We start from the raw sequence: 42,809 nt of genomic DNA, 5'->3' as shown, positions 1-42,809 counted from the left end.
CAGCGCCTCTCTCGCAGAGTGGCGCGAACTCGGTGCGGCATAAAGGGCAGCGCTACTGGCCTAGCTGAGACTGGTTCAAATTAGTTGACAGCACAGATTGGATCACTTTGCGTCCTAAAATAGGCGATCAAAGTCGCGAAATAGCGTCTATCACGTCCGCTTGACCGGGCGTGATGTCTTAGCCTCCTTCTGCGAAAAATGAGTGCTCTAAGGGGCGATGGACACTCGGTTGTGGTCCAACTTGTTTACCCTCGAAGCCATGTGCGACCAACTTTATGAACACTCTGGCACGCAACAAGAAGCCAGCTAGCCTCGGCTGACAAACCCGTTTTCAACCCACTGGTCAAACTTGGCCAGAACGGCATTGCAAAATGCGGCGTCGTTGATATGGGCGTCCAGCTCAGTCATCGGCACCTGGTCCGGCATGACCTTGCGGGCCTCATCGACCATGTCAGCAAGGGCTGCGGGGTCATGTGCCTCTTCGCCTTCCTTGTCCCATGCTTCAACGCCTTGCAACGGCAGGAAGAAATGAACCGGCCCGGTTGCTGCTTCCAGCCGGTTTGCAAGTTCCCTGATCCAGGCGCGGCGTTCCTCGCCATTGAAGACCGAGCTTTTGATCAGGCGGTTATGTTCGTGAAACGGGCGATCTGCATATTGATCCGGGATCTCTTGCCAGCCCGCGAAATCCAGCAGGTCCAGAGCGCCCGGTGCAACCATCTGCGGCGTGCCAACGCGTCCGGCATTGGTAACGCGATCCTCTCCGCTTGAAACAACGGAACCGGCCAGCAGATTACCAAATTCCTGCATGCAGAAATCCATCACGCAGACAAACGCGTTTTCGGCGGCCAGTTTTTCAAAGGCCATGCCACCCATGCCTGTCGAGTGGAATACCGCAACCTCAAAGCCGCGCTCTTCCAGCGCTGGTTTAAGGGTTTTCATGTAACGCAGGCAGGACGATCCAAGGCTGGTCATGCCAATCAGGGGTTTGCTACGATCCGGCGCGATGGCGGCTTTGGTTGCGCCGACCACGGCCCCCGCAGCCTGTGCCAGAGAAGACCTGCAGATCGAATTCATACCGTACAATCCGCCAGCCCACAGGATCATCTGTATGTCGGGGGCCATCCGATGTGGTGGGATTAACGGTGAGAAACTGACTGTCGAAACGATGTATTTCGGGACCCCCATGGGCAGGGCCTGTGCACAATCCAGCGCAAGGTCGGTACCCATGGTTCCACCAGTGGCCAGCATCCCATCAAACCGGCCATCGGCATAGGCTTTCGCCACGACCTTGGCAGCCCCGGCGGACATGACGCGAAAGGCCTTGTTCTCATCCCCAAGCGCAATCACCTCGTCGATGGTTCTGCCTTCGGCCGCCGCGACGTCATGTTTCGAGATATCGGTCGGTGTTTCAGGATCGCCAAGAACGGAGACGTCCATCGTCAGCACATCTGCTCCTTGCGCCCTTACGGCGTCTTCGATGAACCGCATCTCGGGGTCTTTGGTGTCGTATGTCCCGATCAGCAGGATCGTTTTATTGGTCATGGTTTCCTCCCGTCCGTGCGGTTTATCCGAGGTAGCGCGTTAGCACGCTTCGGGCGGTATCTTTGAACCGCAAATTTCGTGCCTCTGATCCATCTTCGTCCATGCGGGACAAAACCCAGCCCACATAAGTAACCGCGCGCAGGGCCATGAACAGATCAAGATGCTCGGTGCCTAGCGCACGTTCCGACCGGTATCCCTCAAGCAAGGCCGCTTGCAGGGCTTCGTAGTCCGGCTCGCGCAGGTTTTTCAGCAGCGTCGTGGCGATATCGAACAGACGGAACCCGAACCCGGCATCGTCGAAATCAATCAGCCAGAGCTTGTCGCCTCGGACCATAACGTTTTCGCGTACCAGATCGGCATGGATCAGGCCGTAGTCCAGTTGGTTTTCGATCTGCAGCAAGTGATTGTTAGCTTGCTCGCGGAACGCAGTGAACAGGGCACGATCCTCGCCAGAAAGCGTGGGGTTTTCCCAGAACCGATCCCACAATGGGGCATCGCCCAGCAGTCCAGCACGATCCCAAGACCAGCGCTCAAAGTCATCGGGACGCGTCCAGGCATCGCTGACTTCGTGCAGCTTTGCCATCTCATGCCCGAGGGCCCGAAACAGCCCGGTACGATCACTATGGTCGATCCTGGTTTCTGTCGATCCCAGCGGGCGGCCGGGCAACCAGTCAAGCATATCGACCTGGATCCCGTCCAGCAGTTGCAGATAGCGGCCATCCGTGGCCGGTATCGGTGTGGGTACACCGACGCTCTTTGCGCCTAGCTCGGCGATCCACTGCAGCTCGGACCTCAAGGCGGTATCCGAATGCAAGCCTTTGCGGTGCAGGCGCAGTGCATAGCTTTTCGCGCCGATCTGAACCCGGTAGACATGATTTTCACGGGCCGCGACCAACGACCATTTAGCACCGTCCATGCCCCAAAGGTTCAGGGCTTTCTCGACAATTGGGGTCATAGGGTCAGCGGGGTTTCGGCCAAAACCTCGTCCAATGTGTCAAACAGCAGATCGGCATTCTTTTTCGAGAACGGCATTGGTGGCCGGATCTTGAGCGTGTTCTTGTGACGGCCGAGTTTCGAATGGATGATGCCCCGGTATCGCATCGCGTTGATGACCCGATCGGTGAATTCGCTGGCCGGTTCCTTGGTTTGACGATCCAGCACCATCTCGGCCCCGAAAATCAGGCCCGAGCCGCGCACATCGCCGATGAACTCGTATTTCTGCTGCAAAGATGTCATGCGCACGCGGGCGTGATCGCCCACGGATTTGGCGTTGGTGACAAGGTTTTTGTCCTCAATCTCTTCCAATACCACCATGGCCGCGGCGCAGGACACCGGGTTGCCACCGAACGTGTTGAAGTACCGATAGCCCTTGCGGAACGTGGCAAGGATTTCGTTGCGCGTTACGACGCCGCCCACCGGATGACCGTTGGCCATTGGTTTGCCCATGGTCATGATATCCGGTACCACGCCCATCTTTTGATGCGCCCACATATGGGTGCCGGTTCGGCCAAAACCCGATTGCACCTCGTCGCAGATCAGTAGGCCACCAGCCTTGCGCACCACTTCGGCCACGGGTTTCAGCCAGCCGTCGGGATGGTCGGGGAAGCCTTCGTTCAGGAAATAGGGGCAGAGGACCAAAGCGCCAAAGCCGATGCCGGATTTTTCATGCTCAGCAATCTGTTCGGCTACGGCGTCGGCAAACTTACTGCCGTCCGGGTCCGGGTTGCGATAGCTGTCGGGTGCCTCCACAAACCGGAAATACCGATCCAGACCAAAGCCAACGGTCGGCACGTTCGATTTGCTCAACTGACTGACCAGAGAAGTGTTGCCGTGATAGGTTGCATCCGTAGCAATGATACCGCGTTTGCCCGTCATGCCTTCGGCCATGCGCAGGGCGATGTCATTGGCCTCGGACCCGGTGCAGGTCAGGATGGCGGTGTCTAGCGAGGCATCCATCGTGCCCGTTAGCTTCTCAACATAGTCAAGAATGCCGTCGTGCAAATAACGCGTGTGGGTGTTGAGCGTTGACGCCTGGCGGCAGATCGCCTCGACCACGCGGGGGTTGCAATGGCCGACATGCGGGACGTTGTTGTAGCAATCCAGGTATTTGCGCCCATCTGCATCCCAAAGCCAGACCCCTTCGCCCTTCACGATATGAAGCGGCTCGTCATAAAAGGTCGAGACATTCGGGCCCAGCAGCTTGGTCCGGCGTTCAACAAGCTCGGCGGATTTCGCAGGAAGTGTCATTCAGCAGACCTTTGATCAGAGTTTTATCCAGGCGGTTTTCAGGTCGAGATATTTCTCGAACGCATGCAGGGATTTATCGTGCCCGTTGCCCGACTGGCGCACACCGCCCAGCGGCACGGTCAAGTCAGAGCCGCCATAGGTGTTCACATGCACCGCGCCAGCACGGATGCCAGCGATCATGCGGTGCGCGCGGCTCAGGTTCGATGTCCACACACCCGAGGAGAGACCATAGACCGAGTCATTGGCCAGCCTGATCGCTTCGTCCTCGTCCTTGAAGGATGTGACCGCCAGGACCGGACCGAACACCTCGTTCTGGAACAGATTGTCAGTGGATTTGACCCCGGTCATTACAGTCGGGGCCATATAGTAACCACCGGTTTCCTCAAGGATGCGCCCGCCACCAGTGCGACGCTCGGCGCCTTCGGTCTCGGCCTTGGTGACAAAGTCCAGATTGGATTCCAGCTCTGGCAGTGAATGAATTGCGCCGATTTGTGTGTCCAGATCGAGCGGATTGCCGACCCGCATCGCTTCGGCATGTTTGACGAGTTCGGCAACAAAATCGTCGTGGATGTCCTCTTGGACCAACAAGCGTGATCCTGCGATACAGATCTGACCTGCGTTGCGGAAGATTCCACCTGCGGACACTTTGGCGGCCTCGCTCAGGTCCGGGGCGTCGTTGAAGACGATGTTGGGGGATTTGCCGCCCAGTTCCAGATAGCAGCGTTTCATGTTCGAACGCGCCGAATACTCCAACAGTCGTCGGCCTGTGGCCCCCGAGCCTGTGAACACCATGATGTCCACATCCATCGACAGCGCCAGCGTTTCGCCCACAACCCGGCCTGACCCGGTGACGACGTTCAAAACGCCGTCGGGCACTCCGGCCTCGGCGGCCAGTTCGGCCAGTTTCAGCAGCGACAAGGATGCGCTTTCTGCGGGTTTCAACACGACCGAGTTGCCGGTAGCCAGCGCAGGGGCCAGTTTCCAGCTGCCGATCATCAGCGGCATGTTCCAGGGCACAATCGCTCCGACGACGCCGACCGGCGCGTGATGGATCAAGCCCAGTACGTTTTCTTCCGTGGGGGCGATCTGACCGTAGACCTTGTCAATCGCCTCGGCGTAGTAGCGGAATGTGCCAGCTGCCGACATAGGCTCGGCCTTCATGGCCATGGTGATTTCGGTGCCATTGTCGCGCACCCCCAGAACAGCCAACTCAAGAGCGTGTTTTTCGATCAGGTCGGCCAGCTTCAGCAGGACCTTCTTGCGCTCGGCAGGGGAGCGGCGCGACCAGCGGCCATCCTCGAACGCAGCCCGCGCAGTGCTAATCGCGGCCTCCATATCTGCCGGAGTGCCTTCGGCAATTTGGGTCAGTACTGCGCCATCGACAGGCGATAGCACCTCCCGATGTCCACCTTCCGAAGCGGCGACCCAGCGCCCGCCGATGAAGTGAGATCGGGGGGGCAGAATCTGAGAGCGAAGGGCGTCAATATCGGACTGGTTCATGGCAGAGTTACCCTTGCTGATTGGGGTGATCGGAGTCGACTGGTTGCGCGGTCGGCTCGGGTTTCAGCTTGTTGCGGAACTCGTAGTACAGCGTGCGGAAATGCAGCAGTACGATCAGCACGATCAGCGCGGTCAGGATCGCCGCAATCGGGCGGTCGACGAAATCGAGCGGTGATTTGACCCGCGCCATGGCACTGCGCAGCTTGACCTCCATGATCCCGCCTAGAACCATGCCCAGAATGATCGGCACAATCGGCAGGTCCAGCCGTTTGAGGATCAGGCCGAACACACCAAACCCGGCCGCAATGGCGCAGTCGGTGATCGAGTTACGCAAACTGTAGACGCCGACGAAGGCTAGGATCAGGATCATAATACCCAGAAACCGCGTTGGAATCTGGATGATCTTCAGCAGCAGGTTGGTCGAGAAGAGCAGGAAAACCAGAACGATGACGTTCAGCAGGATCAGCGCCATATAGAGCGCCATCACAAAATCCATCTGGTTCTCAAACAGCTGTGGGCCGGGGATGACATTGTGCACGTAGAACACTGACAGCATCATTGCGGTCAGCGCTTCGCCCGGGATACCCAGCGCCAAAAGTGGGATCATGGCCGCGCCGGGCACTGCATTATTGGCGGCTTCAGACGCCACCAGCCCTTCTGGCGAGCCATCCCCGAATTTGTCGGGGTCTTTCGAGGTTTTTTGTGCATAGGTGTAGGACAGGAATTGCGAGGTGAACTCACCTGTGCCCGGCACCATACCCATGAAGACCCCGATGCTCGAGGACGCGGTTGCGACGCGCTTGATGCCCAGTAGTTCCTTGAGGCCGGCGAAGATGTTGCCGCTGACATGCGTTTCGCCCGGTGCGTGGTTCTTTTCAAGCAGCAAAAGCAGGGCCTGACTGATGGCAAACAGGCCCAGAACAACCACGATCAGATCTACGCCCGAAGCCAGCCAGCTTTGTTCAAAGGTAAAGCGGCGGGTGTATTTCACTGGCTCAAGCCCGACCGTGTTCAGGAAAATCCCGAAAGCGGCCAACATACCGGCAGCAAAAATCTGCCCTCGGTGAGCGAGGATCACCAGAATGATCCCCAGAAGGGCGGCCAAAAATATCTCTCGGCTGCCGAAATGCGGTGCGATCAACGCCAGAACAGGCGACAGGATCATCAGGCAGATGATGGCGAAGACACCACCGAAAAACGAAGCGGAATAGGCCAGTGACAGCGCGCGATGCCCCTGACCGCGTTTGGTCATGGGATAGCCGTCATAGGTGGTCAGCGCGTTCACCGCCGTACCAGGCGTGTTGATCAGAATAGCGGGGATGGCGCCTCCATACATTGACGAGCCATAGATACCCAGTAACAGCGTCAGGCCGACAATGGGTTCAAACGCGAAGGTGGCAGGCAAAAGGATGGCGATGGCAACCGCAGCGCCAACACCGGGCAGCGCGCCAATGATGACCCCACCGATCGAGCCAATCAGAAGGGCAACGATCACCTGCCATTGTGTCAGGATCGAAAGACCGGACAGAAGCGTTTCCATTTGCGAACCTCAGAGATAAGTCAGCGCAAAGGCGCGCACGGAATCGGGCAGGTATTCATAGGCGGCACCGGCCGGGATTTTCACTTGCAGGAAGGCTCGGAAAATGATGGTCACCGCCACACCGAAAGCCGCCGCAAGGCCAATTGCCCCAGCGCTTCGGAACCCGGTTCGGACTGCAAGGAATACCGCGAACAGAACGGTCGAAGGCAGGTATCCAAGAAGCGGGACAACGGCGACGTAGATCAGAAAATAGGCGACGTATTCAAGGGACCGCAGCCAGAACGCGACTTCGGGCCAGCGACCCGGAATGCGGTCCGACATGGCGGAGCTGAGCCAGTGCAGAAAAGCAAAGGCGGCCATTGCCCAGAGCGAGACCATTGGCCAGAAGCTTGGTTGCGCAAACCACTTGGTGCGTTTGACGACCTCGGTCTGCGTTCCCAGTTGGCTCAGCAGAAAAACCGAAAATATCAGGAAGGCCAAAGCAAAAACAACATCGCCGGGGCGGCGGTATCGTTTGAACATGTCTTGCAATGTCTTTGCGATCATTTTGGCCTCCTGCTGGATAGAAAAAGGCCCGACAGTATTGCAATACGCCGGGCCAGTTTCGCGTTATTCGCCTAGAATCTCTTCGATTTTAGAGAACGAGGCTTTGTCCTGTTCTATCTGTGCATTCGAGGCATCCGGATCCTGCCAGTAGATCAGTGCTCCGGTTTCTTCAGCAAGTTGCTTGGCCTTGTCAGATTCCAGCGCTTTCTGTGCAGCCGCAGTGATCTTTTCGCGTGCTTCGGCCGGAGTGTCCTTGTGGACGAACAGACCGTTCCACAGGGCCAAAGGCAGTTCGGGGTGCAGCTCGGTAACTGTGGGTGTATCCGGGACCAATGAGATCCGTTCGCCACCGATGCTGGCCAGGACATTCACTTGGTCCAGACAGGGAAGAACAAGTTGAAGCGTCGTGTTGATCACGTCCACGTCGCCCGAAGCCAGAGTGTTGCAGTCGAGCGCGTCGAAGGCGGCTTCGCTGGCGAAGTCAAACCCACTGCTGACTGCGGCCGCAAAGGTGACTTGTGTGGGCGGCAGAACCGAGCCGAAGTGACCAAGCGCGACATCGTTTTCTTTGCCGTGTTCCACCAGTTCTTCCCATGTCGCGAACGGGGCATCCTTGCTGGAGGCAATGACGAAGGGATAGGTCAGAAAAATGCCAATCGGTTCGAACGGGTTGGGGTTTAGCTCGGGAATGCCAATGTCCGGGCCGATGACCGGTACGCCTATGACGAACGAGCCAACGGTGTAGCCATCTGCCGGAGCGGTCGCAACTTCCACCGCTCCGGGGAACGGACCACCGCCGCCACCGGGCTTGTTCACGACGGCGGCAGGAACACCATACATGGCCTGAAATTCGTCGGCGATCATCCGTGTGAGAACGTCTTCCAAGTCACCCGGAGGCCATGGAACGACAAAGGAAACCGGTTTCTCTGGATACTCGGCCAGTGCGGCGGTTGCAGAAGCAACAAAAGCGGCGGCTGTTAGAACTTTCTTCATTGACACCTCCCGTCAGTGGTTCATTATTTGATCCGCGTTAACAATAATAATGTTGCTTTGTTAAGCTTGTTCTGTCAAGTATTACCTTAACAGGAGGATGTGAATCGCATGGGTACTGCCCTGAACGCCCTGAAAATGCTCAACTATTTTTCAAACGCTCGGCCAGAAATTGGGTTGAGTCAGTTTGCGCGCCTGTCTGGATTGAACAAAGCCACGGCGCTGCGCCACCTGCGGGCGCTTGAGGAATACGGGTTGATCGAGCAGAACCCCATGACCAAATCCTATGCGGTCGGACCTGCCGCTTTGCGCCTGGCCGCGTTGCGCCAGATCGCCCGCCCCGGCATCGAGAGTGCCCGCCAGCGAATGCAGATTGCGATGCAGGACGTTGGTGAAAGCCTGCATCTTTCCCTGCTTGAAAAGGAGTGGCTTCAAACCGCGCTGGTGGTCGAAACGAACCGCCACAGCGTGCGCGTCAGCCTCGACCCCAGCGAGCTTCTTCCGATCAATGCGACAGCATCCGGTCTTTGTATGCTCAGCTTTGGGCCATCCTTCTTGCTGGACCGTATCGGTCAGAAAGAACAAGTACGATACACGGACGCCACGCTGACCGACCCGGCCAAGATCAAAGAGCGGGTCGCGGCAATCAGCCAGGCCGGTTGGGCGAATAGCAGTGGAAGCTATGAAGATGGCGTCTTTGGCTATGCGGCTCCCATATTCGGCATTGATCAAGTGGCGCTGGGAACCATTGCGATTGCCGTTCCTGAAGGTCGCGCAGGAGACGACCGGCTGCCGGAAATCCTGACCGCCCTGCACGCCCTCTCAACTGACCTGACCGCAAGTTTTGGCGGTCAGCTTCCCGACACTTTTCCAACCGAATTCCATCCGTGAGCGGGTGGACGCAAAACCCGGAGACCAGAGAAATGAAAGACTCGAACTTTCTCAAAGAAAACAACGCGCGTTACTTCTGGCACCCGATGGCGCATCCCGCCGACAGTCAGAAGAACCCACCCACGATTCTGAATGGCGGTGAGGGTGTCAGTATTATCGATGTCGATGGTCACAAGGCGCTGGATGCGGTCGGGGGGCTTTGGAACGTCAATCTGGGCTATTCCTGCGAGCCGGTAAAGCAGGCCATCGCCGATCAGCTGAATGCGCTGCCCTACTATTCGACCTTCCGTGGCACCAGCAACGACAAGGCAATCGAGCTGTCTTATGAACTGGCGCAGTTTTTTGAGCCCGACGGCCTGACCCGCGCTTTCTTCACCTCGGGCGGCTCGGACTCGGTCGAGATCGCGCTGAAAATGGCGCGGCAGTACCACAAGGTGCGCGGCGAGGCCGGGCGCACAAAGTTCATCAGCCTGAAACAGGGCTATCACGGCACCCATTTCGCCGCCGCTTCGGTCAATGGCAATCAGAAGTTCCGCGCGGCCTATGAGCCGATGATGCCGGGCTGTTTCCATGTGCCCGCGCCATGGACCTATCGCAACCCGTTCGACGAGACCGACCCTGAGCGTCTGGCGCAGCTTTGCGTCAAAGCGCTTGAGGCCGAGATTGCATTCCAGGGCGCGAACACGGTTGCGGCTTTCATCATGGAACCGGTCCTTGGGGCAGGGGGCGTAATCCCGCCGCATAAGAGTTTCATGCCGATGGTGCGTGAGGTTTGCTCAAAACACGGTATTCTGCTGATCTCGGACGAGATCATCACCGCTTTTGGGCGTACCGGCAGCGAAAGCGGCGCACGGCACTGGGGGGTGCAGCCCGACATCATGACGACGGCCAAAGCCATTACCAATGGTTACTTCCCGTTCGGGGCGGCGATGATTTCGGGTGCTGTTGCCGAGGTTTTTGAAGGTGACACGACCGGCAAGGCGTCGGTGGATCAGGGCTATACCTATTCCGGTCACCCGGTTGGGGCAGCAGCAGCGCTCGCCGCGCTGTCCGAGATCAAGCGCTTGCGCGTCTGGGAAAACGCTGCCGCGCGCGGGGATGAGCTGTTTGCCGGTTTGCAAAAACTGGCCGAGAAATACGACGTGATCGGAGATGTGCGCGGCGGCGAGGGGCTGATGTGTGCGCTGGAACTGGTCTCGGATCGCGAAACGAAGGCGCCTATCGCGAAGCACCTGCCGCTGCAGGTTCAGAAAGCGGCTTATGAAGACGGTGTGATGGTGCGTGTGTCCGGCAACAATATCATCCTGTCTCCGCCGCTGATCATCACATCAGAACACGTGGCCAAGATCCTATCGGCGCTGGATACCGGTCTGGCGTCTCTTTAACCACCACTTACGTGACCTCGCCCGCCCTTGGGCGGGGTCAGACTTTAACCGCCTGCAACTCTTCAAGCAGGTCCAACAGTTGATTCAGCTTCTCGCGGCCCATCTGGGCCTCGATATTGTTTGAGATTGCCAGCGACTTTGCAAGGTTGTCTTCCAGAACCGCGCGTCCGGCGTCGGTGATCTGAACCATGGTGCGGCGCTTGTCTTGTTTGTCCTGGCGACGGGTGATCTGGCCATCAGTCTCCATCGTGCGCAGAATGCGGGTGAGGCTGGGCAGCAGCAGGCAGGCCTCGTGGGCAATTGCGCTTTGCTCAACCTCGCCCAGCTCGTCCAAAACCCTCAGGATGCGCCACTTCTGTTCGGTGAGCTGAATGTCATGAAGCATCTCCCGGATCGGTGCCATGACGGTTTCCCGTGCGCGCAACAGCGCAATCGGAAGGGATCGGGCGGTACTTTTTGTGTGGCTTTGCGTGGTCATGCGGCCTTCTAAATTGCCAATTCCGGAATTGCAAAGATTAACAAGGCAAGTTCTTGACAGCGAGATCGTAAAAAAGTAAACATGTTAACCAATAAAGGAGGGCGCATGCCACATTTTCACGTCGAGTATTCCGGGAACCTAGAGGACAAGGTCGACATGGATGGCTTGTGTGAGTGCATCCGAGCAACGGCTGCTGAGATTGACACCTTTCCGATGCCGGGAGTTCGTGTCCGCGCTGTGCGGGTCGATCATTTTGCAATTGCAGACGGTAATCCTGTGCATGGCTTTATCGATATCTCGATCCGCTTGCGGGCCGGTCGGTCCGACGGCGTAAAGCAGGATGCCACGCAGCGCGTTTTCGAGGCGGTCAAAGCGTATTTGGCACCTGCCTTCAAACATCATTCGATCACGCTCTCGCTTGAGATGCGCGACATCGACCCGAAGCTTTCGCCCAAGACTGGTACGATCCGCGATCACCTTGGCGCCACCACGCAGGAGACCTGACCCATGAGCGCACTGGACACCAACATCGAAAAACTGGCGGGCTTTTTGGCGCGGTTCAAAGAGACGGGTATCAAAAACCGTATCGCGGGCGAGGATGTTGCTGGTTCCGCTGGCGTATTTCAGTCTACCTCGCCAGTCGACAAATCTGTGATTTGCGATGTTGCCCACGGTACTGCCGAGGACATCGACACCGCTGCGAAGGCGGCTCATGCGGCCTTTGCCGAATGGCGCGACCTGCCTGCCATCGAACGCCGCCGCATTCTGCTTAGCGTGGCGGATGCCATCGAAGCACGCGCCGAGGAAATCGCGCTGTGCGAATGCTGGGACACGGGTCAGACCCTGCGATTTATGTCCAAGGCGGCTCTGCGCGGAGCCGAGAACTTTCGCTATTTTGCAGATCAGGTTGTGCAGGCGCGCGACGGTCAACATCTGAAATCGCCGACCCTGATGAATGTCACCACCCGCGTGCCGATTGGTCCGGTTGGCGTGATCACCCCGTGGAACACGCCGTTCATGCTGTCGACCTGGAAGATCGCGCCCGCTCTGGCTGCAGGCTGCACCGTGGTTCACAAACCCGCCGAGGATTCGCCCCTGTCAGCCCGCTTGCTAGTCGAAATCGCCGAAGAGGCCGGATTGCCCAAAGGTGTACTGAACACTGTGAACGGCTTTGGCCCCGACGCGGGCAAGGCGCTGACCGAGCACCCGCTGATCAAGGCCATCGCCTTTGTCGGCGAAAGCCGCACAGGTAGCATCATCACCAAACAGGGCGCGGACACGCTGAAGCGGATGCACCTGGAGCTCGGCGGCAAGAACCCGGTCATCGTGTTCGACGATGCCGAACTGGACCGCGCTTTGGATGCCGTGATCTTCATGATCTATTCAATCAACGGCGAGCGCTGTACCTCGTCCTCGCGCTTGCTGGTGCAGGACAGCATCAAGGAAGATTTCGAGGCCAAGCTGATCGAACGTGTGAACAACATCAAGGTTGGCCACCCTCTGGATCCGGCAACCGAAATCGGTCCGCTGGTGACGGAAGAGCACTACAACAAGGTGACCAGTTATTTCGACATCGCCAAAGAGGACGGCGCGACCGTCGCAGCCGGAGGTGTGAAGCTGGGTGACGAAGGGTACTTCATCCGTCCGACCCTCTTCACCAATGCCACCAACCAAATGCGCATCGCGCGCGAGGAGATCTTTGGTCCTGTCCTGACCTCGATCCCGTTCTCGACCGAAGAAGAAGCACTGCAGATGGCCAATGACACGCCTTATGGTCTGACCGGCTATGTCTGGACCAACGACCTGACGCGGGCGCTGCGCTTTACCGACAAGCTTGAGGCCGGAATGATCTGGGTGAACTCGGAAAATGTGCGCCACCTGCCGACGCCCTTTGGTGGCGTCAAAGCGTCCGGCATCGGGCGCGATGGCGGCGACTGGTCGTTCGAGTTTTATATGGAACAAAAGCATATTGGCTTTGCAACCGGTCAGCACAAGATCATGCAATTGGGGAAGTAAACTGGCGGCACTGTCCCCATTGGGCGGGGGCAAAGCTAGGATAGAAGTAAACGCGCACAAACTGGTCCGGCATTTTCCGCTTACTGCAGGACCGAAGGATGTCAGGTAGCTTCAACTTTGGTTGCCAGGCATTACAAATGCGAGGAGGAACTGCCATGGGAAAGATTGTACAGGCCGCGAAGATAACGCATGTGCCAAGCATCTGGATGTCCCACACGATGCCGAAATACAAAGGCATCCGCCAACCTGCCATCGACGGCTATGCGCGTCTTCGTCAGGATGCGATCGACCGCAAAGTCGATACATTTGTCATTTTTGACACGCACTGGATCACCAATCAGGGCTTCCACCTGAACACGAAAGAGCACCACAAGGGCCGTTTCATCAGTCATGAACTGCCGCACATGCTGGCGGATATGGAGTTCGACTATCGCGGCGATCACGAGCTTGGGGAAACCATCCTTGACGTTCTGCGCGAACGTGGCGAGCGGGCCCTTGGGCATTCGCATCCCGATATGGGTATGGAGTACGGCACCCTGCTACCGATGCACTTCATCAACGAGGGCGTGAATGCGCGGGTTTTGCCCGTGGCGGTCAACCAGTTCTCGTCGATTGCTGAAAATCGCGTCTGGGGTGAAGCCATCGCTGAAGGCATCCGACGCTCGGACCGGAACGTCTCGATCTTGGCTTCTGGGTCGTTGAGCCACGATTTCACCCCCAATGAACGATCGGTCGATGGACTGAATTCGGTAAACGGCGAATTCAATCGCCAGATGGATATGCGCGTGCTGGATCTTTGGGAACAGGGCCGCTTCGAAGAGTTCCTCGAACTTCTGCCCGACTACGCCAAGAAATGCGCGGGTGAGTGTGCCATGAACGATACCGCATTGCTGTTCGGCGCCCTTGGATGGGGCAGCTACAAGGGCAAGATCGACATCTACACCCCGTATTTCGGAAGCTCCGGGACTGGGCAGGCCAATGTCAGCTTCTCGGTCTAGAACCGGAAACACAGGGAAATTCGAATGACTGAACTGCGTCTTGACGATCCCACTTTGCTTGCCGAAAAGGCGCGGGTCGGGTCCAGATGGGTTGATGCCTCAGACGTTGAACGCGTGATTGACGTGACAAACCCGGCGACGGGTGAGTTGATCGGTCGTGTGCCAAACTTGGGTGCTGCCGAGACGGTCGAGGCGATTGCCGATGCGCAGCGCGCTCAGAAAGACTGGGGCAAACGTACCGCGAAAGAGCGCAGCCAAATCTTACGTCGCTGGTATGATCTGATGATGGAAAACCAGGATGATCTGGGTGCCATTCTGACCGCCGAACAAGGTAAGCCTTTAGCCGAAGCGAAAGGTGAGATCGCCTATGGCGCCAGCTTCGTCGAGTGGTTCGCCGAAGAGGCCCGCCGGGCCTACGGCGATGTCACACCCGGCCATACGCCAGACAAGCGGATCATTACTGTCAAGCAACCCATCGGCGTTGTGGCCGCGATAACGCCGTGGAACTTTCCCAACGCCATGATCACCCGGAAGGCTGGACCGGCCTTTGCCGCGGGCTGCTCGATGGTATTGAAACCCGCCAGCCAGACGCCGTTCTCGGCCATCGCACTGGCCGTTCTCGCCGAACGCGCGGGGCTGCCCGCTGGTTTGTTCTCGGTCATTACCGGTTCGGCGCAGGAGATTGGTGGAGAGATGACCTCAAGCCCGATAGTGCAAAAGCTGACGTTCACCGGCTCGACTGAGATCGGTGCGATGCTTTATGCGCAATGCGCGCCGACGATCAAGAAACTGGGGTTGGAGCTGGGTGGCAATGCGCCGTTCATTGTATTCGACGATGCCGATCTGGACGCCGCCGTCGAAGGCGCTGTGATCGCGAAATTCCGCAACAATGGACAGACCTGCGTATGTGCAAACCGCATCTATGTGCAGGCCGGGGTCTACGACGCCTTCACTGAAATGCTAGCTGAAAAAGTAGCGACCCTGCCAACCGGCAATGGGTTTGATGAAGGTATCGTTTTCGGTCCTCTGATCGACCATGCCGCCGTGGACAAAGTCGCCGAACACATCGGTGACGCGACTTCAAAAGGGGCTAAGGTCGCACTTGGGGGTAAACCCCACACACTTGGCGGCACGTTTTTTGAGCCAACCATTCTGACCGATGTGACCTCGGATATGGCGGTGGCGACCGAAGAAACTTTTGGCCCCGTCGCTCCCTTGTTCAAATTCGAAACCGAAAGCGAGGTTGTCGCCGCTTCCAATAATACCGAATTCGGCTTGGCCTCGTATTTCTATTCTCGCGACATGGCGCGTGTCTGGCGCGTATCCGAGGCTTTGGAGTACGGGATGGTCGGTGTGAACACCGGTCTGATCTCAACGGCAGAGGCTCCATTCGGCGGTGTCAAAATGTCGGGTCTTGGACGCGAGGGATCTCGATATGGCCTCGATGATTTCATGGAGTTGAAGTACATCTGCATGGGCGGAATTTCCCCTTCTGAGGAGGCTTAGTGCATGAATTGGAACGAATTTTCTCATTGGGGGCAGCAAATCTCCAGTTGGGCTGCTGACTACCATAAGACTTTGGCGGATCGGCCTGTTCGGGCGCAGACAACGCCGGGGGAAATTGCCGCGCAGCTTGAGGTCTCACCCCCGGAATCTGGTGAGCCGATGGAGGCCATCATGGCCGATTTCGAACGTATCGTGATGCCCGGGATCACCCATTGGCAGCACCCTCGGTTCTTTGCGTATTTCCCGGCGAATGCTGCCCCGCCTTCAATGTTGGCGGAGATGCTGGTGACCACCATCGCCGCGCAATGCATGCTATGGCAAACCGCACCCGCGGCGACTGAGGTCGAAGGCGTTATGGTGGACTGGCTGCGACAAGCACTCGGTCTGCCGGATGGTATGACCGGTGTCATTCAGGACAGCGCGTCTTCGGCGACTTTGTCTGCGGTTCTGACGATGCGCGAACGCGCCACTGGGTACACGGGCAATCGCCAGGGGCTGAACACCAAAGGGGCGCTGCGGATCTATTGCTCAGACCAGGTGCATTCGTCGATCGACCGGGCCTGCTGGGTTGCGGGAATCGGCCAGGATAACTTGGTCAAGCTGCCGACACGCGGACCGACCTACGCGATTGACGCGGCCGCGCTTGAGGCCGCTATCCGCGATGACATCGAAGCCGGTCATGTGCCAGCAGGGATCATTGCGATCACAGGCGGCACAGGCGTTGGGGCCTGTGATGATCTGGAAGTTGTGGCCAACATCGCGCAGAAATACGACCTGTATACCCATCTCGACGCGGCTTGGGCCGGGTCGGCAATGATCTGCCCCGAGTACCGCGAGGCCTTGTGGGGCGGGGCTGATCGCTATGACAGCATTGTGTTCAATCCACACAAATGGATGGGCGCTCAATTCGATTGCGCCATCCAGTTTCTGCGTGACGCCACACCGCAGCTCAACACGCTGAAAATCGAACCCGAGTACCTCAAAACCACCGGTGCCGAGGTGACGAATTATTCGGAATGGACTATCCCGTTGGGACGTCGGTTCCGCGCGCTGAAGATTTGGTTCTTGTTGCGCTCTTACGGGTTGGACGGTCTGCGCACACGAATCCGAAATCACGTCGTTTGGGCCAATGAGGTTGCCGAGAAGATTGGCGCGTTGGAGGGGTTCGAGATCACGACCGGGCCGATACTCAGCCTGTTTTCCTTCCGCTGCCCGGGTGACGATGCGATGCAGCAGCGTCTGGTTGATGCGCTGAATGATGACGGCCGGATTTATCTGACCCAAGGCATGTTTGATGGTCGCAAGATTATTCGTTTTCAGGTCGGACAATTCGACACAACACGCGACGATGTACTGATGGCAGCAGACGTTATTCGTGAGGTTTGGGAGACACTTAAATGAAATTCGCAACCTTCTCTGCCGATGGGCAGACTTACTTTGGTGCGATCACGGACGTCGGCGCAATTGCGTTGAATGATGCTTTCCCAGATCACGCGAGCCTGTATGAGGTAGTCGCTGCTGGAGCGTTTGATCAACTGGCAGCAGCCGCCAATAGTAAGGACGTGACCCACACGAATTTCACCTACGAGATGGTGATGCCCGATGTCCGCCGCATCTTGTGCGTCGGCGTTAACTTCCCGGACCGCAACGCCGAATACAAAGACGGCAGCGCGCAGCCTAAATACATGTCGCTGTTCCCACGTTTCGCAAGCGGCTTCACCGGCCATGGCCGCCCTCTGATCCGTCCGCCGGAAAACCATACGTTGGACTATGAAGGCGAAGTGGCGATTGTCATCGGCAAGACCGGACGTCGGATTTCGCAAGAGGACGCCTATGACCACATCGCAGCCCTGACGCTGTGCAACGAAGGTACGATCCGGGATTGGGTGCGTCACGCCAAGTTCAACGTCACGCAAGGCAAGAACTGGGACAACACGGGTGCCATCGGCCCGTGGCTGGTGCCGTTCACCGACGCCGCGCAACTGGACGATGCGCGTATTCAGACCCACGTGAACGGCGAGTTGCGCCAGGATGATACCCTGAACCGCATGATGTTCCCGATCCGGCGCGAGATCGAATACATCTCGACCTTCATGACCCTGCAGCCGGGCGACATCATCGTCACCGGCACGCCAACTGGGGCAGGGGCGCGGTTTGATCCTCCGAAATATCTGGCTCCGGGTGATATTGTTGAGGTGTCTGTCGAGGGCATCGGTGCGCTGCGCAACACAGTTGAGGACGAACAGCAATGACGCCCGAAGATCATGCCCGCGCAGCTGCTGATCTGCTGAGGGCTGAACGGACTGGAGAGCAGATTGGCCTGCTAACCCTGCGCCACCCCGAGATGTGCATGAACGATGCCTATGAGGTGCAGAACGCCATCTATCGCCAGAAGCTGGCCGAGGGGCGCAAGGTGATTGGCTGGAAGATCGGTTTGACCTCGAAAGCGATGCAATATGCGCTAAACATCGACATTCCGGACAGTGGCATCCTGTTTGACGACATGGCCTTTGAACACGGTGGAACGGTTCCGGCGGGTCGTTTCATCCAGCCACGGATCGAGGCCGAAATCGCCTTTGTGATGAAGTCTGCCGTTGGAGGCGAGAACGTCACGCGCGAGGATATCATCGCTGCCACAGACTATGTAGCGCCCTCCATTGAAATCCTCGATACGCGTATTCAACGTGTGGATCCCGCGTCCGGCAAAGCTCGCACCGTATTCGACACGATCAGTGACAATGCGGCTAATGCAGGTATCGTGCTGGGCGCGGAACGGCACGCCGTGGATGCTTTTGATCTCCGCTGGGTCGGTGCGCTGACCTTCCGCAATGGCGAAATCGAGGAAACCGGCCTGGGCGCGGGCGTTCTGAACGATCCGGTCGAAAGCGTTGTCTGGCTGGCCCGCCGCATGGCGCAATACGGACAATACATCGAACCCGGTCAAATCATCCTGTCCGGCAGCTTTATCCGCCCGGTCGAGTGCCCGACTGGGACTGAAATCCATGCCGATTTCGGGCCATTTGGCTCGGTCGATATCAATTTCGCCTGAAAGGAAAGCCGCATATGCCTGCGCCAAAGAATACGTTCAAAGCCGCTCTCAAGGCGGGGCAGCCGCAGATCGGCTGCTGGATCGGGATGGCCAACGCCTACACGGCCGAGATCGCGGCGACCGCGCAATTCGACTGGCTGCTGGTTGACGGTGAACACGCGCCGAATAATCTGCGCTCGATCCTCGAACAGGTGCAGGTGATCGAAGGATCAGGTAGCACTCCGGTCGCGCGCCTGCCGATAGGCGAAACCTGGATGATCAAGCAATATCTGGACGCAGGCGTGCAGAACCTTCTCGTGCCCATGGTCGAAAGCGGGGACCACGCGCGTGAGCTGGTTCGGGCAGTGCAATACCCACCGCATGGCGTGCGGGGCGTTGGATCAGCACTGGCGCGGGCATCGCGGTTTTCAGCCATCCCGGACTACCTGAAAACGGCGGACGAACAGATTTGCCTGCTGGTTCAGGTCGAAAACCAAAAAGGTATGGCTGCGTTGGAAGATATTCTGTCCTCCGATGTGGATGGGGTGTTCATCGGCCCCTCCGATCTGGCCGCCGATATGGGCCATATCGGTAATGCCGGTCACCCTGACGTGGTTGCAGCCGTGCTGGACGCGCTGGCCCGCATCGTGGCGGCGGGTAAGGCGGCGGGTATCCTGACCCTTGATCCGGCAATGCAACACAAATGCTTGGATCTGGGGGCCACTTTTATGGCCACTAATATCGACGTGACCCTATTTGCAACAGCAATGCGCAACGCCGCCGAAGTCGGGCTGGGCCTGTTGCCGGATCAGACTGCCTCGGGCGTTGCGGAAACCGCTGCAGCCAGCAAATATCTGCAGCAGCTGTGTAAACACTGGTCGCACAAGGCCGAGGTGTTTTTTGACGAAATGAAGGGAAGCGTGGCCTTCGCGGATGGCGACAGCGTGACCCTTGAAGCGAATGACGACAGGCTGACGATTAACGCTGCGACCGGACCGCGCGGGGACTTGGAACAGTGGAAAGGCGTGATCGAAGCCCATCTGGCGCGTTTTGCCTTTCGGGAGGAGTTCCGCATCCACTGGTCTGAATAAGAGCGCCAAAAAATGCCAGAACCTATCTATGCCATTGGTGACATCCATGGTCAGTTGCACATGCTAGAGGACGCGCTGGCCCGCATCGAAAAGGACGGTGGGCCTGATGCGCAAATCGTCTTTATCGGTGATTACACGGATCGCGGCGCCCACAGTCGACAGGTTCTCGATCTATTGGTGAAAGGGCAGTCCGAAGGCAGAAACTGGACATTCCTGCGCGGCAACCACGATCAGATGTGCGCAATGTTCCTTGAGGACTACCCGCGAAACGACGCGCGTCTACTGGTCGGGTATCATTGGCTGCATCCTCAGATAGGCGGCGTTGAGACGCTAAACTCCTATGGCGTTAGGGTCAGCGAAGGGGATCGAATATATCAGGTCCATGCTCAGGCCAAAGCCGCCGTGCCGCAGGCCCATATCGATTTTCTGGCAGGTCTGTTGCCCTACTACCTGCGCAACAACGTGCTGTTCGTCCATGCAGGCATACAGCCCGGCATCCCCTTGCATCGTCAGGACCCCAATGACCTGATCTGGATCCGAGACGAGTTTCTGGACTGTCCGGACCCTCACCCGTGGCTGGTTGTTCACGGCCACACCCACGTCGCCAACCCTGAACACCATGGAAACCGTGTGAACATCGATACCGGGGCGGGATATGGCAAACCTCTGACGGTTGCGGTTTTTGAAGGATCGAAGTGTTGGCTGTTGCACGACGAGGGGCGCAAGCCCCTGACTTACATTGGCTCCCTATAGGTTTCGGTAAACCAGAAGGTCATGTCACAAGAACTTTGCTTGAGCGGAGCATGGCGGTTGCATAGCATTTAGGAATGACTAAACCTGCCTCCTTCAAGTACTTCTAAACCAACCCCGAGATCATCCGCCTGGCGGTGATGCTGTACATCAGGTTTCCACTCTCGCTTCGCAATGTCGAAGACCTGCTTCATGAGCGAGGCATTGATGTGAGCCACTAAACTGTCCGATAAAGGCGGAACAGGTTCGGTCCGATGTTTGCGTGAGAGATCCGAAGGAAACGGGTGCAACAACTGCGCGTATTCTCGAAATGGAAGTGGCACCTAGATGAGGCTTTCGTGAAGGTGAATGGTAAGCAGCCCTATCTTTGGCGGGCTGTTGATCATGAAGGCGAGGTGCCGGAAGCTGTTTTCACCAAATGCCGAAACAAGCAGGCAGCACTGAAATTCCTCGAGAATTTAGTGAAGCGACACGGCAAAGCGGCAACCGTCGTCACGGATCGTTTCGCCTCGTACAGAGTTGCTCTCAGAGAGCTTGGTGCACTCGAAAAACAAAGGACGGGCAGGTGGCTCAACACCCCTATCGAGAACTCGCACCTGCCGTTTCGACGACGCGAACGCGCTATGCAACGCTTCAGTCGTATGCGAAGTTTGCAGAAATTTGCCTCGGTCCATTCCTCTGTTTGCAACCACTTCAAACAGGAAAGATCGCTGGCCAGCCGATACACCTTCAAGCTGACACACACCGCCGCTCTCACCGAGTGGCGTCAACTTTGTTCCGGATAGGTTCGCGGTTTCCGCGGCACACTGAGACTGGTTCGAATTCGTCTAACAGCACCATTGAGATCATCCGCGAGGCTCGGCGGTCGGTCTGCTGCAGTTAAGCGGGTGATTGTAGCGGCACCTGCAGGTTTGCCGAAGGAGCTATTGCTTCGGCAAACCACGTTTTTTGGTGGTCTCCGAACCGTCGCAGCGCGGTAAAAACCTTGACTAAATCGGCGGTTTGCGAGACCCTGAGACCGTTAAAGTAAACGCATTTGGTTTACAAAAAAAAGGATTGTGACATGTACCATGCAGTCAAGTCCCAAAGCATCCGGAAGCTCCTTGTTGTTGAGGGCCCGTCGCTGATAATTTCGATTGCCATCGCAAACACGTTTTACAAGTTTGGTTCTTTTCTTCTGGAACTTCTGGCCTTTCTTCCGACCTGGTTTGTGGTGAGCTTCTTGATCTCACAATTGCTGACACGGTTGCAGCCAGAGAACAGATCCTAAGCCTGCGCGGGACCGCAAAGGACACATAGTATCAAAGACTTTGGGGTTGACCGGTCAGCAAGCCGGGAAACCAGTAGAGATATTGAAACGACCGCTGTTTGTTTTTCGTCGACAGCAAGGCAAGCCCTAGTTTCGGGCGCTTGAACATTTGTACTGAACAAAAGAGGGGAGTGCGATGAATTGGATACCACAAGGACCGCGACCCGCTACGGATGGCCAGTCTGAAGCTGTTGCAGACAACGAAATCGTCGGGGCCGTAAATGCCGTTGCTCCACATCCGGCTGACAGCGACATCCTTTATATTGGTGCCGTGAACGGAGGCGTATGGCGTACACGGAACGCGCTGGACGCACAGCCAGACTGGGTTAGTCTGATGCCAAACGAAGACTCTCTTTCCATCGGAGCCCTCTGTCTGGATCGCAACGATCCGACAGTGCGGACACTCGTCGCCGGCACCGGGCGCTTTAGTAGTATGCGCCGTGTCGGCGGGGCGTTGCTGGGCGTTATGCTGTCTGAAGATGACGGCGCCAACTGGAGCATTCTGGACAATGGCGGGCTGTTTCGCGCATTGCACATCAGGGCAATTCACGCCGCCGGAGACGTGATTATTCTTGCGGGAAACGGTGGGCGGGCTTCTTTGGCGGATGGAGTTTACCGTTCGGATGACAAGGGTCAGAGCTTCACTCATCTGTCGCCCGTCTCTCTGCAAACAGGTCCGTCATTCGCGGTCGCGGCATCTCCGGTTGATGCGGATTTGGTCTATGTGCACGCTGGCAGGGCAATCTTTGTGACATCTGACGGTGGCGTGACGTGGGCAAAAATCAGTTCCAGCGTCATGGAGTCCTTCCTGTTCAGTCCAACCAGTGTGCGCATAGCACCTGGGCCAGGCGACACGGTCTTTGTTGCGATTGCAGTGAATGGCCGGCTTGCAGCATTGTTCCACTCGGCTGACCGGGGAGCTAACTGGTCCAATCTGGATCTACCAACAACAACCGAAGGCAACGGCAAAACCTTTGGTCTACATCCGGGCGGACAGGCAGGTATCCATTTTTCGATGGCCGCTGACCTGCAGGATGCCAACATCGTGTATATCGGAGGTGACCGGCAACCTTCGTTTGATGAGAACGCACCGCCGGGACTTGCCTTGCCGCAGTTTCCCAACTCGATAGGCGCACAAACCTTTTCGGGCCGTCTTTTCCGTGTCAATGCGAGCCAACCGACCGGAGCACAAGCCAGCCCGATCACGCATCAGAACACCAATGCAAACAGCGCGCCGCATGCGGATTCCCGAACCATGGCCATAGCAAGCAACGGCGATCTGATCGAAGGCGATGACGGTGGTGTTTACCGCCGCACCGATCCGCATTCGAACCTTGGGGACTGGGTAACGATGATAGGGTCGCTGCAGAACACAGAATTTCATTCCGCCGCCTGGGATCCGGCGACACAGGTCGCGTTGGGCGGAGCACAGGACAACGGAACGCTGCGCCAACCCGGGGCTGGGACCGCAAGATGGCCGACAGTGATGGGGGGGGATGGCGGTGTCGTGGCAATTTCACCTGACACCACGAACGGCGGATCAGTCCGCTATTTCAGTTTTCAGTTTCTGGGAAACGCGCATCGGCAGTTCTTTGATGCAAACGGGGTTTCGCTGGGGTTCCAGCGGCTTCAGCTGTTTGAGGTTGGAACGACGATGTCGCTTTCGCCTCAGTTCTATTCTCCGATCCAGTCGAACCCGGGCGATCCTTTGCGTCTGGTCATTTGCGGAACTAATGCCGTTTGGGAATCTTTTGACCGGGGTGATACTTTGCGTCTGGTGGGGCCGATCGGAGTTCAGGCAAATGCGGCGGCCTCTGTGGCTTATGGCGGTACAAACGACGCGGATGTGCTGTATGTCGGCGCAGGTTTGGATGTCTTCGTCCGGACCGGTCCTGCGCCAGCACAACTGCAGCAAACAACCAGGTTCAGTAACGGAGAGGGCGTGACCGCTGTGGCATTGGACGCAAACATGCCAACCACTGCTTTCGCGACTCTGTTCAACAGCGTTCATCAGACAGTCGACTCGGGCCAGACCTGGGTGGATATAACCGATAACCTGCTGGCCGCCGGTGGTCGTACCATTCGATCGGTTGTCTGGTGCGGAAACTTTGGAAATGGCCATCTGGTCGTGGGAACAAATGCAGGCATCTATGCTGCCGAGGCTCCGAATTTTACCGGGTGGTTTCGTTTGGCGGCCGATTTGCCTGCGGTGCCGGTCATGCAACTGCAATATGATGACGCCAATCAGGTGCTGCTAGCCGCGACACTTGGCAGAGGGGCGTGGACCCTCGATCTGTCGCAACCGCTGATCGCCCTGAACCCGAACCCCGTGGCCAACACCGTGCAACTCAGCTGAGAGGAGGCGAAGAGGATTATGACTACAAGCATCGAACTCAGCTCTGGCATTGTCATCGATACCGAGGGAGGACGGGCCTATGTCATGGCCCCCCAAGGCGGCGTGACCGCAATATCACTGCAGGACGGGGCCAAAATCTGGCATTCTGAAAACGCAGATAAGCCGTTGCTGTTGAAAGAGAACCTTCTTCTCAGCCAGGCGTTGCCAAAAGATACGGGCAACGGTGTCGCAATCCGCATGTTGCGGGTCGATGATAAAGGGGCCGTGCAAAGCGAAAGCACGGTTCCACTTCCTGCCGGCGTACAATCAAGTCTAGCCGCAACGACCGACCGCGGTTTCAGCGTTTCGGCAGAACCCATGGACGGCGAAGCCGTATTGCGCTGGGAATACCGTGAACGGCCCCTGCGCGGGCTTGCGAGCGGCCCTGACGAAATGCTGCCCAACGAAGTTCTGCCTGGAATGGGTCCTCCGACCGGAGCGCTGGGAGCATTTCCGGGCGCAACTGCTGCCGAGGCGCAGGATGAAGAGACTGTAATCCGGGGCCAGGTCCGGTTGTCGCCGCAGGACGGAACAGTGCGCCCGATGGTCGAACCGACCGTCGAACGTGCGCTTCCCACCGTACCTCAGTTTTCGATCCGTCGTCCTGGTGCGGCTGGACAGCCAGCGGAAGAAAGCTCTGAACCGAACCCTCTGCAGTTCCAGTCTGCTGACGGAATGACCTTGTTGGAAAGCGCACCTTTGGAAGGCGAAGGAATCTGGACCGTTTATCGCTGGAAACTGCATAACATTGGCAGCACTGAAGTTCTTGGATCGGTCGACCTACCGGTTAGTTTTTCACCCTTTGTCGTATCCGATGGCAAGCTGTTTGTTGAACTGCAGCCATACGCACGTTTGCAGGATGGCGAACTTTCGGAAGAACCGATGCAATTGCGTGCATACGATCTTGAGACCGGAGAAAGGCTGTGGTCGGCTGAAATCAGGGATATCTACGCAGTTCCGGCTCCGCCGCCCTAAATCGGTTTTCTAGAACAGTTGAATGCTCTTTACCTAAGGATCAGATCGACGACCGAGCGCGGAGCTTCAAATAGCGTAACGCATTCGCGCAGGAACGCTTCGCGCGCCGAGGCGTCGGCGCGGCCGCTCCTCAAACCGGCCGCTGCTTCGTCATAGCGCTCACGTTCTTCGGCGGCTTCAAGAATGGCGCGGGTCAATTCGATCTCGCGCTGCATGATCCGATCACCACCATATTGTGGGATGCGCCATGCGAAGAAGGGTTGCATCCGTGAACGCAGGGCTGTGCGGCGCCAAAGACTTGGCGGTATCAGGTTCGGATGTTCGACGGAGCTCGCCAGAAGCTTCAACCAACTGTGTGACAGCATTGGCGGAAATTTTATCGTGTTCATTCCTTTGCCCAGACCGCGCAAAGCGATAATGTCTGGGTGCTGATCGCCGAAAATACGTGCGATGTTTTCGACAACTTCGCGATACAGACTGTCGTTATAGTCAACCGGGCGAGGTATGCTGGCGGCCGAACTCTTTTCTTTGAGAAGTAACAACAGATGGGCCCCATACAGGCCGAGCATCGGGTTTTCAAACTTTCCGCCCACGTATCGCAGCAATTCGTTTGTCGCCGTCGACCTTTCATCCGCCAGCGCGAGCCGTGCCGCATCCGTCAGTCGGGCCATTTCGTCACCCATAAACATCCGGTCGCGAGAGAGGTGAATCGAAATATCCACAAGTCGTTTATTTACGTTCGTAGCGGTACCTTCGATATTTTCGATCGGCGGCTCATAAAGGGCGAATACATGGGTGCGCCAGCCGGGCAGGATGGTAATCATCTGCTCGATTTTGCTTTCGCCATCGGACAAAGACAGGGAATACATACCGGGTGCCGCGTTCAAAGATGCACCGGAATATCGGTCCGATGACAAATCACCCGAGAACCAAGTCGCTTCGGGTGCTATTCGGGGGCCTGCATGGGTGGGACCCGTTTGGTCGCCCTCTTCTGTGGACAGGTCCAGAGGCAGTAGGCCCCGGCCACCACCGGTACGTAGGCTTGCCCCTTCAGCCGGATTGTCCAGATTCATTGGCCCAAAATCGCTCCAAGGTGTCCACCAACGGGCCATGAAGACAAAAGATCCGCTGTGGACGGGCGCGCGCCGCCGACCCAAAGACAGGGCAATGGCAGGGGTTGCGTCAACAATGCCCTGTTCCGGCGGCGTAGCCTGTTCGGCTGCATACATATGAGTTTCGTGTGTCCGGTTCGTGCTGGCTAATGGGGCCGCAGATCCAAATTCGATCTTTGGTACGTTGAGAGTGGTGTCCTCACGCAGAACAATGACTCGTTGCCATTCACTCCTGCCGGAAACTGCGCGTACCTTGTAAATGCCTGCCTGCAGATCCTGATCCAGCCGTCGGGCCCCGCGTCCGCGCAGGGCGAAATCCGCTGCAATAACGAAGATTTCGGTGGTTTCATCTGCAGCGCGTACACTCAGTTTAGGCATTTCTCTTACTCTGCTCTCCGCAAATCAATCTCGGTTTCTGCGCCGGTAAATTCAAATGCGCGTTCCCACCCGGTGCCGTCGGAAAGCACGTATAAACCCGGTGAAAGATCCAGCGTGATGCTTTCGTCAATGGCATCTATCTGAGCCTCTTCCTTGAGTTTGGCATTTTCCAGGATCAGTGTTTTGCCGACCACCGGGCTGGGCAGCAAGATTTGGACGGATTTCAGAAAAGGAGGTGCGTTTTTGACCAGTATGACCGAGTCAAACGGACCAAAATCAGGCTCTGTCGAAACCAGAGGGTGCTGACGTTGATCGTCTGTCATCAGTTTTTGCATCGTTGCAATCAGATAGTCGCGCAGGCTTTCACTGGATATAACCCGGCTGCCCTGCCCGTCGTCCACCGCTGCAGCACCGTCCAGCGCCATCTTCAAAGCATAGGAAAAAGCACCGTGGTCCTTACCGTTTTCCATTGTGCGTTCAACAGCGCGTCCCGCAAAACGCGCCGCATAAATCCCTAATGCCTGGATATTGTGGCTGGCTCGGTCTACCTCGCGCCGCCAATGTATCGGCGCCGGCGAGGCTAGCCGCCCTTGATCCATACACGCGTCATAAAACAGGATGCATTCCTTGAACCGGGCGGCATCCATGAACCAGTGAAAATAGTCGGTGACAAACAAGTTGGTGAGGTTGTCCGGCGTCGCGTCGGCGAGGTAGAGCCCGCCTTCGGTCCGTCGTCTGCCATATCCATGACCGCTAACATAAATATACAGCCTTTCTTTCGCGGGCGGTTCCTTGGCGACCTTTATCAGGTCGTCAAGCTTATTGGTAAGGTCCGCCAGAGCGGGGCCAATTGGACCAGGAGCCGGGAAATCGTCTGATGTTACGTCAAAGATGTGAGCATCCGGTATCCCCTGAGATTTCAGCCACTGGATAAATGTTGTGGCATCATTGACGGGGCCTTTGAGATCCCGCGAACCCGAAGAAGCATTGCCTCCAAAACTGGGATAACGCTTGATCGCAATTACCAGAGCCATGGCATTTTGCGGCATCTTCCGTTGGCCTCAGATTGACGGATAGGCACGTCGGATCAGTTCGCGATCTGACGGGCTGAAGTCCGAATTGAACCCGGTTTCAAAGTCCCCAATCGTCCATTTGTTTGGTATTGGGTACATCATGATTGAATGCGGGTCGATTTCTGTCAGGGTCAGGATAGTTGGATCGTAGTGATCCAGAACGTTGCGCCGGATCGTGGCCTCGTCCCAGAAATTCGGTGCGCCGGACAGTTCCTGCAAAACAACCGCTTCGTTCCATTCAATACCGCCATCGGGGTTTTGATGCTCGTGGATCAGCCCAAGGGCATGACCGAATTCATGCAACACCACCTCGCGAATTTCTTCCTCGCTGGACTGATCTGTCAGCCAGCCGAAATTCATCGTGGGTTTTGTCTGATCAGGCTCTGAAAAGCACTCGGTCCCCACCAGAGACCAAGAGCCTGCGCCCTGAATGAACGAAATTCTGATATCCGCGTCACCGTCAGTGACGAATTCGAATGTCAGTGACGCCATATCACCAGCAACCCAAAGCTGGGCGTAATGTTCAACCCGGGCTTTCAGGTGATCCGTCCCTTCAAGGAACCGCACTTTGATCTTTGAATTAAAGGGCCATTTCGCGCTGTTCAGCAAGGCCGCTCTTGATCCTTCTAACGTTTCAACTTCGCTTGGATCCAAGTTTTTCATAAAGGCCGCGCAGAACCGGTCTGGGTTGGCTTTTACAGTCTGGATACCGTGCTGAGCGACGTTGAGGCTGGCTTGTGCCGTACTTCCGCCATTCAGTTTCTCGCCCCACAGCGTGCAAGTTTCTTCCCAACTGGGTGCCAAGAAGCGACGCACGATGATTGCCGCGACCGGGGCTGCGACAAAGGCTGTCAGGCCCAAAGGGCCGCTAGCAAGCAGGCCCGCAATCGCCGCGGCCAGCGCGCCTTGTCCGATGTTGAAGGCATCCCGCAGGGCTTTGCGGTCTTCCTTGTCGGCATCGTCGGTTCCACACAGCAGACTGTGTAACTCTCGGTGTGCCCGCCCGAGGATTCTGGCACCCAGTTGGCGAAGCGTTGGGTACCCGCCGGCTAGGCTGGATTCAGGTACATTTGCGACGTCGTGCTGCATAGCCATTGCCGCACCCGCAGGTACGGCCCGTTCCAGCGACGCACGGCGTCCGATCTCGGACAACAAGATAGTGTCATCGAAATGGTAGGCGAGCGAAAGAACTGTATCGCCGAGAGCGTTTTCCTCGGGTGCGGGACGTCGCAGTGTGCCCATCGCGCCAAGTGCCTGTGCGGGTTGCGCGTCAGAGGTTACCCGTTTGATGACTGTCTGGAATTTCTGAGCCACTTTGCCGAATGATTTGGAATCGGGATGAAGCTCATCTTCCCAACCAGTATCGGGTACGGTGCCGCGGCAATCCACAATGTGGAGCTTCCCGGCCAGACCCGGTTCTTTGGCGAGGCTGAACAAAGCTGCGGCCCAACGGTCGATCAGGATTCGCACAATTTCGCGTTGCAGGCCTTTGTCAGTGATGCCGCGTGAGTTAAGCGGGCGGCCAAGCCAACGACCGTTATCGGGGATGGCGTGATCATAGGTATGTGTCACGATCGGTGTACCGGGCGCGGCTGCGGCCACGTGGTTTGTGATGTTGCGCATATGCTGTTTCACGTCGGCCAGAATGCGGTCGAACATGTCCGTTATGTGACCCTCAGCATCCAGACCGGGAGTAAAGGGGCGAACAATGGCGGCTAGGTTGCCGCCGCCGACGAGATCATTGCCACCACCGCTAAGAAGCACGACATGCGGGCGCTCCGCCAACACCGCCGTGACCAACTCGTTTTGTGCAGAAATATCGTCCAACTTATCTCCTGCTGCGCCGAGGCTCAGAATGGCGTGTTTTCGAGATAGATGGTCGATGACGTCCTGCAACAGGAAAGGGTATTGAAACCAGCTGTCGCCCTCGGAAACGATTTTCAGCCCGTTCCAACCAGCTGCAATTTTTGCCTGGTAGGCTTGGCGTCTGCGTGCTCGGGAAACGTCATTCAACCCTCCTAGAGCCAATGCACCCTGCAAAGCGCTGTTCAGGCCGCTACCGCTGGGCGGGGGCTGAATCAACGCAGGGTTTACCCGCACGACCGGGGCGAATGGCCGACTGGCTGATGGATCGAGCACCATATAGGCCGCCAGATCTTCCTCTGAAACGGAAGGATCAAACAACTTTCGGCGCAGTTCGTCAGTTTGAATAGGGTCGGGCAGGGCGTTGTCGGCCATAGGGCTCTCCTTACATCCAGAGTGCGGCGCGGATCATCGCGGGGATATCATCCACGACGATGCCGTCCGGTTTGGCGCCGTCCTGTGGATGCCAACGCCCGTTGTCGGACCCGGATTGATGCCAGTAAGATGAAGGATCACATAGGGTCAGACCAACCAGCGTTTCGGCAACAATGCGGCTGCCCAGTTGTCCCAGATGGGCTCCGTCAGCCTGAACCTCGGCCTCGCGAAGGACATAGAACCAAAGCGGAGTTTCGTTTTCGAAACCTCCGTCCGAAACGGCCTGTCCTGTATCGCCCGAAGTCAGCTCTGCGGTGGTCAGCGCGGTGATGCCGCCATAGCTGTCAGTGTTGAATTCCGCGATACAGGCCTGAGCTGACGGTAGGTTCAGCCGATGGCCGCGGCGAAGATTGCGACGGGCAAGGTGTTTGAAGACACCGGATGGTTCGTTGCGCATATCGGCAAGTGGCGGAGCCAACTGGGTGTCGATCTTGCGCGCAAAGTGGTCGGGCTCGTTCGGGTTGTCGAGTGTAAACCGATCCCACTCGATGATCCAGTTCGTTGGTAGCGTGGGGTTATTGCCAAGCCCTCCGCCTCCGGTGAAGGCGAATAGCAGGTCGAAGCCCGCTTGCGGCAATATTGGCGATGGTCCGCGGCCAAAGAACCGGTTGTGGTCATACGCGCCCCTCACCATCGAGTGGCCAAAGCGGAAGGCTGCAACAGAAAACTCGAATGGCAATGGAAGGTTTTCCGCAGGCAGAGAGCCTCCACTGGCTGTTTTCACTCGCTCGAAGAAAGCCGCATAACTTGCTGCACCGTTTGCGATGACTTCAGCCACCATGGCGGGGTCGCATACCTTGTTCAGGTAGATGTTCATCACAAGCCACTGATAATGCCAGCGCGTCAGCTTCTTGGCTTCTTCAAATACGGCCTCTTCTCCGGTGGGGGCACCCGCCTGTTCCCTAAGCCAGACGACAACGCGGTTATGGAACCGCAGGAACGCGGCGTGGAGTTGGGCAACCAGAAGGTTCTCATCGTTGCGTGCGTCTCCGATAACTGCTGCGCGCCGGTTGATCACGCCATTCGAGGCAAACGCGTTTTCGATTGGAGTTCCCAGAATATCGCTTTCCTGCAAAGTTCCTTGATCCAATAAGGTGCCGAGCCGAAGCAGGTCGCAGGCGTCATCCGCAGGCAGCGGGGGACGACCACCAACGTCAGTGGGTACGTCGAGACGCATCATGGCTGGAAATCCGGGCGACCGCATGGCGTCTTTCAGCTTGACTGCGGCAGGTCCATTGTCTGGTCCGTCACCATAAAGGCTGTCCAGTCCCAGCGATCCTTTTCGAAGGTTCAGCGGGGACGCCGTCACGGTACTTCTGGGCAATGGGTCCAGGGTTCCTCCGGCGGGTGGTTCGATTACTGACTGATCCCCCGAGGGATCCATGTTAGCCGTTATATCATGATCGATAAACTGGCCGAGGTAGGTGAATACAGGGGGAATATGGCTGTCTGCATGAGGTGGATCATTGTCGGCTTCGACCATCGCATCCGCCAACGCGTCCAGCTTTCCAATCGTCGTATCGTCAGTCGAAATTTCGGGCGCGTCGGGGAAGAAGTAACCAAAAGGTCCGCCCGGCGTTGAACCATCCTGCGGCATGGCCATAGCCCCGGCAGGAGCCGCGACCGGCGAGTTTGCCGTAGCCTGGGCATAGGATACGGCATCGGTGCGCACCGACGGCGCCAGACCTGCCATAGCCCCGGGGGCGGCTTGTGTGGATAGGATAATCTTTTGACCGTGACCGAGCGTGAAAAGCATTTCAGGATACCTCGCTAAGCGGCGAAGCCATCCGATTGCTTAAGAGATTTCATCTCAAAATAAAAATTGGTGTTTGTGACGAAACTAGGTAAACCGAACGACTTCCTTATATGAAATCAGACCGAACTAGGTTCTCTCGGCCCGAGTAAATACTAGCAGAAAATCGGTACAACTGAAAGTTGACTGTGGAAGATAGGCAGTTTCCTGCCTCAAAACAGTTAGCTGCGGTTTGGTAGACCGTTCACAAGTTTTGGTGCCAAGTCAAATGGTTGCGAGCATGGCGCAATCAAACTGCCAACGGTGTTATGCCCCCGGCAAATGAAGCCAGAATCGGAGCGACAAGTGCAAATCCGGCACGCAGGATCTCGCCCGTACCTTCCTTGAGCCCATGAGTGGCTTTCCAACCGGCGATATCGAAGGTTTCTTCGGTTCGCGAGCGCCCGCGGGCCCGCGAGGCAAGTCTTTTGACGCGGCTGTTCAGAACCAAAGCGACCGGAAGATAGAAGCTGAGCAGCAGCAGGCAAAAGTAGGTTCCGGTAAACAATGCAGACGCTTTGACCAGCGACCCGTAAGCGGCTTTTCCGCCGTCCTCTATCAGGGGCATGGGCCAGTACATCCAGCTTGAAGCAAAAAACATGCCGAAAGTCAGAATGAGGCTGGACAGGTACAATTGCTGCCGCATCTGATGCATGTTGGCGGCCAGTTCTTCGGCTCTTTCTTCGATATCATGGCTGTCACTGGAGGCCAGGCATAGGATCATACCGGCAATCAGTGCCCCAACGGACAGACCAGCAAGTGCATTGACGATGTCCAAAACCCGGTTAAACATTGAAAATACAGGGCTTTCACCACAAGTGCCCAATAGCCAGGTGTCATTCGCGTTCATGCAACCGGGTAGCGAACCTTTGGCCAAGGTCGTTTCAAAAACCGTTTTGCCGACCTGATAGTAAATCCGGGGCGCGGTGGATGTTATGAACTGCTGGATTGTTGGCGTCAGTGCCAACAAAAAGACAGCCAAAGTCGTCACGATGGCGGCTACCCTGGTTTGCTGTTCCATCGGTCGCACCAAACTGCGGGCCAGCACGGCAACGGCGAGAACGGCAAGCGCCGCAAAGAACCAAGATGCTGCAAGAAATCTGAGCCGGCCTACCGCTTCAAGCCATGTGTTCTCATCACTCAGGATCTTAAGCGGGATATCCAGTTCCGATGCGATCATGTGATCTTGGATCAGCTTGTGAACACCGAATATCAGAACTGGAAGCAAAACAATCGAAAAATATCGCAGTTTCACCCGGCGGTTAGACATGTTCAACCTCATGAATTGCCGAAAACCCCTCTGAAATCCTTAACACAATTTCTGAAGTCAATCACCGCTTGAGGGTCGACCATGTCGAAAATCGCCGTTTTGAAGGACCGGACGACCCGCTTACGAACAGCGCCCAGATGCTTGGCATGAGTTGATATCAGGAGGAATTCTTCTGAATTTTGATTTGTTGTGATAAGATTGGCCAAGTCCCAGGATCGCTAGTTCTGACAAAACCATGGGTGTTGACGGAGCAAATAACCAGGAAAACGCTTCTGAAAGATCAGAGGCTCTACTCCTTTACGCCCGCAGCGGGGAGAACGCAGAGCGACCAACGCCGCCCGAACCCAGAAGCAGAGGGACCAGGGTCTGGTTCGCAGAGCTTTTATCTTCACTCATCAAAACCTCGGTCGCATTTTTTCTTGTATACCTGTTGGTTCAGAGCGTTGAGCTGGATCTTAAGCGAGCGCAATTTACTGCAGACTCGGCGGACAAGCTCAAGACCTACATTCTAGACCTCAACAGTGATGAGTTCGCGAATAGCGCTGAAAAATCCAAGGCGACCGCGCTCGCGCTAGGGGGCTTCGGCAGCGTTGCAGCATTTCCGCTGGTCCAATTCATCGACCATGGAAATGAGTTTCAGGTAAGCTGGGGAAAGCTGGGATTGGAACAGGCGGGTCTGACAACGAACGACGAAACCTGCGAGGTCATCATCCGCGTGATTGATGATCCGACCCAAACTTTCAAGTGGGGGACGCGTAAGGTTGTTTCTGAAATCGCTGGCAGCGTAGGTTGCCTCGACGCTGTGGAACCGCTGGAACGCCTCGGCGCGGATTTGACATATGCAGGGGTGCCTGCTGATGCGCAGCCGGAATTTCAAAAGGCAATTCAGGCGGCATTGGAGCAAATCGAAAGAGCAAACCAAAGGGCGCAGAAATGGTGGATGTTCTGGTGAATTGCAAACCTTCTAAACAGAGCTTCTCGCAGATGTGCAGGGGAGTTGTGGTGGGCTTGATCGTAATCTTTCTTTTGGGTGAGGACGTGCACGCGGGGCTTCAGGGTTGCCCGGATGACACGGCAAGAAACGACAAATTGCTTATAGGTTCGATGGATATGGTCAGCCCGATCAGCGAACGCAGACGGCGAGCCTTGCTTGCTGCATTCGAAATGCACTTTGACAAGGCCGACGCCTCGCTTGGGTCTCTTGCAAAGGTGATCTACTGCCCGCAGCGTCGGTTGCGGGATCGAAATACCTATGATGCCGACGTCACAGGAGTTCTGAACGACGAACGGGTATTGCTAGAAGTCGGTGCCAGAGTCAGCGGGGGTGACATCATCGTGGCGTATGTGGTCATTCCCCTGCGCCACTACGGTTTCCATAACGTCGAGCCGCCCCGTATGCAGGGTTACCACGAGGCCCTCTACGAGCAGGCCCAGATCGATGCAGGGCTGGATAAACTGTTTCGGGGCAATGCCGAGTTGCGTCTGTTCTCTGCTTTGGCGCTGGGATTGCGGCACGAAAGGGCGGCTGACTCTGCGGTTCAAACCCAAGAGCAAAAGACAATGTTGTTACGTTCTCGTGCGTTTTATTGTGATGCGATCGGAACGCTTGACGCAGCAAAACCAAGGCCTGACTACCTTGGACTGGAGCCGGACGAATGGCAGGCGCTGGGCAATTTCGCTCGCGAAGGGGCGGATCGTGTTTATCGAGAGACGCTGAACAGTTTTGGGGACCAGAGTACACTTCCAATTCTTCGAGAAATTCGCGGAAGTGACGCTGACGACAAGGGGCTCTGTGTTGATCCGCTTCCAACTCAAACCGATGGAGGAGGTCAATAATGGAACACGCAATCAGGTCATTCATGACGCGTGCAGGGTTGGCCGTTTCCGTTACTCTGTTTTCTCTGGGGGGCGTTGTGTCGGATTCGCGACCCGTCCAGGCCGGTGGATTTACCGCGTGCGAATATCCGTTTCTTTTTGAGGGCTCTGCAGCAAACATCGTTCCTTTGGAGTATCTGGCGACCTCGGCCGATGTGTCGTCAGGTGACAGGGGCCGACTGGCGAAACTGCAGAAGACGGCACGACGGTTCAGCTGGCTTTTCAAACTGGATAGCTGGCATCAGCCGACCTATGGCAGTCTTGGAGTGGTCGCACATATGTTCCTGGATGGTGTTTGCGATCCTGACGTTGTTCTGGGCCTGTTATTGTCAGGCGGGGCGTCGCAGCCATTGCGTGAGGGGCAAATTCTGGTTTTCTTGCAGGGTCGCATGTTTTTGGAAGAGGACCAGATTTTCGTTCAGTCCAGACTCCGGGGGTTTCGCCGTCTCACGGATCAATACGAAGCCGTGCAACCTGTTTCTAATAACTTCGCCGAAGAATTTCTGCATGCTTACCTTGGCCAGTCCGGCGAGCCGATGTCGATTTCGATACCTGCGCTCGACGTGACTTTTGCACCGCGCGTGGTTTCCGAAGAGTTGTTCCAACGCATCGACACTACGTTTATCGAGGCCAGCAAAGTCTACAGTAGTCCTGATCTTGAGGCCTCCAGCGACGAGCTGCTCTTTGAGCCGAACGAGCGAAGAGCGTTCAGTGTTGAAATTGGGGCCGAACCTGGTTGGATCAAGGTGGATGACATGTTCGGCGGCCATCCCAACCAGGGATACATTCGCATCAACCCCGAAGCCTCGCATCTGTTCCATAGTAGCTTGCCCGAACTTGATTTTCTGAATGGTGCGCTCGGGTTTCTAAGGCTGCGGCAAAACCGGTTGTCCGATGAGTTTCCGCCTGTGTCCGACGGGACAGTGCAAATGGCACAGGCCGCGCTAAAGCGTTATCTGGACAGTGAGTTGACCCTCAATGAACCGGAACTCAGGGCATTGGCCCATGCGTTGATAGGGTTCATTCAGGCTTCGGAAGAAAAAGACTGGATGGCTGCGCGCGTATCCTTTCTTGAGGCGGCGACGTTGTCCCCGACCGATACCCACTACCGCAACGCACTGGGCGTGACGGATGCCATGCTCTGCTGTTCACACGATGTCTCACCTCCTTACCGAGATCCCGCAAGATGGTTCGCAGATGCCCTGTCCGTAAACCCGGAAAACGGAGAGTCGCTGAGCAATTTGCTTCGCTTCCTGGAGTACCTGAACGAAACAAATCAAAAGCCGGATGGGATTGATACGACCAATTTGCCAACAGCCCTGGACGTGGTTCGAAAGGTCGCTGACCAGAATCCGGACCTGATGTCAAAAGGACAGCGCTAGGACGCGAAGGGGACCTAAATTCACCCCGGCTTTTCGATTGCGCTGCCAGAATTAGTATCTTGCCTGCCACCTATGCACGAGTTTACGGGCGCTCTGTTTCTTAAAAAGACAATTTCTGCTATGATCGCAGCATATTGTTGAAAGTTTATTGGGTGGTATTGAATGCGTGTCTACGAAGCGGTTGTCGCCGCGCTTGAAACCATTGGGGTAGACGCCGCTTATGGCGGTGCCGGCGAAAATGCAGCCGGTTTGATGCTTGCGCTCGACGCATCGGAAAAGATCAGACCCATTATAGCCAAAAATGAACAGGGAGCGTCGTTCATGGCCTGCGGTCACGCGATGTTTACCGGAAATCTAGGCGTGTGTTTTGCCACTGCCGGTCCGGGTGCGTTCAACCTTATTTCAGGAATGTGCGTGGCTTTGACCGACAGCTATCCTTTGTTGGCGATCAGCGGGTATTCGACGGTGGCATGGCAGGGAAGGGGGGGATTGAACGAAACCTCTGGCCTTGCCCGCACTCCGGATTCGCGGATGATGTTTCGTGCTGCCACAAAAAAAGACCCGCAGTCCGGCGAACCGGCAGATTTTCTTGTAACCGACCCCGATGACTTGATCGATACGTTGCAAAAAGCCATCGAAATCGCATTTGAAGGTCGCCCTGGCCCAGTACATGTTGCCGTCGCAGAGGACATATCCGACCCCAAGATCGAAGTGTCCAACTTCAGGCCTCTGCGCATGCCGCAGACTGGTGTGACGCCTGATCCGGCTTCGCTGGATCGTGCTGCAAGCGTGTTGGAAAAGGCGATCAAAGCTGAGAAAAAAGTCGTGATGCTTGCCGGATTTGGGGCGATCCTGGCCGGAGCCAATGATGTCACCAAGGCGTTCATCGAGCGGTTTCAGATACCGTTGCTGACCACAATGGATGGAAAAGGGATCGTAGCCGAGGAAAACCCATTGGCTATAGGGCTCTATTGTGATTCAGGGCACAAGGCAGCGTGGGATCTTTTCGACGACGCGGATGTGGTGCTGGCGGTCGGCAACTCATTTGCGCAACATGCGACATTCGATTTTTTCGACAGATTGTTCGAAAACAAGACCCTGCTTCACGTCAACATTGACGCAGGTGAGTTTGACAAGTTCTACAAAGCTGATCACGTCGTTTTGGGGGATGCGAAACAGACCTTGCAAGGTCTGTATGATCGTTTAGACGCCTCGGTAGGACCCGTGCCGGAACGGGATTACCGGCCCAAGGATTACGATGAACGCTTCATCATTTCCCCGCAAAAGCAACTGCATCCGGGGGAAATGGTTCAAAAGATTTCGCAAATGCTGCCGCCGGGCGGTGTTGTGTTGGCAGACGCTGGCGCACATGCGGCCTGGGCCGGCTACTATCTTGAGTTGAAAGAAGGCCAGAATTTTAGAAAACCCGGAACCTATGGTCCGATGGGGATCGGGGTGTGCGGAGCGATCGGTGTAAAGTATGCCGAGATGAATCGTTCGGTCGTAGCTGCTGTTGGTGATGGTTCTTACCTGATGACCGGGTTCGAATTGATGACGGCCGTGCAATACAACATTCCAGTGGTTTGGGTCATTTTCAACGACTGCGAATTCAAGCTGATCAAGCTGTATCAGCTGTCTGCTTTCTTCAAAACAGGGCTTGTCGAATTCGACAATCCAGACTACGCCGCCTACGCCCGAGCCTGTGGCGCAGATGGATACGTGGTCAACAAGCTCGACGAGTTCGAGAAGGCGTTTGCGGCGGCTCTGGCAAGCGGCAAACCGACCCTCATTGACGCGCGGATTACACGTCTGGCGTTGCCGAATTATTCACCCCATCCCGAAGGTGTGCTTGCCGCGATCTGGCAAGGCATTCGTTCAAGGTTCGGGTTGTAGACAGGAGGCCACCATGGACGGTAGCTCGGATTCCCTGCGAAAATGGCGCGAAGTGTATGTCGGAGGCTCGCCCGAGGCAGAGTTGAAAGAGACAAAACAGCTTGCCGAACTGATGATGGCATCACAGCAGAAGTCTGCAAAGGCTGGCAAAGCGCCCAAGGTCGAGCGCGCCTTTCATAAAAAGGCAATCGCCGCATTTGAAGGCGCTGAATTGAGGTTTGTCGACGACCTGCCAGAGGACCTTGAGGTGGGGTTCGCGATACCCGGCAAACGGTATCCAGCGTTGGTGCGGATTTCCAACGCATCGTCGCAAACCCAATCCGATGAAGAAGAAGACCTGCGTGGATTGGCAGTACGCGTTCGCGATGCTGACGGCGTTGACCATGACTTACTGGCCACGAATTTTCCTGTTCCCCACGCGCGCAATGCCCGCCAGTTCGTGGTCTTCGCACATGCGGTGTCCGGTGGGAGGTTGTCAAAGCTAGTGGGGTTGGTGCGCCTGTGCTTTGTTCTGGGCTTCTCTGAAACACGCCGGATGCTTGACAATGTGCGGACCGCACTCAGGGAATGTGACAGCGTAGCGTTGGAAAGCTACTGGAGCCGCGGGGCTATTGCCTGGGGAAACGAAGCAGCGCGGTACGTTTTCAAACCGGCACCGGATGCGCCGGCGGTGAAGGGTACCCACTCTGGCGCGTCGCGTCTGTCTTCAGAATACGCCACACGTCAGGCAAATGGTGATGTGGTGTTTGACCTGTTCGTTCAGCGGTTTGTTTCAGAGGATCAAACACCTATCGAAGACGCGGCGCATGAATGGGACGAACAGGTCAGCGCGCCTATAAAGGTGGCGGAATTGGTAATGCCTAAGCGCGATCTGTCGTCACCGCAGGCCCTAGCCGAGGCGCTGAAAATCGAGCAACTAGGGTTCAATCCGTGGAATACAGCGGAAGAGTTCCGTCCTTTGGGAAACTTGAACCGCGCGCGCAAAGCGGCTTATGACGCATCCGCCTCGCACCGGCAGGGCAAACGGTTCAAGGCCGCACCGCCTCCGATTCAGAATAGAATCTTCGGAACGGCCGCGCGATCCGTACTGCGCGCCGTTAACCGCAGGATTCCGTGGCACAAAATTCCGTTTCTTTTGGTTCAGCTGCTCAACCTCGACGCGCTCAGGTATGATCTGAGGCAAAAGAATCTCATTGACACCGATCCGGAAGAAACCGTGCCAAGCGCGCGCGCGGTGCCGCCTGAACCTGCCCCCGAACATCGCGTTTACCGTACTCATGACGGCACATATAACGATCTGTCGGATCCGACGATGGGTGCGGCGGGCGCAACCTTTGGCAGAAACATGCCACCGCAGGCCCAGCCAGACGGCAGCCCCAACCCAATTGAGGTAGCCCGGAAGTTGATGGACAGACAGGCCTTTATCCCTGCCAAAATCCTGAACATCCTGGCGGCCTCGTGGATTCAGTTTCAAGTCCATGACTGGGTATCGCACGAGCGGCGCAAACTGGGCGAAGATGATGACGTCGTTCCTGTCCCAGATGGCTACCCCGATTGGAAGAACCGCCCGGACGGAGAGCCGGAACGTAATATGCGCATCGCCGGAAACATCCCGAAAGAGGGGGCAGATGATCCGATCCTGTTTGCAAACGAGAACTCTCATTGGTGGGATGGCTCGCAAGTTTATGGCGTCAATTCCGAGGCCGCGAAAAAACTTCGTAACGGACCCAAGCTAAAGCTGACCAAAGACGGCTACCTGCCTTTGAATGTGAAGGGATTTGAGCTGACCGGCTTTAACGAAAGTTGGTGGCTGGGGCTGTCGACCCTGCACACGTTGTTTGCCCGAGAGCACAATGTTCTTTGTGACGAGTTGCAGCGCGAATACCCCAACATGGACGAAGAACGGGTGTATCAGACCGCCCGCCTCATCGTGTCGGCGCTGATCGCGAAGATCCACACGGTCGAATGGACGCCAGCCATACTCGGCACCGAAGCGCTGGATATTGGAATGAACACCAACTGGTACGGCCCGCCTAAGTCGTGGTTGACGCGCCTGGGCATCTGGTTGACTGACGTTCACGCGCTTAAAGGTATCCCGGAAACTGAGCCTGATCACCACACCGGGCGCTACGCCCTGACGGAAGAATTTGCGACGGTTTACCGAATGCATCCATTAATCCCGGACGATTACATTTTCTATGATTTTCAATCAGGCAAGGAAAAAGCGCGCCGTGGCTTTCTGGAGATCCAGGGCGAAGAGACTGACCAGCAATTGCGTGAGCTTGGCCTGCGCGATTGTCTTTATTCTCAGGGTATTGCCCATCCCGGTGCGATCACATTGCACAACTTTCCGAAATCCCTACAAAACCTCGAACGTTTTGATGAGCTGATCGATTTATCGGTGGTAGACATCGTCCGCACGCGCGCCCGTCACGTACCGCGATACAACGCGTTCCGCGAAGGGCTGCACATGCCTCGTGTTACCAACTGGGATGACCTGACGGCCAACCCCGAGACTAATCAAATACTAAAGGACCTCTATGGCGATATCGACAAGGTCGATACGGTGATTGGCCTGTTGGGAGAAACCCCGCCTGACGGATTCGGATTCTCGGACACGGCGTTTCGTGTCTTTATCCTAATGGCGTCGCGCAGGTTGCAGTCGGACCGCTTTTTGACCACAGACTTTCGACCGGAAATCTATACGCCGCTTGGGATGGAGTGGGTGGCGAAAAACGGTATGAAATCCGTTTTGCTGCGGCATTTCCCCGAGTTTGCAACAGTTCTGCCAAAGAATGCGACGGCCTTTGCGCCCTGGAATGTGGTTGAGGGGGAATGAAATGCCGAAGGACAAAGTTCAAAATGGGCTGAACGCCTTTCTGAATGCCCCGCTGGCGCAGACATTGTGGAACCGCAGAACCAAGCGTGTCAGCCGCGGTTCGAATGTAGTCGCCGGTTCGCTCAGTTGGGAATCTCAGAATGAGCGCTCGCCACTTTCACCGCTGCAAGAGGCGATCCTGATTGCCGCAACCGGCGTTACGGGCCTGACCATGCCTGACCGGCCGTTTTTCGACGACGAAAGCGGCGATCCGATCATGTCGAAGCCGAACCTTGTGATGGAGGGGCGCACCGCTGGTAGCCCGGACAATGCACAAGGTACGCATTTCTTTATGATTAATGACAGTGGTACCTACTTTCTGCGCAGGCTTGAACCTCTTGAAGGTGGGACCGAAAGCTGGACGCCCGAGGTATTGATCGAGCGTGCAGAACAGGTAAAAGTGCAAATTCTGGACCGACGTGTCGACGTGCCCGAAGGGATGCGTGATTTTCCGGCTTACCTCGATTCGAACCGCTTTTTGTCAAACACTTCGGGTTCGACCATTTTCTTCCCGGTGGTGGATCTATCTCACCAATACATTAATGCGTTGATGTACATTCTAACGCAGCCTGACAAGGCGCGGCCGGTCATCGTGGATGACCGAAATTTTTATCGGCCCGCTGGTGTCAAGAAGTGGATCGACAGGGGTTTTCTGAACCCGGATATCAAGATTCCGCTGGGGATCTTGGGCCAAATGCGCACACAGATCGAGGCTGATCTACTGGTGCAAAACTTGTTTCTTGTGACCGAGGCTCTGGGTCTGGGCGGCTGGATTCACGCCGCGATATCTCCACCGGTTCTGATGGGCGATCCGAAGTTCAGCGACAGATTCGGTAAGATGTTGGGGTTTGACTATGTCACACCCAAATGGCGGCTGATGGATCTGCTCCGCTGGCATACTTTGCCGGTTGCGGCGATGAAGCATGTCCGTGCCCATGCGGTGGGATTGCGCCATCATGGAGAGCACCTGATCAAGGGTAAATGTCCGCCTTATTATTCGTCAATGTCCGATGCCGTTGATGCAGTTGTAGCAGGCAAGTTCGGTCCCGACGGAATTTACAAGAACGACGCGCTGTTCAGCCAAATCTACAAGGACGATTTTGGCGCCAAGTATCTGGAAGAAGCGGGCGAATACGAGCAGGACATAATCGAATGCGCCCGCGATATCTGCACCTACATTTACGAAACACACGGGCGCTTTCCGGCCCATTGTGAAGCAGTTCACGCACCGGGTGTTTGGCTTCAGACACATAGGGTCGAGAACGAATACTACGAAGCTTATTTCCAGAACGGCCTCACATCCGCCCAACGCGCTCACGATCTGAATTGGCCGAGCTGAATTGGGAAACCAGTCTTGAATTTGACTTTACGGTGGTGATTACCGCGGAGCCGTTGCAAACACACACTAACAAATCGAGGCCTGCTGTCACCGTGCCCTTGAATATTGGGGATGTGTCGCAAACTATGAGGCCAATTGACGAACACGCAGATTCCGGTTTTTGTTCTCAGAGATTTAGTCCTCCAATAGGTTTCAGCATGATCTCATTGAAAGGCTGCCATGGTCTTGTCAGAGGAATTTAGGTTTAGGCGTGCAGGGGGCTTGCGTAGCTTTTTCCGATGACCAGACTTGCCTCTTTCAAGTACTTTAAAACCAGTCCCGAAATCATTCGT

Annotated in this window: 32 protein-coding genes and 1 pseudogene; 20 read left to right on the top strand and 13 right to left on the bottom strand. The window is 56.4% G+C overall.

Annotated elements, in window-relative coordinates; genetic code table 11:
- Positions 1 to 306: 306 nt before the first annotated feature.
- The 7 genes from ACXAH8_RS22765 to ACXAH8_RS22735 form a co-directional block, all read right to left on the bottom strand.
- Positions 307 to 1,542 carry a Tm-1-like ATP-binding domain-containing protein gene (locus ACXAH8_RS22765; protein WP_475220790.1) on the bottom strand — a complete coding sequence of 412 codons (1,236 nt, stop codon included), beginning with the start codon at positions 1,540 to 1,542 and terminating at the stop codon, positions 307 to 309.
- 22 nt (positions 1,543 to 1,564) lie between these two features.
- Entirely contained in the window at positions 1,565 to 2,497 is a 933-nt protein-coding gene (locus ACXAH8_RS22760) for a phosphotransferase enzyme family protein (protein WP_475220789.1), read from the bottom strand.
- Positions 2,494 to 3,789: an aspartate aminotransferase family protein gene (locus ACXAH8_RS22755; RefSeq protein ID WP_475220788.1), complete on the bottom strand. Its 1,296-nt coding sequence runs from the start codon at positions 3,787 to 3,789 to the stop codon at positions 2,494 to 2,496. The genes ACXAH8_RS22760 and ACXAH8_RS22755 overlap by 4 nt, the downstream gene beginning before the upstream one ends.
- Before the next feature lie 15 nt (positions 3,790 to 3,804).
- The gene (locus ACXAH8_RS22750) at positions 3,805 to 5,289 is read right to left on the bottom strand and encodes an aldehyde dehydrogenase (RefSeq protein ID WP_475220787.1); all 1,485 of its coding nucleotides are present in this window, start codon (positions 5,287 to 5,289) and stop codon (positions 3,805 to 3,807) included.
- A gap of 7 nt (positions 5,290 to 5,296) precedes the next feature.
- The gene (locus ACXAH8_RS22745; RefSeq protein WP_475220785.1) at positions 5,297 to 6,829 is read right to left on the bottom strand and encodes a tripartite tricarboxylate transporter permease; all 1,533 of its coding nucleotides are present in this window, start codon (positions 6,827 to 6,829) and stop codon (positions 5,297 to 5,299) included.
- A 9-nt stretch (positions 6,830 to 6,838) separates the two neighbouring features.
- A complete protein-coding gene (locus ACXAH8_RS22740; protein ID WP_170768371.1) occupies positions 6,839 to 7,375 on the bottom strand; it encodes a tripartite tricarboxylate transporter TctB family protein in 537 nt (178 codons plus the stop codon).
- 63 nt (positions 7,376 to 7,438) lie between these two features.
- A complete protein-coding gene (locus ACXAH8_RS22735) occupies positions 7,439 to 8,368 on the bottom strand; it encodes a tripartite tricarboxylate transporter substrate binding protein (RefSeq protein ID WP_475220784.1) in 930 nt (309 codons plus the stop codon).
- 108 nt (positions 8,369 to 8,476) lie between these two features.
- Between ACXAH8_RS22735 and ACXAH8_RS22730 the strand changes: the two genes are divergently transcribed.
- Positions 8,477 to 9,256 carry an IclR family transcriptional regulator gene (locus ACXAH8_RS22730; protein WP_475220783.1) on the top strand — a complete coding sequence of 260 codons (780 nt, stop codon included), beginning with the start codon at positions 8,477 to 8,479 and terminating at the stop codon, positions 9,254 to 9,256.
- Positions 9,257 to 9,288: 32 nt separating this feature from the next.
- Complete coding sequence (locus ACXAH8_RS22725) at positions 9,289 to 10,641, top strand: aminotransferase class III-fold pyridoxal phosphate-dependent enzyme (RefSeq protein WP_475220782.1); 1,353 nt, start codon at positions 9,289 to 9,291, stop codon at positions 10,639 to 10,641.
- A 37-nt stretch (positions 10,642 to 10,678) separates the two neighbouring features.
- Here ACXAH8_RS22725 and hpaR read toward each other — a convergent pair whose 3' ends face one another.
- A complete protein-coding gene (hpaR, locus tag ACXAH8_RS22720) occupies positions 10,679 to 11,119 on the bottom strand; it encodes a homoprotocatechuate degradation operon regulator HpaR (protein ID WP_475220781.1) in 441 nt (146 codons plus the stop codon).
- A 105-nt stretch (positions 11,120 to 11,224) separates the two neighbouring features.
- Between hpaR and ACXAH8_RS22715 the strand changes: the two genes are divergently transcribed.
- From ACXAH8_RS22715 to ACXAH8_RS22660, 12 genes and pseudogenes are all read left to right on the top strand, one after another.
- On the top strand, positions 11,225 to 11,623 hold the full coding sequence (locus ACXAH8_RS22715; RefSeq protein WP_475220780.1) for a 5-carboxymethyl-2-hydroxymuconate Delta-isomerase: 399 nt from the start codon (positions 11,225 to 11,227) through the stop codon (positions 11,621 to 11,623).
- A 3-nt stretch (positions 11,624 to 11,626) separates the two neighbouring features.
- Positions 11,627 to 13,135: a 5-carboxymethyl-2-hydroxymuconate semialdehyde dehydrogenase gene (hpaE, locus tag ACXAH8_RS22710; RefSeq protein WP_475220779.1), complete on the top strand. Its 1,509-nt coding sequence runs from the start codon at positions 11,627 to 11,629 to the stop codon at positions 13,133 to 13,135.
- Positions 13,136 to 13,290: 155 nt separating this feature from the next.
- A complete protein-coding gene (gene hpaD, locus ACXAH8_RS22705) occupies positions 13,291 to 14,133 on the top strand; it encodes a 3,4-dihydroxyphenylacetate 2,3-dioxygenase (protein ID WP_170380896.1) in 843 nt (280 codons plus the stop codon).
- Positions 14,134 to 14,157: 24 nt separating this feature from the next.
- Positions 14,158 to 15,639 (top strand): NAD-dependent succinate-semialdehyde dehydrogenase, encoded by a 1,482-nt coding sequence (locus ACXAH8_RS22700; RefSeq protein WP_475220778.1) that lies wholly within the window; start codon positions 14,158 to 14,160, stop codon positions 15,637 to 15,639.
- 3 nt (positions 15,640 to 15,642) lie between these two features.
- Complete coding sequence (locus ACXAH8_RS22695) at positions 15,643 to 17,040, top strand: pyridoxal phosphate-dependent decarboxylase family protein (protein ID WP_475220777.1); 1,398 nt, start codon at positions 15,643 to 15,645, stop codon at positions 17,038 to 17,040.
- The gene (locus ACXAH8_RS22690) at positions 17,037 to 17,891 is read left to right on the top strand and encodes a fumarylacetoacetate hydrolase family protein (protein ID WP_170639109.1); all 855 of its coding nucleotides are present in this window, start codon (positions 17,037 to 17,039) and stop codon (positions 17,889 to 17,891) included. Before ACXAH8_RS22695 ends, ACXAH8_RS22690 begins: the two co-directional genes overlap by 4 nt.
- Positions 17,888 to 18,688, top strand: a complete 801-nt coding sequence (gene hpaH / locus ACXAH8_RS22685; RefSeq protein WP_475220776.1) for a 2-oxo-hept-4-ene-1,7-dioate hydratase — start codon at positions 17,888 to 17,890, stop codon at positions 18,686 to 18,688. The genes ACXAH8_RS22690 and hpaH overlap by 4 nt, the downstream gene beginning before the upstream one ends.
- Positions 18,689 to 18,702: 14 nt before the next feature.
- Positions 18,703 to 19,758: an aldolase/citrate lyase family protein gene (locus tag ACXAH8_RS22680; RefSeq protein ID WP_475220775.1), complete on the top strand. Its 1,056-nt coding sequence runs from the start codon at positions 18,703 to 18,705 to the stop codon at positions 19,756 to 19,758.
- Between the two features lie 12 nt (positions 19,759 to 19,770).
- On the top strand, positions 19,771 to 20,511 hold the full coding sequence (locus ACXAH8_RS22675; protein ID WP_475220774.1) for a metallophosphoesterase family protein: 741 nt from the start codon (positions 19,771 to 19,773) through the stop codon (positions 20,509 to 20,511).
- 119 nt (positions 20,512 to 20,630) lie between these two features.
- Positions 20,631 to 21,293, top strand: a pseudogene (locus ACXAH8_RS22670) (IS6 family transposase).
- Positions 21,294 to 21,953: 660 nt separating this feature from the next.
- The gene (locus tag ACXAH8_RS22665) at positions 21,954 to 24,173 is read left to right on the top strand and encodes a hypothetical protein (RefSeq protein WP_475220773.1); all 2,220 of its coding nucleotides are present in this window, start codon (positions 21,954 to 21,956) and stop codon (positions 24,171 to 24,173) included.
- Between the two features lie 18 nt (positions 24,174 to 24,191).
- Positions 24,192 to 25,187 (top strand): hypothetical protein, encoded by a 996-nt coding sequence (locus ACXAH8_RS22660; RefSeq protein ID WP_475220772.1) that lies wholly within the window; start codon positions 24,192 to 24,194, stop codon positions 25,185 to 25,187.
- 29 nt (positions 25,188 to 25,216) lie between these two features.
- Here ACXAH8_RS22660 and ACXAH8_RS22655 read toward each other — a convergent pair whose 3' ends face one another.
- The 5 genes from ACXAH8_RS22655 to ACXAH8_RS22635 form a co-directional block, all read right to left on the bottom strand.
- A complete protein-coding gene (locus tag ACXAH8_RS22655) occupies positions 25,217 to 26,677 on the bottom strand; it encodes a hypothetical protein (RefSeq protein WP_475220771.1) in 1,461 nt (486 codons plus the stop codon).
- A gap of 5 nt (positions 26,678 to 26,682) precedes the next feature.
- Positions 26,683 to 27,726, bottom strand: coding sequence for a caspase family protein (locus tag ACXAH8_RS22650; protein ID WP_475220770.1), 1,044 nt, complete (start codon positions 27,724 to 27,726; stop codon positions 26,683 to 26,685).
- Positions 27,727 to 27,738: 12 nt separating this feature from the next.
- Positions 27,739 to 29,988 (bottom strand): GDSL-type esterase/lipase family protein, encoded by a 2,250-nt coding sequence (locus tag ACXAH8_RS22645; protein WP_475220769.1) that lies wholly within the window; start codon positions 29,986 to 29,988, stop codon positions 27,739 to 27,741.
- A gap of 10 nt (positions 29,989 to 29,998) precedes the next feature.
- Positions 29,999 to 31,804 (bottom strand): peroxidase family protein, encoded by a 1,806-nt coding sequence (locus tag ACXAH8_RS22640; protein ID WP_475220768.1) that lies wholly within the window; start codon positions 31,802 to 31,804, stop codon positions 29,999 to 30,001.
- A 286-nt stretch (positions 31,805 to 32,090) separates the two neighbouring features.
- Positions 32,091 to 33,110: a hypothetical protein gene (locus tag ACXAH8_RS22635; protein ID WP_475220767.1), complete on the bottom strand. Its 1,020-nt coding sequence runs from the start codon at positions 33,108 to 33,110 to the stop codon at positions 32,091 to 32,093.
- A 235-nt stretch (positions 33,111 to 33,345) separates the two neighbouring features.
- On the opposite strand from ACXAH8_RS22635, the gene ACXAH8_RS22630 reads away from it, so the two are divergent.
- From ACXAH8_RS22630 to ACXAH8_RS22605, 6 genes are all read left to right on the top strand, one after another.
- On the top strand, positions 33,346 to 34,062 hold the full coding sequence (locus ACXAH8_RS22630; protein WP_475220766.1) for a hypothetical protein: 717 nt from the start codon (positions 33,346 to 33,348) through the stop codon (positions 34,060 to 34,062).
- The gene (locus ACXAH8_RS22625; protein WP_475220765.1) at positions 34,044 to 34,946 is read left to right on the top strand and encodes a hypothetical protein; all 903 of its coding nucleotides are present in this window, start codon (positions 34,044 to 34,046) and stop codon (positions 34,944 to 34,946) included. The genes ACXAH8_RS22630 and ACXAH8_RS22625 overlap by 19 nt, the downstream gene beginning before the upstream one ends.
- Complete coding sequence (locus ACXAH8_RS22620) at positions 34,946 to 36,367, top strand: hypothetical protein (RefSeq protein WP_475220764.1); 1,422 nt, start codon at positions 34,946 to 34,948, stop codon at positions 36,365 to 36,367. The genes ACXAH8_RS22625 and ACXAH8_RS22620 overlap by 1 nt, the downstream gene beginning before the upstream one ends.
- 162 nt (positions 36,368 to 36,529) lie before the next feature.
- Positions 36,530 to 38,260, top strand: a complete 1,731-nt coding sequence (locus ACXAH8_RS22615; protein WP_475220763.1) for a thiamine pyrophosphate-binding protein — start codon at positions 36,530 to 36,532, stop codon at positions 38,258 to 38,260.
- 13 nt (positions 38,261 to 38,273) lie between these two features.
- Positions 38,274 to 41,099: a peroxidase family protein gene (locus ACXAH8_RS22610; RefSeq protein WP_475220762.1), complete on the top strand. Its 2,826-nt coding sequence runs from the start codon at positions 38,274 to 38,276 to the stop codon at positions 41,097 to 41,099.
- 1 nt (position 41,100) lies between these two features.
- Positions 41,101 to 42,477, top strand: coding sequence for a hypothetical protein (locus ACXAH8_RS22605; protein ID WP_475220761.1), 1,377 nt, complete (start codon positions 41,101 to 41,103; stop codon positions 42,475 to 42,477).
- The last annotated feature ends 332 nt before the right edge of the window (positions 42,478 to 42,809 follow it).

Source organism: Ruegeria sp. ABV3_008 (assembly GCF_056161185.1).
The sequence above is the reverse complement of the archived record's forward strand: the minus strand, read 5'-3'. Positions and strand labels throughout refer to the sequence as shown.

What these genes read in the sequence shown, in the direction of transcription:
- ACXAH8_RS22675 (WP_475220774.1), top strand. Translation starts at nt 19,771, where the DNA reads ATGCCAGAACCTATCTATGCCATTGGTGACATCCATGGTCAGTTGCAC.
- ACXAH8_RS22755 (WP_475220788.1), bottom strand. Translation starts at nt 3,789, where the DNA reads ATGACACTTCCTGCGAAATCCGCCGAGCTTGTTGAACGCCGGACCAAG.
- hpaE (WP_475220779.1), top strand. Translation starts at nt 11,627, where the DNA reads ATGAGCGCACTGGACACCAACATCGAAAAACTGGCGGGCTTTTTGGCG.
- ACXAH8_RS22640 (WP_475220768.1), bottom strand. Translation starts at nt 31,804, where the DNA reads ATGCTTTTCACGCTCGGTCACGGTCAAAAGATTATCCTATCCACACAA.
- ACXAH8_RS22610 (WP_475220762.1), top strand. Translation starts at nt 38,274, where the DNA reads ATGGACGGTAGCTCGGATTCCCTGCGAAAATGGCGCGAAGTGTATGTC.
- ACXAH8_RS22745 (WP_475220785.1), bottom strand. Translation starts at nt 6,829, where the DNA reads ATGGAAACGCTTCTGTCCGGTCTTTCGATCCTGACACAATGGCAGGTG.
- ACXAH8_RS22700 (WP_475220778.1), top strand. Translation starts at nt 14,158, where the DNA reads ATGACTGAACTGCGTCTTGACGATCCCACTTTGCTTGCCGAAAAGGCG.
- ACXAH8_RS22625 (WP_475220765.1), top strand. Translation starts at nt 34,044, where the DNA reads ATGGTGGATGTTCTGGTGAATTGCAAACCTTCTAAACAGAGCTTCTCG.
- ACXAH8_RS22660 (WP_475220772.1), top strand. Translation starts at nt 24,192, where the DNA reads ATGACTACAAGCATCGAACTCAGCTCTGGCATTGTCATCGATACCGAG.
- ACXAH8_RS22620 (WP_475220764.1), top strand. Translation starts at nt 34,946, where the DNA reads ATGGAACACGCAATCAGGTCATTCATGACGCGTGCAGGGTTGGCCGTT.
- ACXAH8_RS22645 (WP_475220769.1), bottom strand. Translation starts at nt 29,988, where the DNA reads ATGGCCGACAACGCCCTGCCCGACCCTATTCAAACTGACGAACTGCGC.
- ACXAH8_RS22615 (WP_475220763.1), top strand. Translation starts at nt 36,530, where the DNA reads ATGCGTGTCTACGAAGCGGTTGTCGCCGCGCTTGAAACCATTGGGGTA.
- ACXAH8_RS22760 (WP_475220789.1), bottom strand. Translation starts at nt 2,497, where the DNA reads ATGACCCCAATTGTCGAGAAAGCCCTGAACCTTTGGGGCATGGACGGT.
- ACXAH8_RS22630 (WP_475220766.1), top strand. Translation starts at nt 33,346, where the DNA reads ATGGGTGTTGACGGAGCAAATAACCAGGAAAACGCTTCTGAAAGATCA.
- ACXAH8_RS22765 (WP_475220790.1), bottom strand. Translation starts at nt 1,542, where the DNA reads ATGACCAATAAAACGATCCTGCTGATCGGGACATACGACACCAAAGAC.
- ACXAH8_RS22680 (WP_475220775.1), top strand. Translation starts at nt 18,703, where the DNA reads ATGCCTGCGCCAAAGAATACGTTCAAAGCCGCTCTCAAGGCGGGGCAG.
- ACXAH8_RS22725 (WP_475220782.1), top strand. Translation starts at nt 9,289, where the DNA reads ATGAAAGACTCGAACTTTCTCAAAGAAAACAACGCGCGTTACTTCTGG.
- ACXAH8_RS22740 (WP_170768371.1), bottom strand. Translation starts at nt 7,375, where the DNA reads ATGATCGCAAAGACATTGCAAGACATGTTCAAACGATACCGCCGCCCC.
- ACXAH8_RS22690 (WP_170639109.1), top strand. Translation starts at nt 17,037, where the DNA reads ATGAAATTCGCAACCTTCTCTGCCGATGGGCAGACTTACTTTGGTGCG.
- ACXAH8_RS22695 (WP_475220777.1), top strand. Translation starts at nt 15,643, where the DNA reads ATGAATTGGAACGAATTTTCTCATTGGGGGCAGCAAATCTCCAGTTGG.
- ACXAH8_RS22665 (WP_475220773.1), top strand. Translation starts at nt 21,954, where the DNA reads ATGAATTGGATACCACAAGGACCGCGACCCGCTACGGATGGCCAGTCT.
- ACXAH8_RS22635 (WP_475220767.1), bottom strand. Translation starts at nt 33,110, where the DNA reads ATGTCTAACCGCCGGGTGAAACTGCGATATTTTTCGATTGTTTTGCTT.
- ACXAH8_RS22750 (WP_475220787.1), bottom strand. Translation starts at nt 5,289, where the DNA reads ATGAACCAGTCCGATATTGACGCCCTTCGCTCTCAGATTCTGCCCCCC.
- hpaH (WP_475220776.1), top strand. Translation starts at nt 17,888, where the DNA reads ATGACGCCCGAAGATCATGCCCGCGCAGCTGCTGATCTGCTGAGGGCT.
- ACXAH8_RS22715 (WP_475220780.1), top strand. Translation starts at nt 11,225, where the DNA reads ATGCCACATTTTCACGTCGAGTATTCCGGGAACCTAGAGGACAAGGTC.
- ACXAH8_RS22655 (WP_475220771.1), bottom strand. Translation starts at nt 26,677, where the DNA reads ATGCCTAAACTGAGTGTACGCGCTGCAGATGAAACCACCGAAATCTTC.
- ACXAH8_RS22605 (WP_475220761.1), top strand. Translation starts at nt 41,101, where the DNA reads ATGCCGAAGGACAAAGTTCAAAATGGGCTGAACGCCTTTCTGAATGCC.
- ACXAH8_RS22735 (WP_475220784.1), bottom strand. Translation starts at nt 8,368, where the DNA reads ATGAAGAAAGTTCTAACAGCCGCCGCTTTTGTTGCTTCTGCAACCGCC.
- hpaD (WP_170380896.1), top strand. Translation starts at nt 13,291, where the DNA reads ATGGGAAAGATTGTACAGGCCGCGAAGATAACGCATGTGCCAAGCATC.
- ACXAH8_RS22730 (WP_475220783.1), top strand. Translation starts at nt 8,477, where the DNA reads ATGGGTACTGCCCTGAACGCCCTGAAAATGCTCAACTATTTTTCAAAC.
- hpaR (WP_475220781.1), bottom strand. Translation starts at nt 11,119, where the DNA reads ATGACCACGCAAAGCCACACAAAAAGTACCGCCCGATCCCTTCCGATT.
- ACXAH8_RS22650 (WP_475220770.1), bottom strand. Translation starts at nt 27,726, where the DNA reads ATGCCGCAAAATGCCATGGCTCTGGTAATTGCGATCAAGCGTTATCCC.